This is a genomic window from Bacillus sp. ISL-77, assembly GCF_018613105.1.
This window is the reverse complement of the sequence record NZ_JAGGQY010000032.1, coordinates 1-57671: the sequence shown is the minus strand read 5'-3', so window position 1 is coordinate 57671 and position 57671 is coordinate 1. Positions and strand designations below refer to the sequence as shown.

Sequence of the window (57671 nt, the reverse complement as noted above, 5' to 3'; positions counted from 1 at the left end):
TGAAATGCTTGGGTATGCAGATAATAACCGCGTAAAGCAAAACTTTCCTTATATTGCAGGAGGAATCCAATAATGGCTATTTTAGAAGATAAATTAACAACAAAAGGTGTAGCAGAACAAATTTCTACTTTTGAATCTGGAAATGAAATGGCTGCTATGGCGGCAGCACAAATCAATTATCATATTATGGGATATTTCCCAATTACACCTTCAACCGAGGTTGCTCAATTTTTAGATCAAATGAAAACGTGCGGGGAGCATGATATTAAACTGATTCCTGCCGATGGCGAGCACGGTTCAGCAGGTATTTGCTACGGTGCTGCGGCAACTGGTGCACGTGTTATCAATGCAACCAGTGCAAATGGATTCTTATATATGCTTGAACAAATGCCTGTCCAATCAGGGACTCGTTTTCCAATGGTTATGAATCTAGTTACTCGTGCCGTCAGTGGTCCGCTCGATATTCGTGGCGATCACTCGGATCTCTATTATGCATTAAATACAGGCTGGGTAATCTTAACAGCAAAAACACCGCAAGCTGTATATGATATGAATATTATGGCGCTTAAAATTGCCGAACATTCAAAGGTTCGCTTACCAGTTATTGTTGCTTATGATGGCTTCTTTACATCCCACCAAAAGCGTCGAGTGGAATTCTTTAAGGACCGTAGTGTTGTACAGCAATTTGTAGGTGAATGTCCAACCGATTACAACTTTGTTAGAGACTTGAGGAAGCCAGTAACGATTGGTGCTCATATGAGTGGTGATGATTTCATTAACAATCACTACCAACAATCAGAAGCAATGTACAATGCTGGTGAGGTATTTAAGGAAGTGGCTGCGGAATATGCTAAGCTTTCTGGAAGAGAATATCCAGTTCTAGATTTATATAAAATGGAAGATGCTGATGTAGCATTATTCCTATTAAACTCTGCGGCAGAATCTGCTAAAGATGTAGTGGATCAACTTCGTGCAAAAGAGATTAAAGCAGGTGTAATTAGCCCGAATATTATCCGTCCATTCCCTGCAAAGGAAATTCGTGAAGCCCTAAAGAATGTAAAATCATTATTAGTTGGGGAACGTGCGGATTCTTACGGAGCAAATGGTCCTAACCTTACACATGAAGTGAAATCTGCACTACAAGATGACAAAGACAACAAGACGATCGTGTTAAGCCGCGTATTTGGTCTCGGCGGTAAGGATTTCTATGCAACTGATGCACAGGCTTTCTTTGATATGGCACTTGATGCAAAGGAAAAAGGCTATGCTGAAAAGCCATTTGATTACTATGGTCATATTCCAGGTAATCCTGAAAAAATCCTTAAGCCTGTTATTTTGCCACAGCACGGGGATGTTTTTAAAACAGGGTTAATTGATGTGAAAATGGATGAAGAAACCAATAAATTAAAGGTGAAAATCCCGCCGTTACGTGCTTTAACTGGTAAACCGAAACGGATTGCCTCCGGTCACGGGGCATGTCCAGGGTGCGGAATTTTTGCTGGACTCGAGTTATTCTTTAAAGGGATTGAGGGAGACATTGTTACTCTATTCCAAACGGGATGCGCTTATGTAACAACAACATCTTATCCTAGCACCTCCCATAAGCAAACGATGATGCACAATTTGTTCCAAAACGGTGCCGCAACGCTTTCAGGTACTGTTGAAGCATTCATGGAATTAAAACGTCGCGGCGAAATTGAAGTATCGGATGACGCCACATTTGTTATGATTACTGGTGATGGTGGTATGGATATTGGTATGGGTTCAGCGATTGGTACTGCTCTTCGCGGACATAAACTGATTATGCTTGAATATGATAATGAGGGCTACATGAATACAGGCTCACAAATGTCTTATTCAACACCACTGGGTCATATGACAAGTACATCGGGAGTTGGAAAAGCACAGCGAGGAAAAGCCTTCCACCATAAGGATACTCCGCAAATTATGGCTGCTACTAATATTCCTTATGTGTTTACCGGTTCGGAAGCCTTTCCACAGGACTTAGTTAAAAAAGGTGCAAAAGCACAATGGTACGCACAAAATGTTGGAACAGTATATGGAAAACTTCTCATCACATGCCCACTAAACTGGAAATCTGATGACCGTTTTGGTGCAAAAATTATCGAAGCTGCTGTAGATTCTTGCTTCTTCCCGCTATATGAAGTAGAACAAGGTGTTACAACCATAACTTACAATCCAGAAGAGAAGAACAAACGAATTCCACTTTCTGATTGGTTAAAATATATGGGGAAAACAAAACACCTACTTAAAGATGAAAACAAGCCAATGCTAGAAGAATTTGAAGCAGAAGTTGAGAAAAGATGGCAAAGACTCAAAGCAAAGAATGAAAATCCTATGCTGTAAAAAAAAGCAAATCAAAAAAACACATCCTTTGGGAAGTGTCAGATTGTCGAGAAAGGGTATTTTTTCTCGGCAATTTTTTATTTTGTCTGAGTCTAACCTACCTATTTTTCATTAAATATTTGTGCCTGCTAATTGACCTGTTGAAAAACCAATATATTTTAACTTGACTAGAAAAGCAATCCGAGTTGGATTGCTTTTTCTATATTAAAGTGTTTCTTTTACAGTTGCTATGAAAGCAGTAAGATTTTTGATTTCTTTTCGTTGTTTGATTAGGACTTTCCCAAGACCTAGTGTTTTCTGTTTTGCAGTGAATCTAGTTTGAGCATCCTCGATCCCATCTAAATCAGCAACATGAGCAAGACCAATTGTCCTTCTGATTAATTCGCAGCCGGCAAAGCCGATCGAGTCCTCAAAAAACTTAGTTAAATTATAGTTTAGAAAGGTAGAGGATTTAGCGTAATCGTCTTTATTCTCCGTATTCCATAATAGTGTAAATTGATCCTCAAATACACTCCATACCGTTTCAATATGATTGAGGAAAAGATCACGTTCTTCAACATTTGCTATTACCTGGAAGAGAAGATTTGCAATTACTTGGCCGATATCAAATCCAGCTGGTCCGTAGAAAGAAAATTCGGGATCGATTACTTTTGTTTCATAATTATCGGCAAAAACACTTCCGGTATGAAGATCACCATGGAGGAGAACTTCAGCCTCTGTTAAAAAGCATTTCTTCAAAATATTTACATGAAACTTTAGTTCATCATCCTGCCAAAGCTCTTCGACGACAGGACGCAGTCCTTCCTCGAAATCGTTGGTTTCTGCATCAATAAAAGGATCGGTGAAGATTAAATCTTCAGTTATTTTGCAAAGCTCGGGATTGATAAACTGTTGTACATATTCCTTTTTTACGGAAGGGGTTAATCCGTAATCAGAAGTGTAAAATAATGTTTTTGCAAGATATTCACCTAGATGCTTTGAAATTAATGGATAGGTTTCTCCTTTGATAAAGCCAGTTCTTGCGATTGAAAGATGGGAAAGGTCCTCCATTACGGTTACAGCTAGGACATCATCTGTGAAAAAAACTTGGGGCACATAATCTGGAGCAATCTGTCCGAAAATTTTTAAGGCATCCGCTTCAATCTTTGCTCTTTTCAAAGTTAATGGCCAGCTTTCGCCAACTACCTTTGCATAAGGGAGAGCTTGTTTGATAATAACACTTTTTCCATCTAATTCTTCAACAATATGAAAGACTAGATTGAGATTCCCATCGCCAATCTCCTTGCAGGAAAGTTTTGCATGCTGGTCAAAAATTTTCAATTCAAGTGCCAGTTCAACTGCACTCTCGTTTGTTAAAGGCTGGTATGTTTTTTGTTTTAGTAGACTCATTATGGTTCCTCCTCGTTTTTGGGAGGCTTAATTATGCACGCAGGCACTAAAAAAGCCTCTTTCTCATCTGAAAGAGGCTGATAGACAATATTGTCTGTCGCACCTCTTATCTCTCAGAAAGATAATCCTTCTGTTGGAATTAGCACCGTGCCTTAAAGGGGGATCCCCGGCGCAAAAAGCGCCCCATTTCAATGGGTTTCCGGTCGGTTGCTGGGCTTCAAAGGGCCAAATCCCTCAGCCAGCTCATGATAAGAGAAAATCTATTTAACTGGTAAAAATCATATCAGTAACAAAGAGAAAGTGTCAATATTTTTTGAAAATTATTATTTATAGAATTCTGGTTTTCTATCCGTGAAAATAGGAATTTGCTTACGGACCTCCTTGACTATGTCCATCTCAATTTCAGCCGATAGGATTTCTTCCTTCATTCCAGCCTCAGCAATAACCTCACCCCACGGGTCAATAATCATCGAGTGACCAGCAAAATGGTTATTCGGGTCATTTCCAGAACGGTTACAGGCAATTACATAACATTGATTTTCAATTGCTCTTGCAATTAAAAGGGCCCTCCAGTGGGACAATCTAGGTGCAGGCCATTCGGCCACAACAAACAGTGCTTCTGCACCTTCGGATGTGTGAGCGCGTATCCACTCTGGAAACCGGATATCATAACAGATAGCCCCAGCAAAATGGTGATTATCAAGTTGAAAAAGTCCCTTCTCGGCGCCAGGCTCTAAGAAAACATGCTCATTCATGAGTTTAAAAAGATGTAGTTTACTATACTGGTGTACAAGCGTGCCATCTTTATTGATGATGAGGAGAGTATTTTTTACTCCTGTTTCTTCACGGTTCGCAACTGAGCCGCCAACGAAATGAACCTGATTTTGTTGTGCTGCTTTTCTGAGAAATTCAATCGTTTGTACTGCTTTTGGGTCTGCAATTTCATTCAGGCGCGTCAAGTCATATCCCGTTGTCCATAGTTCCGGAAGGACAATGATATCGGGTTGTTCAGTCAGTGCATTTTCAATGAGTCTTTCGGCAGTTTGGTAGTTTTTATTGGGATCACCGAAGACGATATCCATTTGCAGACATGAAATTTTTAATTTCACGAATCTTCACCTCGTTTGAAATTTCGGAATTTTTTCTTTACAAGCCGTTATAAAAGTTATATCATTTGTGACTAGAATTTCACAATGATTCTTATAAAAAATTAAGCAGGTGAGAACAATGAAGCAATTTCCTCCATCAGAATTATTAACTAGTCTTCCGAAGCAATTTTTTGCTTCACTTGTTAAAAAAGTAGGGGAATATATTTCACAAGGGTTTGATGTGATTAATTTAGGGCAAGGCAACCCTGATCAGCCAACGCCTTCTCATATTGTTAAAAAACTTCAAGATGCAGCAGCGAATCCATTAAATCATAAATATTCTCCTTTTCAGGGACATCGTTATTTAAAACAGGCTGCCGCTGATTTTTATTTAAGAGAATATGGAGTGACCATTGATCCGGATAAAGAAGTGGCGATTTTGTTTGGGGGTAAAGCAGGACTTGTCGAAATTCCTCAATGCATATTAAATCCGGGGGATACCATCCTTGTACCTGACCCCGGTTACCCGGATTATTGGTCTGGGGTTGCTCTTGCAAAAGCTGAAATGGTTACGATGCCGTTACGAGAGGAAAATAACTTTCTACCGGATTATTGCGAACTGGATAAGTCTGTTTTATCAAAAGCAAAGTTAATGTTCCTCAATTATCCTAATAATCCAACAGGAGCTACAGCTACTCATGAATTATTTAATGAGACTATTAAGCTAGCTAGAGATCATGATATTTGTGTTGTTCATGATTTTGCCTATGGTGCTATTGGTTTCGATGGTGAAAAACCAATAAGTTTTATGCAGGTTGAAGGGGCTAAAGAGGTTGGGATAGAGATATATACTTTATCAAAAACCTTTAATATGGCAGGCTGGCGTGTTGGTTTTGCTGTTGGGAATGAGAGTGTGATTTCTAGCATTGAACTTTTACAGGACCATCTTTATGTTAGTTTATTTGGAGCTGTACAAGAGGCAGCGGCTGAGGCTTTAATGGGCCCTCAGGATTGTGTACGGGAACTAAACGATCTTTATGAGCGAAGACGTAATGTATTGATTGATGGGCTTCGTTCATTGGGATGGAAGGTCACCGCGCCAAAGGGTTCCTTTTTCGCGTGGCTCAAAGTTCCTGAGGGCAAAACATCTGAGGAATTTGCTAACATTTTACTCGAACAAGCACATATCATGGTTGCACCGGGAATTGGCTTTGGAGAATTTGGAGAAGGATATGTCCGTGTTGGGTTATTAACATCAGAACAACGATTAGCCGAAGCTGTTGAAAGAATTAGTCGTTTGGAAATATTCTGTTAAATCGATTGACATTTTATATTTTTCTTGAGATAATGCAAATTAAAGTTAAACAACATTAAAAACTTTATAAAATACGAATCGTTTTCTTATCAAGAGCAGGCGGAGGGAAAAGCCCGATGAAGCCCGGCAACCGACTTAAACCAGTTTTAGGCACGGTGCTAATTCTTGCAGCAACAAGCTGATAGATGAGAAGATGTTAGTTTGCGGCTAACCTCTTCTTTGTTGAAGAGGTTTTTATGTTTTTTGAAAGGACGTGTTTTTGAATGTCTAAAATAATTGCTACATATTTACTGCATGATGAAAAAAAACCAACCAAAAAGGCTGAAGAGATTGCACTTGGATTAACTGTAGGTTCATGGACGAACTTGCCTGAACTAGAGCAAAGCCAATTACGCAAGCATAAAGGCAGTGTGGTATCAGTTGAAACGATACCTGCAGAAAAAGGTGACCAATCTTTAATCCGCATAGCCTATCCAGCGATTAATTTTTCTAATGACCTGCCTGCTATTTTAACAACCGTTTTCGGTAAGCTTTCATTAGATGGAAAAATAAAATTACTAGATTTGCAGTTTGATGATGGATTAAAGAGTCAGTTCCCTGGCCCAAGGTTTGGAATTGAAGGTCTTCGGAAGAAATTAAACGTTTATAATAGACCGCTTTTAATGAGTATCTTTAAAGGAGTGCTCGGTAAAGATCTCGCATTTTTAGTTGAGCAATTAAAGCAACAAGCCCTTGGTGGTGTAGATTTTGTGAAGGATGATGAAATCCTTTTTGAAAATGAGCTGACACCATTTGAAAAAAGAATTGTCGAAGGAAAAAAGGCATTGCAAGAAGTATTTGACCAAACAGGACATCGAACTTTGTATGCAGTTAACCTAACGGGTAGAACATCGCAGCTGAAGGAAAAAGCAAGGAAGGCTGCAGAGCTTGGAGCGGACCTCTTACTGTTTAATGTGTTTTCCTATGGCATAGACGTCCTGCAGGAATTAAGAGAAGACGATGAAATTGCCTTACCGCTTATGGCACATCCTGCAGTTAGTGGTGCTTTTACATCATCTCCAGTTTATGGATTATCCCATTCATTATTGCTTGGAAAGTTGCTTCGTTATGCTGGTGCTGATTTATCGTTGTTCCCATCCCCATATGGAACCCTGGCGTTAGAGAAGACGAAAGCACTGTCGATTGCAAGTGAGTTAACCGTAGAAGATGCCTTTAAAAAGTCATTCCCAGTTCCATCAGCGGGAATTCATCCAGGCTTGGTTCCTTTATTAATTCGTGACTTCGGTAATGATTCTGTCATTAATGCAGGCGGAGGGGTCCATGGCCATCCAGAGGGTGCACGCGGAGGGGGCCTTGCGTTCCGTCAAGCGATTGATACCAATCTTAAAGGAAAGTTATTAGCCGAAGGTGCAAAACAGCATCCTGAGCTCCATACGGCACTAAAACTATGGGGTAATGCAGAGGTGACCGTATGACAAAACCAGTGATTTTTTGTGATTTTGACGGAACGGTAACTGAAAGTGATAACATCATTAGCATGATGGAAAAGTTTGCTCCTCAAGGGTGGGAACGGATCAAAGATCAAATCCTCTCACGTGAGATTTCGATCAATGAGGGAGTTGGGAAACTATTCTCCTTATTACCAAGTAGGTTAAAGGATGAACTGACTGAGTTTGCGATTGAAAATGCAAAGATTCGCCCAGGATTTGGAGAGTTTGTTGAATTTGCGCGTGCAAAAGGTATTCCATTTTATATTGTTAGTGGCGGTATTGACTTCTTTGTTTATCCAATCTTGGAGAAATATGGTCCATTTGATGGAGTTTATTGCAATGAATCGGATTTTACAGACGAGAGAATAAAAATTCTATGGCCGAATGAATGTGATTCATTATGTAACAATGATTGCGGATGTTGTAAACCAAGTATTATTCGTAAATTAAACACTCAGGAAAACCGTTTCAAAATTGTTATTGGAGATTCGGTAACCGATCTCGAGGCAGCAAAACATGCGGACTTTGTGTTAGCAAGAGATTTACTTCAGGAAAAATGTGTGGAATGGGGAATCAATCATCAAGGATTTACTTCCTTTTTCGATTGTATCGAGGAGATTAACAAAATAATTGAGGTGGATGAACTAACATGCTAAATGAAAGATGGAACGAATTAGCCGATGTAAAGGATGAGTTAGCTGAGCGTGATTGGTTTATGGGTACTAGCGGTAACCTGGCGATTAAAGTAAGTAATCATCCGCTTCAATTTTTAGTAACAGCAAGTGGAAAGGATAAACGGAAGCGAACAGATGAAGATTTTTTACTCGTTGATGAATTTGGCCGTGCAGTTGAAGAAACACATTTAAAGCCCTCAGCAGAGACACTTCTTCATGTCGAAATTTACCGTCGAACCAATGCTGGCTGCAGTCTCCATGTGCATACGATTGATAATAATGTGATCTCAGAAGTTTATGGTGATAATGGTGAGGTCACATTTAAAGGCCAAGAGTTGATCAAGGCTTTTGATAAGTGGGAAGAGGACGCAGTCTTAACAATACCAATCATTCGGAATGATGCCCATATCCCGACACTTGCCAATAAGTTTTCTGAACATGTTTCAGGAGATACTGGAGCTATCTTGATTCGCAACCATGGAATAACGGTATGGGGGAGAAATGCCTTTGAGGCTAAAAAAATCCTTGAAGCGTCAGAGTTTTTATTCCGCTACCAATTACGCTTACTAGAGCATAAACCATATCAATTGTTTAAACTAGTGTAAAAAATATTAAAAATGAGAGGATGATGAAGAATGGCATATATTACTTTTCAAACCAGAGAAGAGCAAATTCATGAACAAGAAGAGGTTGCAAGCTTTCTGGAGTCGCAGGAAGTTATTTATGAAAATTGGGATATTAGTAAGCTTCCCGCTGAACTAGTAGAAAAGTATCTTTTAAGCGATGAAGAAAAGGCAGAAATTCTAGCTGCATTTGAAGGCGAAATCGCAGATATTTCTGCTAGACGTGGCTACAAAGCGAAAGATGTCATTTCTTTATCAGAAAATACTCCAAATTTGGATGTATTACTGACAAACTTTAAAAATGAGCATCATCATACAGATGATGAAGTTCGTTTCATAGTCAGCGGCCACGGTGTCTTTGTTATCCAAGGTAAAGATGGTGAGTTCTTTGAAGTACATCTCAATCCAGGAGACTTGATTTCTGTACCTGAAAATACAAGGCACTATTTTACCCTTGAAGAAGATCGGAAAGTGGTTGCTGTAAGGATTTTTGTTACCACCGAGGGATGGGTACCTATTTACGAAAAAGAAGAAGTAAATCAATAACAGATACTAAAACTGGCTGCAGATTATTGCAAGCCAGTTTTTTTATTATGTATATAAGTATGGTGAAATAGAATAAAGCGCTTGCAAACTAGATGAATTTTGTCGTAAAAACAAGAATTTATTTGAGGAATTTGTCGAAAAACGAAAGAAATAGAATGTTTTGTCTACTTTTGCGATTGTGTTTACTTTTATAAAAATTCTTGTCATAATTCATCAAGTAGTCTAATTTTTCGTTGTTTACAGTAATAGAGTAAGAGGTAGGGGGATAATTGTGTGCGAGTATAGTAATACCCATAATGAAATGATTGAAGAGATAAAGGCTAAAAGGGAATTAATGATAAATAGCGCCAATACACAGGGATTTACCAATGAGATGACAATAAAATATAGCCAGGAGCTAGATGAATTAATAAATGAGTATCAAAAAGTAATGGACCAAATCTCCAGGCCAAATGAAGAAATTAAATTTGCCTTTAAACAAATGATCATGATTTGGCCGAAGGTTTTAGTCTAATGATAATTATGTAAGAGAGTGATATTTTTTTTTGTTCAACCGATTAGTAAAATAATTACTTATGAAAAAATATCAATAATGTACACCATGACAAGCAACCCCAAGATAAACGCATAGGTGGATACCCGCTCGTTTCCGTCGCCATGGCTTTCAGGAATTAATTCTTTATAAATAATAAATAACATGGCACCAGCAGCAAATGATAGACCATAGGGGACTAGCCCTTGAACAAATGAGGTTAAAAAATACCCTAAAAAGGAAGTAATGATTTCAATGGCTCCAGTTAAGGTTGCAATAATGAAGGCCTTCAGTTTACTAATTCGCTGATTGATTAAAAATAATGCGACAAGTAGGCCTTCCGGCGCATTTTGAAACCCAATTGCTAAAGCAATTAAATTTCCAGTTTCCCCCTGTTCGGATGCATAGCTTACGCCAACTGACAATCCCTCAGGAATATTATGAAGGGTAATTGCAGATATAATTAACAACGCCTTCTCATCAAATTGAATTCCCTTTTTGTTATGCTGTAAGTCAATATGAGGGATATTTTTTTCCAAAAGAGTCAGCACCCATACTCCTAAACAAACTCCTACAAAAAGTGAACCAAAGCCTCCTGTTCTTAATGCCTCAGGGATCAACCCAATCGTAGCAGCTGCCATCATAATTCCTGCACTAAATGCTAATAAAACATCCTTCCAACGATGTGTAATGGAATGAGGAATAAATAGTATAATTAGTGCCCCTGCCCCCGTAGATAACGCCGAAAGAACACTTCCAAAAATAACTTCAGTCATCACACATCTCCTTTCTTGTCCAATTAATCCAAATCAAATATCTACAATATTAGACAGTAGCTGTGATTTTTATCATTGTTTATATCTTAATATTTCATATAGTTATATTAGTACTACTTTATCTAATATTCACATCACGATTAACTACATATCTTACCACAAACTGTAATAACTTCAACTTTTACAAACTACTACTTAGCTACTGCATAAGATTTTTAAGAATATTAAATGATCACTAGTTTTAGGTTAAATCGAGAAAGAAAAAAAGAAAACTATCACTGTTTGGTACTATGCTTGTGTTGCGATTCATATATCGTAAATAAAAGCATTTTTAAACCATAGGAAGCAAACGCTTTCAATAATCTCAGATCATATGGAGGAGGGAAAGTCCTACATGCATATTGTCGTATGTGTCAAACAAGTACCAGATACAAAAATTATTAAAATTAATCCTAAAACCAACACACTCGACCGTCGCAGTGCACCAGCCATCTTGAACCCTTACGATGCCCATGCAGTTCAGGAGGCCGTAAAAATTAGGGAAAAAACAGGAGGTACCATTTCCGTCTTATCAATGGGACCACCGCAAGCGACTGATATTATCAAGAAAAGTGTGGAAATAGGTGCTGATAAAGGATATTTAATTTCTGACCGTGCCTTTGCAGGGGCAGATACACTGGCAACTAGTTATGCGCTTTCGAAAGCTTTAGAAAAAATCAATAAGGAACACCCAGTTGACATGATTATTTGTGGGAAGCACGCGATTGATGGTGATACAGGACAAGTTGGACCTGGTATTGCAAGAAGAATGGATATCCCGCCAATAACTAATGTAATTGAAGTGCCTGAAGTCAATCAGAAAGAAAACACCGTTCTTATTAAACGGAAATTAACCAATGGCTATGAATTGATTCAATCCAATCTTCCATGTTTATTGACGGTTGAAAAAGAAATTAATGAGATCGACTATTCGCCAATGCCGAACATGATTAAAGCGGCAAGGTACGAACCAATTATTTGGGCAGTAAGTGACTTTGAAAATGTAGAACGGTCACAACTTGGACTAAAAGGTTCACCAACCATTGTTGGAAAAATGTTTACGCCACCACGTCCAGAAGGCGGGAAAAGACTAGAGGGTACTAGTGATGAACAGGTTAACCAGCTAATGGCGTTGTTGATGGAGAAAAAGGACCTGTTAACAATCCAATCATCTAAATAATAACGATTATCTTTTGTCATGGGGGGGAATATACATGAATCTAGACGATTATCGGGGAGTCTGGGTATTCATCGAACAAAACGATGGTAAAGTAGAAGGCGTTTCTCTAGAATTACTTGGTGCTGGAAGGAAACTAGCGGATAAATTACAAGTTCCTTTAGCGGGCTTTTTACTAGGCAATGAAGTAAAACCTTTAGCAAATAAAATTATTTCTTATGGTGCAGATATCGTATACTTGGTCGACCACCCTGTATTGAAGAATTACCGTACTGAATCATATATGAAGGGCGTAATGCTCCTCGCTGAAAAATATAAGCCAGAAATTATCCTTTATGGCGCAACACCAAACGGTAAAGATTTAGCTAGTGCCGTAGCAACAGATTTAAACACAGGATTAACTGCGGATACTACAATGCTTGATGTGGATGTTGATAATAGATTACTAGAAGCAAGCAGACCTGCCTTTGGCGGTAATATCATGGCGACAATCCTATGTAAAAAACATCGCCCGCAAATGGCAACCGTCAGACCAAAGGTAATGAAGGCACTAGAACCGGTATCAGGAAGAACAGGTAAGATTATTGAAGAAAAAATATCACTGCAAGAAGAAGACATGCGTACAAAAGTGTTACAAATTGTGAATGACGTAACAAAAAAGGTCAATCTAGCTGATGCACATGTAATCGTCTGTGGAGGAAAAGGAATGGGAGATGTGCAAAACTTCCAGCTCCTTTATGAATTTGCGGAAACGATTGGAGCGACTGTTGGAGGTACTCGTGATGTGGTTGAAGCAGGCTGGATGCCACACCATCTTCAAATTGGCCAAACTGGTGAAACAGTTACACCAAAAATTTATTTTGCTATTGCACTTTCTGGTGCAATTCAGCACGTTGTCGGCATGAAAAATTCTGATTTAATTATCGCTATAAACAAAGATCCAAATGCACCAATTTTTGATGTTGCCACATATGGAATCGTAGGAGATGCTATGGAAATTCTCCCAAAACTTATCGAGGAATTTAAGCAGCTTAGAACTGAAAAAGGTGGTGAAATAAGCTATGCATGAAAAATTTGATGTGATTGTCGTTGGAGCAGGTCCAGCAGGAAGTGCATGTGCCCTCACGTGTGCCAAAAATGGACTAAACGTTTTGCTTATTGAACGTGGAGAATACCCGGGAGCAAAAAACGTAATGGGCGGAGTATTGTACCGCAAACAAATGGAAGAATTAGTTCCTGAATTTTGGAAAGAAGCACCACTTGAGAGACCTGTCATTGAACAGCGCTTTTGGATGATGGATAAGGAATCTGTCGTTCAATTCGGCTATAAAGGTCTTGAATGGGGTATGGAACCATATAATAACTTTACAGTCCTTCGGGCTCAGTTTGACCAATGGTTTGCTAAAAAGGCAGTAGACGCTGGGGCATTACTTATTAATGAAACGGTAGTAACTGAATGTATCGTTGAAAATGGCAAGGTTGTCGGGGTTCGTACCGATCGTCCGAATGGAGAGGTATATGCGGATGTCGTGGTGCTTGCCGACGGTGTTAACTCTCTTCTTTCAAAACAGTTAGGCTTTCATAAAGAATTTCGTCCAGATGAAGTAGCCTTAACAGTAATGGAAGTTGTTAATTTACCAAAAGAAAAAATAAATGACCGTTTTAATTTGGAAGATAACCAGGGTTGTACAATTGAAATCTTTGGTGATTCAACAAAGGGTAATCTTGGAACCGCTTTTGTTTACACGAATAAAGAGAGCTTGAATATCGGAGTTGGTACAACACTGTCGAGCATGATAAAAGCGAAAATCAAGCCATATGAGCTTCTAGACTACTTAAAAACTCACCCCATGGTCAAGCCAATGCTTGCGGGTGGGGAATCTGCTGAGTATCTTGCTCATCTTATTCCTGAAGGTGGTTATCGTTCGGTACCGAAAGTAGCTGGTAATGGAGTTATTGTCGTCGGTGATGCAGCACAGCTAGTAAATGCCATTCATCGTGAAGGTTCGAACATGGCGATGTCATCAGGAAAGATGGCTGCTGAAGCCGTAGTTCAGGCACATAAAAGTGGGGACTTCAGTGAATCAAGCTTAAATAGCTACCGTGACGCGCTTAATAGTAGTTTCATAATGAAGGATTTAGAGAAGTACAAGGATGCTGCACATACGTTTGAGAAATACCCACAATACTTTAATGAATATGTTCCAATGATGAATAAAGCGATGAGCAAATTCTTTACAGTTGATGGGACTCCTAAGCGTGAAAAACAAAAACAAATAATGAAGAGTGTAACTGCGGAAAGAGGAACAATTAGAGTATTGCAAGATATCTATCGTGCTTGGAAGGCGGTGAAATAATGTCAACGAAGAATATCGAGGAAAAACAGTATCTGCTCCGTTTTAAGTGTGATACAAAGTCTCATTTGACCGTGATGGATCATGACGTATGCATGACAAAATGTCCCGATAAAATTTGTACAGTATTTTGCCCAGCGGAGGTTTATAAGTGGGAAGGAACACGGATGCAGGTTGGCTACGAAGGATGCCATGAATGTGGAAGCTGCCGGATCGGCTGCCCATACCAGAACATTAAATGGGAATATCCAAAAGGCGGACACGGGATTGTATTCCGTTTAGCGTAAATTGGAAATAAAAAAGGAGCTGTTTGCGGTTTATGCAAACAGCTCCTTAATTTATGTAGATATTTTAATAATACTATATGTGGGTTATTTCACAAGTGAACGTAAAAAGAAGGTGAAGCAGAAGGTAAGTTTTTAGGGGGTTAGCTTATTTTCTCTAGTATGGTAGCTGAGGAAAGTTTATCGTTTTTGCTGGCTGTGACAAGCGAAGATGCAAATGAGTTCGCATGATCCATTAACTCCATACTCGGTGAGCAATAATATGGTTTTTTCCAATTGAAATCACCTTCACTATCGGCAGGATATATACTTACTTTCCAATGATAGTATATTTTTGACTGTGGGAGTTGTACCCCTTCTACGGCAATAAGCCAATGTGTCGAAGGTGAGTTAGGGTAGTGTGCTGCGGATTCCTGTAAGGAAACTAGGTCATTTACACCAATGGGTATTAATGCCTTTTGATAAAAGTCGTGATAATTTGGGGTTTTCATATTTTTTTCCCTCCCTTTTATGTTCTATCTCTATTATATGAAACATTTAAACTTTTTTTGTGTGATAAATGTTAAAATTTTTAAAAAAATTAACGAGTTTTCATGAAACTGTCAAAAATTCATAACCTATTTGCTGCATTAATTACAAAAGTAAAAGAATTTAAAGCAGCATTGGACCCTCATTCAGAAAGAGAAGAAGGCGTTCTTTTTCCTATGATGGGTGTATATATCGGGACGACATCTGGACCAATAGCTGTTATGGAATATGAACATGATCAGGCAAAAGCAAATATTGGAGAATTTCTTGGAAAAGCAGAAAGTGGTCTTGTATCTACGGAAGAAACGAAAAAAACAGCTGAACTAATTCAAAATGCCTACTTTATCTTAACAGAGCATTTCTCCAAAGAGGAAAATGTTTTGTTCCCAATGGCTGAAAGAATGCTTACAGAAGAGGAAAAGGAAGAATTATACCGTAAAATCCAAGACATAAAATAAAGGATGGGCCTCTGGCCCATCCTATTTTACTTTTGATTCCATTCTTTAACCTTTTGGTCAGTTGGAAGGAGAAACGCAATTAAGCCTAAAATCGGAAGTACACCGAGCCATGTAATCATCGACTGTAATCCAATCCAGTCTGCTATATAACCGAGTCCTACAGAACCAATTGCACCCATTCCAAACGCAAGTCCTACTGTTAATCCAGACATCGTCCCAATTTTCCCCGGGACTAATTCCTGTGCATATACTACCGTTACAGAAAAACTAGTCATTAAAATAAACCCAGTAAGTATTAAGAAAATAAATGCCAACGTTGGTGGTACCTGTGGAATTAAAATTGAAAAAGGAATCGTTGCTAACATTGAAAAGGAAATGATTGTTTTTTTACCAAACCGATCTGAAAGAGGACCTCCAAAAAAAGTACCGACGGCACCGGAAACTAAAAAAGCGAACAGGAATAATTGTGATTGCTTAATCGTAAGGGCATATTCTTTTATCGCATAAAAGGTATAAAAGTTGGTAATTCCAGAAGAATACCAAGTCCTTGCAAAAATTAATAATAAAATCAATGCTAAGGTATTTTTTACCTCTTTAGTTATTGCTACATTGTTAGATGAGCTAGATCTCTTTTTCTTTAGTATATTTGGGGAAGCTATCAACCTGTGATTATACCAATTTGCAATATAAATTAATAAAATCACAGCTAGTGCTGCCACAATCGTAAACCAGGATGCACCAATCTGCCCCAATGGAACCAATATTAGTGCAGTTATCAGTGGAGCCAATGCTTGACCCGTGTTTCCACCGACCTGATAAATCGACTGTGCCAGTCCGCGTCGATTTCCTGCAGCCATATACGCAACCCGGGAACCTTCCGGGTGAAATACTGCTGAACCAAGACCGATGAAAAGGACTGACAAGACAATTAGTCCAAAGTTTGAAGCGAACCCTAATCCAAGAATACCGACTAACGTGAAAGTCAGTCCGATCGGCAGTGCGAAAGGCATTGGTTTCTTGTCAGTTATGTAGCCGACCATTGGCTGCAAAACAGATGAGACCATATTTAGGGAAAAAGCAATGATTCCAAGCTGGGTAAAACTTAGCCCCATTGATTTTTCTAAAATAGGGAACATGGCTGGCACCACAGCTTGAATTGCATCATTCAATAAATGGCACAATCCAATAATAAAAAGAATTTTATACATGGTTGATTCAGAAGACTTTGGAGCCTTTGCAGGTAAAACAGCTTGTGAACTCATAATAATCCCTTCTTTATTAAAAATACTAAATTTTTTTATAACCATATCTTACTACCGAACCATAAAAATAAGAAATATTTTATTTTTTATTTATTTTATAGGCTCTGTCAAACTTGGCCGTTGATTTCCGCTCCAAGCGCTTCGCTTTCCGCGGGCGGTCCGGGGAGCCTCCTTGGCGCTAAGCCCCTGCGGGGTCTCCCCTGCCCCGTCCTCCCGCAGGAGTCTTCGCGCCTTCCGCTCCAATCAACGTATGCTTTAAATCAACAATGACCTTTAACAAAGCCATTTAATAAAAAAATTCCTATCATGCATCTATTTCACTTGGATACGAAATATTCCTGATTTTTTTAGGGTGAATTGACATTTCTTAAAAATTTTTTTATAATAATCTTGAAATCAAGATATTTTATTCATATTGATACCTCAAAGTAAGTCTAATTTATAAACCTAAAAGGATGAGTTTTTTATGGAAAATAATTCAACTGCTAATTCATTAAAGCTTTTTATAGTCCTTTCAAGAGCGTATAAAGCAATTAACGAGCATGTAAATAAAGTGATCCAGGCCAGTGGTTTAAATCCAACTGAATTTGCAGTTTTGGAGCTCCTTTACCATAAAGGTGACCAGCCAATGCAGCAAATAGGCGGGAAAATATTACTTGCAAGCGGAAGCATTACTTACGTGGTCGACAAACTTGAACAAAAAGGGATGTTAAGAAGAATTGCCTGTCCGAAGGACCGACGAGTCACTTATGCACAAATAACTGAAGATGGGAAAATGTTTATTCAGGATATTTTTCCTGAACATGCTGAGCAAATTGATAAACTCATGTCATCACTGACTGAAACTGAAAAACTGGAAGCAATTGACCTGTTGAAAAAACTAGGGTTGCCTGCTGGTAAGTTCTAATACGGCCATTGGGTCGTATTTTTTTTGTAGTTAGGAATGTTAGTGGATAGTATATAATAAAATAGATTGGAATATTAGCAAAGTATAAAAGGGGATGGTTCAATGGGGTTTGAGAACTATACATACATACGTCCGGATTTAGATGAGGTAACAGAAAAATTTCATTTGGCACTTGAGAGCCTAAAAAATGCAGAATCAGTTGAAAAGCAAAGCAGGGTCATGAATGAGATTAATAAGCTAAGAAATGATCTAGGTACGATGTTCAACCTTTGTTATATTCGTCATTCTATTGATACAAATGATGAGTTTTATAAGGATGAACAAGATTTTATGGATGAAATCCAGCCTGAAGTTGAAGGGTTAGTAACTAAGTATTATCAAGTGCTTGTAAATTCTAAGTTCCGTCCTGAATTAGAAGAGAAATGGGGAAAGCAGCTATTTGCCCTGGCTGAAGGACAACTTAAAACATTTAAACCTGAAATTGTGCCCTTACTTCAGAAGGAAAATCGCCTATCAACGGAATATACGAAGCTAATGGCTTCGGCAAAGATAGAATTCGAAGGGGAAGAGAGAACATTAGCACAATTAGAACCATTCGCGCAGTCGACTGACAGAAAAATGAGAAAACGAGCCAATGAAGCGAAATTTGGTTTTATGGTTGAACACGAAGCAGAGTTTGATCGAATTTATGATGATCTGGTGAAAGTAAGGACAGAAATTGCTGAGTCACTTGGATTTAATAACTTTGTTGAACTTGGTTATTACAGAATGATGAGAACAGATTATAATGCTGAGATGGTCGCCAATTTCCGTAGTCAAGTACAGGATTTCATTGTTCCGATTGCCACAAAATTAAAAGTACGTCAACAAGAAAGAATCGGACTGGATAAATTAAAGTACTATGATGAAAGCTTTAATTTTCAATCTGGTAATGCCACTCCAAAAGGTACTCCGGAATGGATCATAGAAAATGGACAAAAAATGTATGAAGATCTTTCAGAAGATACGGGGGCATTTTTTCGCTATATGCAAGATAATCATTTGATGGATCTTGTTGCCAAGAAGGGTAAAGCTGGCGGAGGCTACTGTACGTTTATAGAGAATTATAAAGCACCTTTTATTTTTTCTAATTTCAACGGAACGTCCGGGGATATTGATGTCCTGACACATGAGGCAGGTCATGCTTTCCAAGTGTATTCAAGCCGTCATTTTGAGATTCCCGAATACGCATGGCCAACCTATGAAGCATGTGAAATTCATTCGATGAGTATGGAATTTTTCACATGGCCATGGATGGACTTGTTCTTTAAGGAAGACACCGATAAATACAAGTTTTCACATTTAAGTGATGCCCTATTATTCTTGCCATATGGGGTTTCGGTTGATGAATTTCAACATTGGGTCTATGAAAACCCAGAAGCTACTCCAAAAGAGCGTAAGCTCCAGTGGCGTGAAATTGAGAAAAAATATTTGCCGCATAAAGATTATGACGGAAATGAATACCTAGAGAATGGCGGCTTCTGGCAGCGCCAAGGGCATATCTATAATTCGCCATTTTACTATATTGATTATACGCTCGCCCAAATTTGTGCTTTCCAATTCTGGAAGCGTTCAAGAGAGAATCAAGATGAAGCTTGGGCAGATTATGTGAAGCTTTGTAAGCTAGGCGGGAGTATGTCATTCACAAAGTTAGTCGAGGCAGCAAATCTAATCTCTCCTTTTGAAGTTGGTTGTGTAGAGTCAGTTGTGGGTGTAATTGATGATTGGTTAAAATCTGTGGATGATAAAAATCTATAGTTAAATGAAAAAAGCGAAGCCGTTCAAGAAATGGCTTCGCTTTTGACCTATTTAAGAGAAGTTACTTTAGAAACTACTTTGAGCTGATTTTCTTCAACAACGGCAGATAATTTTTTAGTATCTGGTTCCTCTAAGATAAAATCAGCAATTTTATCTTCAAGTTCTTCTTGGATTACGCGGCGGAGCGGGCGTGCCCCAAATGCGGGGTGGTACCCAAGCATAGCTAGTTTTTCTTTTGCTTCTGTTGTAATGGTTAATTCAATCTTTTGCTCAGTAAGTGTTTCTTGTAATTCACTAATCATTAAATCGACAATATAGAGGATATGCTCTTTACCGAGTGAATTGAATTCAATGATACTATCGAAACGATTCAAGAATTCTGGCTTAAAGAAGCCGCCTAACGAGTCAAGTATACTTGCTTCTTCGATCGCCTCTGTTGTACCAAATCCAACATGAACTGTCTTGTGGCCCACACCAGCATTGCTTGTCATAATGATAACAGTATCCTTAAAGCTGACAATTCTTCCTTGACTGTCTGTGAGTCGGCCATCTTCAAGAATTTGCAGGAACAGATGCTGGACATCTGGATGTGCTTTTTCAATTTCATCTAATAAAATAATGCTATATGGATTTCTCCTCACTTTTTCGGTTAGCTGTCCGGCCTCTTCATGACCTACATAGCCAGGAGGTGAGCCGATTAATTTGGAGACGCTGTGTTTTTCCATGTATTCGCTCATATCAAGACGGATCATCGAATCCTTAGAACCAAATAATTCCTCAGCAAGCGTTTTGGTTAACTCTGTTTTTCCCACGCCGGTTGGTCCAACAAATAAAAAGGAACCAATCGGGCGATGCTTTGATTTTAAGCCGGCCCGACTACGTCTAATCGCTTTAGAAACTTTATTTACAGCCTTTTCCTGGCCAATAACCTTTTGGTTAAGATTTTCTTCTAATGCCTTCATTTTTAGCTGCTCATCTTGTTGCAGTTTTCCAACAGGTATCCCTGTTTTTTGTTCGATGATTTCTTGAATAAGCCCTACATCAACGATGGGTCTTTCAGAGCTTGATATTAAATGTAAAGACTTTTCAAGGTTTGTTTCTTCATCGCGAAGGGATGCTGCCTTTTCATACTGCTCATTTTTAAGTGCTTCTTCCTTCTCAGCAGCAATCTCTTTTAGACGTATTTCAATTTGTTCATTGCTCTTATAATCCGAAACTAGGTTTAATTTCGAACCAGCTTCATCAAGCAAATCGATGGCTTTGTCAGGTAAAAAGCGGTCTTGAATATAGCGCTGAGACAATTGAACACAGGCAAGGATTGCTTCATCAGAATAGACGACTTCATGATAATCCTCATACTTCTTTTGTATCCCTTTTAATATATCAATCGCAGCTTCTGCAGTCGGTTCAAGTACATGAACTGGTTGGAAGCGCCGTTCCAGAGCAGAATCTTTTTCGATTTGGCGATATTCTTTTAATGTGGTTGCACCAACCACCTGAAGTTCTCCACGAGCAAGGGCAGGCTTTAAAATGTTGCCGGCATCCATAGAGCCTTCAGCAGAGCCAGCACCTACTAGCAGATGAATCTCATCGATGAAAAGGATAATATTTTTCCGCTCCTGTAATTCGGAAATGACTTGCTTCATTCTTTCCTCAAATTGGCCACGGATTCCTGTATTGGCAACAAGGGAAGCGACGTCAAGCAAATATACCTCTTTACCCCGTAACTTACCTGGGACATCTCCTTCAGCAATTTTCTGGGCAAGACCTTCAGCAATTGCAGACTTCCCGACCCCTGGTTCACCAATTAATACCGGATTATTCTTATTTCGTCTGTTTAGTATTTCAATGACACGCTTTACTTCTCCATCGCGGCCGATGACAGGATCTATCAACCCCGCTTTTGCCATTTGGGTTAAATTACGTCCGAATTGGTCAATAAAGCCACCTTTTCCGGTTTTTCTTCCTGTTTGTTGTGTAGGTTGAATGCTATCATCCTTATCATGAGAAGTGTTATTCATGAACAGATTTTCAAATGGGAAGCTTGGATAAGAATTCATCTTTGGACCAAAACTTGCACCTAAAGTTTGCTTTTCTTTTGTATAACATTCGTGACAGAGTTTGATTTCCTTACGTTGTCCGTTAATAATCATATTTAATTGAATGTTTGCATGGTTCTCATTACATTGTTGACAAAGCATAAGCAAATTACCTCCTTGTAAAGATTCATATTTTCACTTTGACTTTGACTATATTTGACCTTATGACGATAGTATACTCTGACCTTTTTTGACTTTCAAGAAATTTGTTTTTGGTAATGCTTGCTATTTCAGGAAAAAAGCTCGTCTTTGTTTGTCCTTATCATCATATATTGATGATAAGGAGGAGATGATGTGAAAAGGGATTGGACTCAAGCATTTCAGATTGCGGCGGTCTATGTAGGCACTGTAGTAGGCGCTGGATTCGCCACGGGAAAAGAAATCGTTGAATTTTTTTCGCGGTTTGGTTTCTTTGGCTTAATAAGTATATTGATGAGCGGATATCTCTTTATTTCATTGGGTTCAAAATTAATGAGAATGGCTGCACTTATAGATGCAAAATCTTATCAAGAGTTTAATGAGTACTTGTTTGGCAAATGGCCTGGTCGTGTCATTAACGTCTTTATGCTATTTATGCTTCTTGGTGTTAGTGCTGTGATGCTTTCAGGGGCTGGGGCTATTTTTGAGGAACAGTTAAATCTGCCCAAAGCAGTCGGTGTTTTCCTGACAATTTTTTTATCCTTTTTAGTCATGCTAGTTGGAACAAAAGGTCTTTTTGCTGTCAACACGTTTGTTGTTCCGGTAATGATCACATTCAGCATAATTTTAATGTTCTATTCCATTCAAATGCCCAACTTCCTCAATCAATTATTATTTATTCCTCATTCCGACGATGGCTGGAAAAGTGTGATTGCACCATTTTCATATGTGGCATTGAATCTGGGGCTAGCACAAGCCGTTTTAGTACCGATTGCAACAGAGGTAAGGGATGATTGGACGATCAAATGGGGAGGGATTCTTGGGGGTGCTGCTTTAACAGTGATATTGATTGCTGGTCATTTCACTTTAATCATGCTTCCTAATTTGGAACAGTATAATATTCCAATGGCAATTGTTATGAAAAACTTAGCCCCTTTTTTTTATTGGATTTTTGTTCTCGTTATTTATGGAGAGATTTTTACTTCTGTAATTGGAAATGTCTTTGGACTGGACCGACAATTGAAGCAATATTTGCCCATTCCGACAATTGTGTCGGTTACGCTTATTTTTATTGTTTCCTACCTGATTAGTCTTGTGAATTACGGTACGTTGCTATCCTATTTGTATCCATTGTTTGGTTACATCTGCATGATTTTTTTTATTTTACTATGGATGAAACCATTTACACCATGTATAAGAAAATAGAAAAGCAGGTGTCCACCAGACACGCTGCTTTTCTAATTAAAAGGCAAAATAATAAAAATCAAAAGGTCAAAAATGATATGAGAAACAATAACCAAAGGCATACTCTTTTTTAAAAAATAAAGATATCCCCACACAAAACCAGAAATAAAGGCAGCGAGAACTAATAAAAATGAGCCCGAATAAATATGGACGGAAGCGTACAGAATTGATGCAGACAAAATACTTACAACCGGATTTAAGTATTTCGAGAGTCTTTTTTGGATAAATCCACGCCAGAAAAGTTCTTCGCCAGGTGCCGCAACTAAAACAAGTGCAAGGTAATGCCAAAATAAGGATGGGGCATACCAATTATAGAGATTTTTAATGCTTGTATCAATTGGCAGCTGAAGTATCTCCATTCCCCATATACCAGCCCGAAAAACAAAATATAATAAGAAACCTGATATTGATCCTAGTAGGATAAATTGAATAAATGATACTTCATCATCCACCTCCTCTTGAAAGGTTGAGTATGCGATGAGTACCAGAACTGATCCTGAAAATATATACCAAAAGATCGCTCTATCATGAAATGAAAAAAATAAAAGAACGTGAGCAATAATAAAACCAATAAGTATGCGAGGGTCTTGGAAGAATTTTTTCATTATCGCGATCTCCTTTTCGAAACAATAAAATTTATTTTATCAAATTAGTTTTTCAAATGGAAATCATTACATCACCCCTTTCCCCATTTATATTGGTTAGAACACCAAGAAAAGAAAAAAATAATAAAGAAGGGAGTGAAAGGGATGAGCAAATCAAAGAGTGAACAAGAACGAGAATGGACAGTTAGGAAACAAGATCAAAATCCTCATGGGAAAGTCAAAAGTTTAAAGCAGTTATCAAAGGAAGCTGGAAAAGGCGAATAACGGTTTAAAAAAAAAGGCAGCCATGGTTAGACTGCCTTTTCTATAATTCTATTAATTAATAAGCGCTTTCTTTTACAACCTTATAGTTTTTGTGATTAACAACTGTTCGTTGATCCAATTCTAAATCACGATAATTGTCCATAAATGTTAGGTCGACTATGACAGAATTTTCATTTACCTTTTCAACAATCCCCTTTAGACCACCGCGGAATTCTATGATATTTCCTACTTCTGCTTTTCTCATTTTAGTCTCTCTCCTTTACCTCAAAAAACTATAATAAAATCCAGTTAAATAACAGTTTGCACTACTTTATTCATTTCGTAAAGGCTTTTATTTGACAATTATGTTAATTCTTTATAAACATTTTAATTATATGAGAAAAAAGGCCATAAAAGAATCGGAAACGCTTTCAAAAGTTATCGTAAGTTTCGAAAATTGGCTTAATAAAAGTCATATACGTTAATATAAACAGGTAAAGGTGGTGCAACAGAATGAAGGAAGAAATGATCACTGAAATCTTGGATCGACTAATGACTGGTGAACTTTCAGAGTATTTTGTAACAAATGATGATTTCATGGAATTTCGTCAGGTACTTGTAAAAAGAAAAGATTTTAAGCATTTCCGCGGAATTGGTCAGAGGGGAGGCGATGTTTTGTATCAATATCTAAAAGAACCAAGAAGCTAATCGCTATTATTACCAGGAACTCTCCTTTAGAAATGTTGAAATAATCAAAAGCTGTCGAAAGTGACAGATTTTATTGTTTTTCTTGGGGGAAATATGATAGTTTATGAATGTTTTTGACAGAATTGTGACAAATGATATAAAATTAATTTTGCAGTTGTTTGATAAAGTGGAAAGTGCTATTCTATCAATTGAATAAACAAAAAACATTATCATGAGAGTGTAAATTCATTACATATTTGTTTTCCTTTTGGAAAAAATAAGAAGAAAAGATTTGAATTTAACTCTTTAGCTAATTAATGATTTAGTTGACTAAATGATGAGAAATGTTTATTTTTAATGAAGCAAGTTTATATTTTTATATACATTAAAGGAGTTTGATGATCATGTCAGAAAAGCAATTTAAGGTAATCGCAGAAACAGGGATACATGCAAGACCAGCAACTTTATTAGTACAAACGGCTAGCCGATTTGATTCTGAGATTCATTTAGAATATAAAGGTAAAAAAGTTAATTTAAAATCAATTATGGGTGTTATGTCTCTAGGTGTTGGCCAAGGTGCAGATATTACGATTTCAGCAGAAGGAAACGATGCAAACGATGCTTTAAATAGCCTCGAAGAGACATTGAAAAAAGAAGGATTGGCTGAATAATGACTTTTTTACATGGGATCGCAGCATCAAACGGTATCGCAATTGCGAAAGCTTACCGTCTTGTAGAACCAGATTTATCTTTTGAACAAAAAACAATTGACGATGCTGCTGCAGAGGTTGACCGTTTTCGACAGGCAATGGAAAAATCTAAAGCAGAACTCGAAGCAATTCGTGACCGTGCCAAAGTTGACTTGGGTGCGGATAAAGCAGCTATTTTTGAAGCACATTTACTTGTCCTAAGTGATCCTGAATTAAATACACCTATTGAGGAAAAAATTCAGTCTGATAAAGTGAATGCTGAATCTGCTTTAAAGGAAACGGCAGATATGTTCATTATGATGTTCGAACAAATGGATAATGAATATATGAAAGAACGTGCAGCAGATATTCGTGATGTAACGAAGCGTGTATTAGCCCATTTATTAAGTGTACAACTGGTTAATCCAAGCATGATTGCTGAGGAAGTTATCATTGTTGCAGAGGACTTAACACCTTCAGATACAGCACAATTAAACAGACAATATGTCTTAGGATTTACAACAAATATTGGTGGACGTACCTCACATTCAGCAATTATGGCTCGCTCTATGGAAATTCCAGCAGTAGTTGGAACAAAAACGGCTACTGAGGAAATCAATAATGGGGATCTAGTTATTGTTGACGGTTTAAAAGGTGAAGTACATATAAATCCTACTCCAGAACTTGTTGAACAATACCGTAAAGTTCATGATGAGTATGAAGTACAAAAAGCTGAATGGGCCAAGCTTGTTAACGAACCAACGGTAACGAATGATGATCATCATGTAGAATTGGTCGCCAATATTGGTACTCCCAAGGATTTAAAGGGAGTAATTGAAAATGGCGGGGAAGGTGTTGGTCTTTACAGGACCGAGTTCCTATATATGGGAAGAGACCAGCTTCCAACTGAGGAAGAACAGTTTGAGTCCTATAAAGCCGTTTTAGAAGGATTAAAAGGAAAACCCGTTGTAGTTCGTACCTTGGATATTGGCGGGGATAAAGAACTGCCATATTTGGACTTACCAAAGGAAATGAATCCATTCTTAGGTTTCAGGGCAATTCGATTATGCTTAGAAGAGCAGGATATATTCCGCACCCAGCTTAGAGCCTTGTTACGGGCAAGTAACTATGGGAATTTAAAAATCATGTTCCCGATGATTGCAACTCTGGATGAATTCCGTGCGGCAAAAACGATTCTTGAAGATGAAAAGCAAAAGCTTCTTGCTGAAGGTCAAAAGGTTTCCGATGAAATTGAACTTGGAATAATGGTCGAAATTCCTTCAACTGCTATCTTAGCTGATCAATTTGCAAAAGAAGTAGACTTCTTTAGTATTGGAACTAATGATTTGATTCAATATACGATGGCTGCAGACCGCATGAACCAACGTGTTTCATACCTATATCAGCCCTATAGCCCATCCATTTTACGATTAGTAAAAATGGTTATTGATGCAGCACATGCAGAAGGAAAATGGACAGGTATGTGTGGGGAAATGGCAGGAGATGAAACGGCCATTCCAGTTCTTTTAGGTCTTGGGCTTGATGAATTTTCAATGAGTGCAACTTCAATTTTAAAAGCTCGCTCACAAATCAGGAATTTGAAAAAATCTGATATGGAGAAGCTTGCTCAACAAGTTTTAAATATGCAAACAACTGCTCAGGTTATTGAAGCAGTAAATGGTGCTACAAAGTAAGCACAATACTCAAAAAAGACCGGCTGATGATTAGCCGGTCTTTTTCTGTCGTTTATTTATTTTTTGATTTTTCACAGTATTGTCTTTTTTATTATGGATTTCTGAGTATAATAATAAGTGATACATAGTACCTATTTTTCGACCAGTACTTTAGGGTGATATATGGACAGGAATAGGTAAGTATTTTATTGGGCATGGTAAATTTGAAATGGTGGAGGTGAATGGAAGTATGGAACAAAAACCTGTACATTTTGATGGAAGTTCACTACTAGGTCAAGCAACCAATGAGGCAATGGTTAATGAAGCATTCCAGTTGACTGATGAAATGAGAATTAACATTGGTCACAACCCTTACTCTCTTGATACAAATGAATAAATGATGCATGAAAAGGATTTGTCTTCGGGCAAATCCTTTTTGATTATTTTCTCTTATTTTAACTAATAATATTATTGTCTTTATTCAAAAGAAAGGTGGAGCTTAAATGGTACGTGTTTTGTATATCACGGCACATCCTCACAATGAAACACAGTCCTATAGTATGGCGGTAGGTAAGGAATTTATTGATAGCTATAAACAAATCAATTCCAGCGATGAGGTAATTCATCTAGATTTGTATAAAGAACATATACCTCACATTGATGCAGATGTGTTTAGCGGCTGGGGAAAACTTCGTTCTGGTCAAAGCTTTGATGAATTAACAGCGGAAGAAAAGCAAAAGGTTGGCCGGCTTAACGAGTTAAGTGAGCAGTTTGTTAGTGCGGATAAATATGTGTTTGTCACGCCTTTATGGAATTTCTCATTTCCGCCAATTATGAAGGCATATCTTGATTCTGTATCAGTTGCGGGCAAGACATTTAAATATACGGAACAGGGCCCAATAGGTCTTTTAACGGATAAAAAAGCATTGCATATTCAAGCCCGGGGTGGATTTTACTCAGAGGGGCCTGCAGCACAGATGGAAATGGGACACCGATATATCAGTGTGATGATGAGTTTCTTTGGAGTTCCATCCCTAGAGGGGGTGTTTGTGGAAGGCCATAATGCAATGCCTGACAAGGCTGAAGAAATAAAAGAAAATGCGATTGCACGTGCAAGGGATTTTGCACATACATTCTAAAAACTTAATATAGTTACAGAGGCAGATTAAATCTGTCTCTTTTTGTATGATTTTTTGGCAAGTATTTCCTCAATTTATCCTGTATACTAAGAATATATTTATGAAGGAGGAATTGTAAACAATGGAGTTGAATTTAACTGGTAAAACAGCTTTGGTGGTTGCTTCCAGCCAGGGCTTAGGGTTTGCAATAGCTGAACGATTAGTAAGAGAGGGGGCAAATGTTATGATTTCTGGCCGAGAAGAGGAAAAGCTGAAACAAAAAGCAAGTCAGCTTGAATCTCTTGGTATGGGAAAAGTAGCCTACCAAAAAACTGATATAACTAATGTAAATGACATTAATCAGCTGGTAAAAGTAACAGCAGAATCGTTTCAAAGAATTGATATACTAGTTAATAATGCTGGAGGCCCTCCTGCAGGGGCGTTTGAGGAGTTAACAGATGAGGAATGGCAGAAGTCCTTTGAATTGAATTTATTATCATATGTTCGAATGATCCGGGCTTCTTTGCCCTATTTAAAAGAGCAGGGCGGGAAAATTTTGAACATCGCCTCTACTTCGATTAAAGAACCAATTCCAGGCTTAATACTCTCGAATACCTTTCGGACGGGAATAGTTGGACTAGCAAAAACTCTTGCTTCAGAACTGGCTCAATATAATATTCTTATTAATACCATTGCTCCTGGCCGGATTGCAACTGACCGCGTCAATCATTTAGATCAAGTAAATGCAGATAAACTTGGAGTCGATCGGGAAACTATCGCATTGCAAGTAAAGGAAGGAATTCCATTAAAGAGATACGGAACACCAGAGGAATTTGCAAATGTTGCAGCTTTCCTATTATCTGATGCTAATTCCTATATGACAGGCAGTTCATTTTTAGTAGATGGAGGGATGATCAAAGCGATATAATAACCCAATTATTTTTTCCTATATTAACCTTTCTTTACGTTTATTACCGATGTATTTTGGCTATGGTAAAAATATTAAGGGAGTGTTATAGATGCTGAAAAATATTCGATTCATTACTGTATTGATCTTAATAGTATGCAGTTCTTCTCTGCTAAGCGGCTGTAGTTTGCTTTTTTCCAATGAATTAATTGTAAACCGCTATGCCGACGCCTTGTTAACAAAAAATAATGAACTTCAATTCCGTTTTCGAATTAACAATGAAATATTAACAGGGCAACAATTATATAAAGTGAAAGTTACTATTCACGATGACAAATTAGCTGCCGCAATCGGTAAACGAGAAATAGTATACGGAGAAGATCAAGTGTTGAACGGTGAATATTTAGAAGTAAAAGGAAAAGGTGAGAAATATATTTTTATGGATCCGTTGCCCCTAAGAGAAGATTTACATATTCTTGACCTTAAAAACATGATTGAAAAGGATAATGCTGTTTCGATTGAAGTATTTAATAATCAAGAAGTATTCGGTCGTGCCTATTTAACAAATTTTTCTTCAGAGTTATAAAAAGTGATTATGTTCTCGGTTGAAAGGACAAAATATATTTGTGCATAACTTTGGAGATGGAGCACGAAGACCGGAGCGACTGGGACGTTCCGGTTTTTTTATGCATAATTTTTTATCAATCAAAATTTTAATGCTAAAATATATAAGGAAAATTCCAAAGAGAGGGAAGATTATTTTGCTTACTCCAGAAAATACGGTAATTGGATTTATTGGCACAGGTGTAATGGGAAAAAGTATGGCAGGACATTTATTAAAGGCGGGCTACTCTGCAGTTGTATATTCAAGGACAAGGGAAAAGGCACAAGACCTATTGGATAATGGCGCATACTGGGCCGCAACGCCGAAAGAGGTAGCTGAAAAAGCATCAGTAACTTTCACAATGGTCGGTTATCCAACCGATGTGGAGGAAATATATTTCGGCGAAAATGGCTTAATTCAAAATGGAACATCTGGAAGCTATCTTATCGATATGACAACCTCTTCTCCGTCACTTGCCATTAAAATTTATGAACAGGCTAAAAGGAAAGGAATTCAGGCGATTGATGCACCTGTTTCTGGTGGAGATGTAGGTGCAAAGGAAGCTAAGCTCTCCATCATGGTTGGCGGTGAAAGTGAAGCGTTTGAAGAGGTTCGTCCTATATTGGAGTTGCTTGGGACTAACGTGGTCTACCAAGGCAAACCTGGTGCTGGCCAGCATACAAAAATGTGCAATCAAATTGCAATTGCTTCTAATATGATAGGTGTTTGTGAAGCAATTATATATGCTGAAAAAGCTGGGCTGGACCCAGAAAATGTCCTGAAAAGTATTACAACGGGAGCTGCTGGAAGCTGGTCTCTAAGCAATCTTGCACCAAGAATGTTAGCCGGAAATTTTGAACCTGGTTTTTACATAAAGCATTTTATAAAGGATATGAAAATAGCGATAGATGAAGCTGATCGAATGGGAATGGAAGTACCAGGTCTCTCATTAGCTAAATCTTTATACGACCAATTAGCCGAAATGGGAGAAGAAAATAGCGGCACACATGCGCTTTATAAATATTGGAAGAACTAATAGTTGAATAAATTCCTCCTATCTTCTTGAAACTATAAGAGAAACCTTGAATTAGGAGGAATTGTTAATGGCTAAACGGACAAAAAAGAACGACGCGAAACAAAAAAACAAAAAGGGGTTTGATTCTGCAGTAGCGAACGAAGAATTTGCCAATGAATTCGGCTCAGCTGCAGCAAATCAAGCACATAAAGAAAAGGCTAAAAAAGAAAAGGCTCCTAAAAACAATGGGAAATATAAAGGCCAATAATTTTTAAAATTAATACCCTCACATTAAATGTGAGGGTAAAATTCGTTTATTTCCAATTTCGTAAATATTGTTCCAGCCGATTTAGGCCAAGTTCTAATAATTCCATAGAACAAGCAAACGATAACCGGAAATAGCCTTCTCCATATTCAGAAAAAGCACTGCCTGGAACGACGGCCACTTTTGTTTCTTGAACAAGCTTAAGGGCAAAGTCAAAGCTGCTTAATGCGATGGTATCAGGAATTTTCACAAAGAAATAAAACGCTCCGTCCGGTTTGACGGCATCAAGTCCCATAGCAGATAATCGCTTGAAAACATAATCCCTTCTTTTTAAATATTCCTTTTTCATCACAAGCGCATCATCAATACCTGTTGTAACAGCCGCAAAAGCTGCTTTTTGCGCAATCGAAGTGGCACAAGAAATGTTATATTGATGGACTTTTAAAATATGTTTGGTGATACGTTCAGGTGCAAATAAAAAGCCAATTCTCCATCCTGTCATTGAGTGGGATTTGGATAACCCATTTATTACGATGGTTTGTTCTTTTAGAAAGGAAGCAATCGATTGATGTGGCTGATCATAGGTAAGTTCGCTGTATATTTCATCTGCAAGGATAAAGATATCTTTATTCTTAAGATATTCTGCTATTTCTCTTAGCTCTGACTCTGAGAGACTGACTCCAGTCGGGTTCGAAGGGTACGGGAGTACAATACAGCGAGTTTTCTCAGTAATAATTGGTTTGATCATTTCTAAAGTAAAGCGAAACTGGTTTCGCCGAATATCGACATGCACTGGAGTTGCCCCCATCATTCGAATAATTGGTTCATAGCCAGGATAAATTGGACCTGGTAATATGACTTCAGAATCCTCTATTAAAATAGACCGAAAAGCAATATCAATTGCCTCACTTGCCCCTGCAGTAACAATCACTTCTGATTCAGGCTTATAATGCAAGCCATATTTTTTTTCTACAAAATTGCACGCTGCTTCCCTTAATTCAATCGTCCCTGCATTATGGGTATAGGAAGTAAAGTTTTGTTCAATTGCTGCAATAGCTGCATTTTTTACATGTTCTGGGGTCGGGAAATCAGGTTGTCCAATTGTAAATGAAATCAGGTCATCAACATGCGCAACCATATTAAAAAACTTTCTAATTCCCGAGATTTCTATATCTTTTACTCGTTGATTAATTAAATGCTCCAATATTGTCCATCCTTCCGACAGGGTTTCATCTGTTATGAATATAATAATTATAGACTATTTTTATCTAAAGTTACCACTATGTAGAAATAAAAAACGATCTGAGTTTTTATCAGACCGCTTTTTGGGGAAAGGAAGTTCCATTCAAATTAAAGTGTTTTAATAACCATAGTCCCAGTCAATTTCGTCCTCGTGCCAAAAAACGGGTGACACAGAACCAAAATTAACTATTTTACTTTCCAGCATACAAGTACAATGCTCGCAGCCACATTGCTCTTTAATTTCTTCATAAATAGAATGATCAACATCTTCAATAAATGTAACATTTTGTTCCTGAAAAAGAATCGCTGTTCCTTTCATTGGTCAAGCACCTCTTTTTAAAGTATATTCAACTAAAGATTATTTAACTTATAATTATATTGTAAATCCGCATTTATTTACCGTCTATATATTAGTGAGGTTGTTCACAAAATCATCACGAAGCATGAGCAAAAATAAGACAAATCAAAAAAGCCAACGATGGCTTTTTTGATTTTTAAGAGTACCTTTCGCCTAATTTTTTAAAAATAGGTTTTTGGTAAGTTTTGCTCTTTTTATGATTACTTGGGGGTTGATCGAGTTCTGAGATGCCAGTATATAGTTGAAGTAATGCTTTTGCTGAATTAAGTGAGAGTGTTGCCTTTGGATTTCGCACCCGTTCATCTAACTTTCCAAAATGAGGTAGTTCAAGAAAATCTGATTTAGTTGGAGGAATATGAAATGTGTATCTTCCACATTCAACAAGGACATCAGACTGCTGCTGACTATTTCGCGGATTTCCAGAAAAATGAAGACCAACTTTTTTTGCTTTGCCTTCTTCAATCAATTTTTTTAACGTTTCTTGTTTCAATCTGTACAATAATTTGGGATTTGTAGCCGTTTTTGCATGGCGATTCACAATAAAGATAGCTTGAGCGAGGTTTTCGATGGTTAGATTTAAATTTATTAGGGGGCCTTTCTGATCATAATTCAAAATATGTTCTCCTTTCAGTTATATAAAACATCTATATTATACCCCTTTTTTTAAGAAATAGGAATAATTCAGTGCATCTTTTTGGCTACTATGATAAGAAAATGATAAAAATTCTTCTAATCTTACGAATAAAAGAGAGTTTAGACTGTTAACCTAATCCTACACTATAAAAAGAATTAAAAGAAACTTTCGTGAAAAAATCTTTAATTTCTATAAATTACTTTGCAGAAGGTGTAGAAAATGAAAAGCAAGTTGAATTACTAGCAAATCCCAACTGTCATAAGTTTCAAGGCTTTTATTATTCAGAACCGATACCGGTCGATGAGTTAGAAAAGCTCTTTTTGTGAAAGCACCGATGGAATAGAATGCTAGGCTGTATAAAAAAACCTTATCTTAACTGATAAGGTTTTTTCGTTTTCTACTTTTCTGATTTTAGAGTAAAGACAGTTAATTCAGGTTTTGACATAAAGCGAAAGGGGAGACGTGTTGTTCCAATTCCTCTATTTACATATAGTGAGAGGGGATTATGCTCGCCGATTGAATAAAGACCCTCTGGGTATATTTGGCCAAAAGGAGGAGTCACAAGAGCCCCCAAAAATGGGATTTTAATCTGTCCTCCATGGCTATGACCACTAAGCTGCCATTGGACTGGATACAATGAAGCTGTTTCTGCAAGGTCGGGTGCATGGGATAATAATATTTTAAACGAATTTTTTGGCACATTTTTTAAAGTCAAAGGTAAATTAGGATTCCCTAGCATCGCATCATCAATCCCAAGCAGATAGATTATGCTTCCATCACTCAATTTAATTGGTGCTGAATCATTCATAAGTACGGAAAAATCAGTTGTTTCCATAATATTCCGGTAAATATCAGAGCCATAGCCGCCATGATCATGATTACCAAAAATGCAGTATTTTCCAAGCGGAGCCTGTAATTTCTTCAAAATAGGCATCAGTTTATTAATTTCTGTATATTGGTTTGGCTCGTCCATTAAATCTCCAGTAAATAAAATAATGTCTGGCTTAAGACTATTAATTTTTTTAACTAATTGATTAAATTGATGAAGATTATATTGAAAACCAAGGTGGGTATCACTAAATTGAATCATTTTTATTCCATCAAAGCTGTTAGGGATTAGTGGATGTTTGATTTGAAGTTCTTGAATATCGAGTAATGAGGGTTCAATTCGATTGGCATAAAGATAGCCTCCCGAACTTAATCCGAGAACGGTAAGAAATGAACCCAATGTTCGTTTTAGAAAGGTTCTCCTCGTCTGATTTTTAGCCATTTTTTCAACCAACCTATCTTTTATTCACCTTCTATAAAAAGAAGGGTCCCTTTGTATTTTCTTTAAAAACTTTCGATAATGCAAGTGAAAAGGTCCTTGGTATGTTCATATTCAAAAAAAATTAAAACATGCATAAAAAGCAGCCAACAATGTGGCTGCTTTTCCTACTTATAGCTTACGGCACGGCTTTTTAATGCTTTCCAAGAGGAAATAAATTGTTGTTTACCTACTCTTGCTTGTTTTTTTCCAGAAAGTGGATCGTTTAAATAGACATATTTCGTGTCATAACCAACTAAAACGACAGCATGTAGATCAAGCGGGGTTTTAATGTATTGTTTCCCGTGATACCAGCCCTCCCAACGGTCTGGAAGACGGTAATCCCCGGTTGTCCATACAACCACTGGATACCCTGCAGAAACATGCTCTAAGACCCTGTCAAATGGCATGTTTGTTAAATTAATGGATCTTCCAGGGAGCTTTTGGTTGATTAGGGCAATCATCGGTTGGTCAAATACTGCATACCCTGCTCTTCTGCCTGTCATATCGCCAACAAAACCATCTGCTGGGTTTCCCCAATGAACTATATCTCCCTTTGGAGATCTAATGAGCGGGTCTACATCCTTCCGGATCGACCGGTATAGATCCATTTTACTTGTTTTAACGCCTGCAAAATTTAGCACCATTGCTAGGCTTGTGACTTCACAGCCGTATCTAAGTTCAGGGTTTTGCTTAATTAATACCACATTTAGCATAGCAGAATTCTTTTTAGGAGTAGTACTAACCGAATCACTCTTATTGGCTTCATTTTTTCCATAAATCACTTGTTGATTAAGTTCTTTTATTGTATATCGGTTATTTTCAAAATCGACAGATGATGTGGATTTAGTATTCTCTTTCACGGATATCGTGGAAAGAGGCTGTTTACTTTCTGTGCTGGAATGTGTATCAGCATTAAAGTGGCTGCATCCCAACATGGGAAGGATCGAGGCTAATAAGCAAAGTTTTTTCAAAACTTATCCTCCTTATAGAACAGCGTAGGTATAGGATATGATTGTTTATAAGCGACTATAATGGTATCCTTTTGGAAAAGAACGAGAATCCGTCGTTTTGCGTATGGTATAATGAGAAAAAAATTTTGGAGGTACTTTGATGGATGCATTGGAAATACTATCGGATCTTGAAAATGTATTTCCCTATTTTCAACCGATTATTAGTGCCGATGAACAACGCGTAATTGCCTATGAGGTATTGGGGAGATATGAATCAGAAGGGAAAATCATCAGTTTAGGGGCCTTTTTTCAGGATGATCAAATTCCTGATGAATATAAGTTTGAAGTGGACTTGTTATTAGTCAAAATGGCACTTGAAAAAGCGTTAAAGCTTGATGAGGATGTAAGTATTTTTCTGAATAGGAATGCTGATTTATTAATGTATGGACATGGTGAACCTTTTTTACAAGAGCTCCTCGCGTTTGAAAAAAAGGGCTTGATGTTAAATCGAATTGTTCTAGAAATTTCAGATCGAAATTATACTGGGGATTTAGACCAATTTGATCACTTATTGCAATATTATCGAACATATGGGATTAAAATAGCGATAGTAAGAATTGACAGTGAAAGTAACTATTTTGAACGAATAGGACAACTTGAACCAGATATACTGAAAATTAACCTACAAGCCTTAAAATCGACGTCAACTGGTATAAATTATCACGATGTCTTGTTTACATTGTCTCTTTTGGCGCGGAAAATAGGTGCCACACTCTTGTTTGAAAATATTGAGATGAGCTACCAACTGCAGTTTGCATGGAAAAATGGCGGTCGTTATTATCAAGGTTATTATTTACACCCGCCAGCAGCAGAGTTCATTCAACGTGATTTTCTAAAGGATCGCTTAAAAGAGAAGTTTCATGACTTTATTTCATATGAAAAAAAGAAATTAGAAGCAGTTTATACAACTGCAGAATTTTTTCAAGCCAAAGTCCAAGAAATTGTGATTAAGAACAGAAATGCAACTTATCAAAACCTTTTTCAAGTACTAATAAAAGAATTGGATCAGATTGCCTTTAGAATGTATGTTTGTGATGAGGATGGCTTCCAGAAATCTGCCAATATCTTTAAAGAAAAAGAGGGTTGGATCACTCAATCCGAGTACATTCAAAAAAATTGGAGCTGGCGTCCTTACTTTTTAGAAAATATTATCAAAATGAGAAATGAACAAAAAGGAATCTTATCTGATTTATATTGTGATATTGATACTGGGGAAACGATTCGTACTTTTTCATTCCCAATGAATGGGGAAGATTATTTGTTTATCGATATATCCTATCAATATTTATTCCAACATGACCAATTACTTTAAAATGCACTGAATTTGCTATCTTTTAGCTTCTTTTTAGGGAAGTGTATTAAAAAATTCCTTATTTTTTTATTTTTACTTGGACAAATGGACAACGTTATTTTATTCTTTTAATATTGGCATATTAATTATGCGGTTGGAAAATTATGAAAGTAATCCAATCGGATAGAAAAATGCCAAATGAGAAACATAATTGTAGATGTTTGTTTGGGTTTGAAAGGAGACGGAGCATATGTCACAGCTTCAAGGTATATTAACAAGATTAAAAAATCTTCAGGAACAAGCTAATAGTGGTGAGCCAGCACAACGCTATTTCGAGGTAAACGGTGATAGAAAGTGTCAAGTAACATTTCATCCGAAAACGGAGACATTTGAATTAGAAGTATATAATGAAAAGGAAAAACCAAAAAGATATCAATTTGATAATGTTGATATGATTACAATTGAAATTTTTGATTTGATTCAATAAGGAACCTTTAGGGTTCCTTTATTTTTCGGCTAATAAGAAAGTATAAGTGCAACTACGCCTCTGTCTACGCCTAACGGCTCGCCAGTCGCGAGTTTTCTTTATGTCAACGACTGCGGAGGTTGTATTTAGGTTTCTAATTATACATTACCAAAATTAGCACAGACTCCCGAATACTATGGTAGAATGTAACTGTGGAAAAACAAATTTTTGAGGAGTTTTCGGCGATGATCAGTCTTCCCAACGGTGAATTTTTAAAATTAACAATAAAAGAATTAATGATCCCTTCCGAACGGGTAGCGCATGTCCAAATAGGTAATAATCTCGAACATGCCTTATTAGTTTTAACAAAAAGCGGGTATACGGCTATACCGGTCTTAGACCCTCATTACAAGCTTCATGGGTTAATTAGCACCCCGATTATTATGGATTCTATTCTTGGACTAGAAAGAATTGAATTTGAACAACTTGAGAAAAAACGAGTGGAAGAGGTCATGAAAGGCTCTATTCCACGAGTTAAAATTACTGCATCCTTAAAAAAATGTCTTGAATTACTTGTTAACCAACCATTTCTTTGTGTTGAGACTGAAGATGGATACTTTGAAGGAATCTTGCCAAGAAGTACGTTATTAAATCAATTAAATAAAATAATAAAAAAAAGTGAAAAATGATGTATTTAGGCCCCCCCAAGCAGGGGGCTTGATTTTTTTTAAGTTTGAGGTGTGAATATGAGTACTTCTACTGAGAAGATATCCAAAGGAAAGTCCAACAGCAGGCAAACGAAAAAGCCACTAGTTCTAGCCGCCGTAATGTTAGCGATGTTTATGGGGGCGATTGAAGCAACGATTGTTTCAACCGCAATGCCCGCAATTGTCGCTGATTTAGGCGGGTTTACACTATATAGTTGGGTATTTTCTGCGTACTTGTTAATGAATTCTGTAACCGTTCTTATTTATGGTAAATTATCTGACTTATTTGGTCGAAAACCAATTCTTACGATTGGAATATTAATTTTTTTATTAGGATCCATTCTTTGTGGATTCGCCACATCAATGAAAATGTTGATTATTTTTCGTTTGATTCAAGGGTTTGGAGCAGGTGCTGTCACACCGATTGCGACAACAATAATTGGCGATATCTATACTGCAGAAGAACGGGCTAAAATTCAGGGATACCTAGCTAGTGTATGGGGTGTTTCGGCGATTACTGGACCTGCTGTTGGAGGCTTACTTGTCCAATATGTAAGTTGGCATTATGTATTCTGGATAAACATTCCGCTTGGGATTCTGTCCTTAGTAGGCCTATGGCTGTTCTTACATGAAAATGTCCAAAGGAAAAAACATGAAATAGATTATCTTGGTGCTATTTTGTTAACGATGACAATTTCTTCGTTAATGTTTATCCTTGTAGAAGGTGGGAGCCGCTTTGCATGGGGATCTTGGCAGTCGCTAAGCTTTTTTGCTTTCAGCGCTGTAACATTACTTGGGTTTGTATTTCAGGAAGCCCGTGCTAGAGAGCCAGTAATGCCATTTTCAATTTGGAAGGAACGCTCTATTCTTATAGCCAACACTACCTCGCTTTCTACGGGAATCATGTTAATTGGAATTTCGAGCTTTTTACCTACATTTGTGCAAGGTGTTATGGAACAAACACCCATTGTTGCGGGTTTTACGTTGACAGCTATGTCAATCGGGTGGCCAATTGCATCCACACTTGCGGGACGGTTGTTGATAACGATGGGTTATCGAAAAACATCTATTATCGGTGGTGTCTCGTTAATCATTGGCAGCATTGCCTTCTTGACGATGTCAGCCTCCTCAGGGCCTTTATGGGCAGCAGTGGGTTCTTTTTTCGTTGGATTAGGGATGGGCTTAACATCCACTGCCTTTATTGTCTCGATTCAAAGTACGGTTGGTTGGGAACAGAGAGGCATCGCAACTGCATCTAATATGTTTATGAGAAATCTTGGAAATACAATTGGTGCAGCATTACTGGGGGGAATCCTTAATAACAGGTTGAGTCAATATTTAAGCGAGAATGATCATTCCTTATCAGTAGATGATGTCAATCTACTCTTAAAATCTGCTGAGCGAGAAAATCTCTCTGAATCAGTCCGGAGTTTCTTGCAGAATGGGTTAACCATTTCTCTTCACTCTGTTTATTATGTTGTCTTCGCCTTGGCAATCATAAGTTTACTGTTAATATTTTTTATACCGAAAAAGAACGATAGCTCTGTGTAACTTCACAGAGCTTTTTTAAGGAGGGGAACAATCTTGTCCTCATTATCAGAATTTCAATTATTATCCGTTTTAGCCCAGGAGATGAATATGCGGAAGGCATCGGAACGGCTGTTTGTTTCACAGCCAGCGCTTTCGCAACGATTGCAAACAATCGAAAAAGATTGGGGAACGAAATTATTTATTCGCTCGCAAAAAGGTCTAGCTCTAACCCCCTCAGGTGAGCATGTCATCCAATTTGCAAATGAAGTACTAACTAAGCAAGAAAAGGTGCGTGAAACCATTCATTCCCTTCAATCAGGTGTGTCAGGTACTTTGAAGATTGCTGTTGCTTCGATTGTAGGCCAAAACTGGCTTCCACAGGTTTTAAAGAAATTTATTGATAGATATCCTCAAGCCAAAATTTCATTAGTAACTGGATGGAGCAGCGAAATTTTAAAATGCTTATATGACGATCAAGTTCATATTGGGATTATCCGTGGTACACCCGATTGGAAAGGAATTAAGGTTCATCTATTTAACGATCCTCTTTATTTAGTAGACAGGGAAATTACCAGTCCGGAACAAGTTTTAAATACGGACCGCCCCTTCATTCAATTTAAAAGTGATTCTAATTATTTCCAAGAAATTCAAGATTGGTGGATGCACAATTTTAAGACTTCACCCAAGAGGACCGTTGTGGTTGATCAAATTGAGACATGCAAGCAGATGGCTTTCAATGGCATTGGCTACGCCATCCTGCCCGCCATAACATTAACTAAAGCAGAAAAGGAAATTTTCAAAATACCGCTTTTAAATGAGAATAATGAACCTCTTAAACGTGATACATGGCTACTGGGCTATGAATCGGCCTTTCAATTAAAGCAAGTTTCAGCCTTTGTAGAATTAATTAAGGAACATATCGCTGAATCTTCAGGAGATTAGGGTAGTTTTTCTTGTTTTCGTTTCTTTTGTTTGTTAAAGTATTTTTTAGTACGAATACATAGGGGGTAAAATAATGAAGATGATGGATGCAAATGAAATTATTTCTTTTATCCAAAATAGTAAAAAATCTACACCTGTAAAGGTTTATTTAAAAGGTGAATTAGCAGGAATTGATTTTGGAAACAATACAAAAACTTTTATTAATGGAAATACGGGTGTCATTTTTGGTGAATGGTCTGAAATTAATGAAGTGTTAGAAGCACATAAAGAAAAAATTGAAGATCAAGTGGTTGAAAATGACCGTCGTAATTCTGCAATCCCTTTGTTAGATAATAAGCATATTAATGCCCGAATTGAGCCAGGTGTTACTATTCGTGATCAAGTGGAAATCGGTGATAATGCCGTTATTATGATGGGAGCCGTTATCAATATCGGTGCCGTTATTGGTGAAAAATCGATGATTGATATGGGTGTTGTTCTAGGTGGAAGAGCTACTGTCGGGAAGAATTGTCATATTGGGGCGGGAACTGTCTTGGCTGGTGTTATTGAACCCCCATCTGCGAAGCCTGTTATTATTGAGGATGATGTTCTTATTGGAGCGAATGCCGTTGTTCTTGAAGGGGTAACAGTTGGAACAGGTTCAGTAGTCGCTGCAGGTGCAGTTGTCACTCAAGATGTTGCTCCTTATACAGTTGTAGCAGGGATGCCGGCAAGGAAAATTAAAGATATTGATGAAAAAACGAAGTCAAAAACTGAAATAATGCAAGAACTTCGTCAACTTTAAAAGCCCGCTTCCTTTGCGCGAAGTACTCTAGCCGCCGGGCGCTGGAGCTAGATAGTTCTCTAAGTATAAGTAGAAAAGCGTGGAGCATATCCACGCTTCTTTTTTAAAAGGAGAGTTAATAAATGAATCCATTGATTAAAATCCGCCGTGACCTTCATCAAATTCCAGAACTAGGATTTCAAGAGTTTGAGACACAAGCCTATTTATTGTCTTACCTTGAGTCTTTACCACAAGATCGTATCACGATAAAAATATGGAAGACAGGGTTGTTTGTAAAGGTTCATGGCTTAAATCCCCAAAAAACGATTGGTTATAGAACAGACATCGATGGACTTCCAATTAGCGAAGAAACAGGATTACCTTTCTCATCGACCCACGATAACAAGATGCACGCATGTGGGCATGATTTCCACATGAGCATCGCTCTTGGGGTACTAACTTATTTTACGAATAACCCAATTGCAGACGACCTTATGTTTGTTTTTCAGCCTGCAGAGGAAGGACCTGGCGGAGCGGAACCGATGTTAAAATCAGATGAGATGCTGGAATGGAAGCCTGACCTGATTTTTGCCTTACATATTGCACCAGAGTATCCAGTTGGAACTATCGCGGTTAAGGAAGGGTTACTATTTGCTAATACTTCTGAACTGTTTATTGATCTAAAGGGTAAGGGGGGGCATGCCGCTAGACCCCATGAAACGAATGATATGGTTGTCGCAGCATGTACATTGGTAAACCAGCTGCAAACGATTGTTTCAAGGAATGTCGACCCCTTAGATAGTGCGGTTATAACGATTGGAAAAATCACTAGCGGTACTGTTCAAAATATTATTGCTGAAAATGCAAGGCTTGAGGGAACGATCCGGACGCTTTCTGCTGAATCGATGAAAAAGGTTAAACATCGAATTGAGGCGCTTGTGAAGGGAATCGAGGCAGGTTTTGAATGTGAAGCAGTCATCGATTATGGTTCGATGTATCATCAAGTCTATAATACTGAATCTATTACAAGAGATTTTATGAAATATCTTCAAAACGAAACAAATGTTGAAGTAATCGAGTGCAAGGAAGCGATGACAGGAGAAGACTTTGGATACATGCTTAAAGAGATTCCAGGGCTAATGTTTTGGCTTGGAGTCGATTCGTCCTATGGTTTACACCATTCAAAATTAAATCCACAAGAGGGTGCGATTGAAGTAGCTGTAAAAGTAATGACAAGCTATATAACTAATCTAGGGAATCGATTAAATCTTAAATAAGAAGGCGTTTTATTTTGTTCTGATTAGCAATCATGATAAAATTATAGAGAATTAAAAGGGAAATTGTTACATATCGTCGTTTATTCTCACACAATTAGGGAAAACTTATGGAGGGGAAATAAGGTTATAATTGATAATAAGTATTTAATTAAATTAATTATAATTTAATATTGACTCAAAATAAGATGTGGCCTATAATTAGAATTGTGAAAAGGATAGCAAATGAGAATTGCTATAAATACTCATTTATTAATTATTTGGAGGGATTTGAATGCCAGAACGTATGGTAGGTAAACAAGCACCACGCTTTGAAATGGATGCTGTAATGCCAAACAAAGAATTTAAAAAAGTAAGTTTGGAAGAAAACATGAAAAACGATAAATGGACAGTGTTGTTCTTTTATCCAATGGACTTTACATTTGTTTGTCCAACTGAAATAACAGCGATGTCCGATCGTTATGAAGAGTTTGATGATTTAGATGCAGTTATCGTTGGTGCTTCTACTGACACAATCCACACTCATCTTGCTTGGATTAAAACAGATCGTAAAGAAAATGGTCTTGGCGATTTAAACTATCCTCTTGCTGCAGATACTAACCATGTGGTAGCTCGTGATTATGGAGTATTAATTGAAGAAGAAGGTATCGCACTTCGTGGTTTATTCATTATCGATCCAGAGGGTGAATTAAAGTATTCTGTTGTAAATCACAACAACATCGGGCGAGACGTGGATGAAACTTTACGTGTTCTTCAAGCATTACAAACTGGCGGTCTTTGCCCAGCAAACTGGAAGCCTGGACAAGCTACATTGAACGTATAATTTGAACAAAACAGATAGACCTAACCTTTTAAAGTGTTAGGTCTTTTTAATAGGGGGATTATCGATGAAATTACGTGAACCAATGCCAGAGCTAACTGGGGCAACTGAATGGTTAAACGGTGAAGTGACAAGAGCAGACCTAATCGGAGAAAAACCAACATTGCTTCATTTTTGGTCGATTAGCTGCCATCTTTGTAAGGAAGCGATGCCGCAGGTAAATCAATTCCGTGATGATTTTAAGGACAAGTTAAATGTGGTTGCTGTTCATATGCCGCGTTCTGAAAACGACCTTAACCTAGATGAAATTAAACGAGTGGCATCTGAGCATGGAATCAATCAACCGATTTTTGTCGACAGTGATCACAAGTTGACAGAAGCCCTTGAAAATCAATATGTACCAGCTTATTATGTATTTGACAAAGAAGGTAAGCTCCGCCATTTCCAAGCAGGCGGAAGCGGCATGAAAATGCTCGAGAAGCGTGTAAACCGAGTGTTGGATGAGTTGGAAAAAACAGAATAAAAAACGATCTAAGTGCTGTCCGTTATATTCAACGGGCAGCATTTTTATTTTTTTTTCTTTACCTGTAACCTAGCATCCTTTTAATCGTCGGTATTTATATATACAGGACTTAACCATTAGAGGAAAAAGGGGTGTCAGAAGTTGATAAAGCTAAAACGTTGGTTTCCTATCTTTTTCATTATCTTATTATTTTGGATAACAGGGTGCAGTTCCAATAGCGAAGATAAAAGTGCAAAAATGAGTGAAAGTAATGAGGTTGCTATGGATTCAGCCGAATCTGGCGGTGGGGAGGAAGCAGACTTTTACTCGGGTGAAACAGAAAAGGCTGAAAAAAGTTCCACAGCTGTAAATATAAAAATTCCAAACCAAATGGTCATTTATCAAGCGGATCTACAACTGCGAGTAAAGAAATTTGATCAGACAGTCCGTATCCTTGAAGAAAAAGTAATAAAATATGGAGGTTATATAGCAGAGTCTAATGTATCAAAAGAGGGCAACGAGCTGGTAAGCGGCAGCATTAAAATCAGAATACCACAAAAGCACTTTCAGACCTTTTTACATGACGCTGAGAGCCAAGCAGCAGAGGTTTTGCAAAGAAGCATAACAGGGCAGGATGTAACCGAGGAATATGTTGATCTTGAGTCCAGATTAAAATCAAAAAAGGTGGTGGAAGAACGATTACTCACTTTCATGAAAAGTGCAGTAAAAACAGAAGATTTATTGAAAATTTCTGCTGATTTAGCATCTGTACAAGAGGAAATTGAGATCATTGAAGGAAAGATGAAGTTTTTAGAAAACCAAACCTCCCTTTCGACGGTTAACATAACCCTTTACGAAAAAAGCGTAGTTGTACCTACAATTAATAAAGATAAATTAAATACTTGGGAGAAAACAAAAAAACAATTCATGAAAAGCATCAATATGTTATTAGTTGGTTTATCAGGCTTGGTTGTTTTTATCGTTGGTAACCTGCCAGTTCTAGCCATTTTATTTATTATAGTATTTTTTCTCCTTTACTATCTTAAAAAGAGGAAGTCCAGACAGGGGCAGGAATAAGAAGGGATAGCCCTCTCTATATAAATCTGACGAAGGATGCTAAAATGAAACATAATAAGATAATGATTTAACCGGGGGAGTTATATATGAAGAAAAGTTTCGCAGTCATTGGGCTTGGTCGATTCGGTGGAAGTATTTGCCGAACTCTTACCGATGAGGGGATGGAAGTTCTTGCTATCGATAAAAATGAAGAACGAGTAAATGAATATGCAATGATTGCTTCTCATGCGGTTGTAGGGGATACAACAGACGAAGCTGTTTTGAAAAGCCTTGGGATTCGTAACTTCGATCATGTGATTGTAGCTATTGGCGATGATATTCAATCAAGTATACTTACAACTCTTATTCTTAAGGAATTAGGTGTAGTGCGTATTACAGCTAAGGCTCAAAACGATTACCATGAAAAAGTTTTGAGGAAAATTGGTGCAGACAGTGTTGTTCACCCAGAAAGAGACATGGGAAAACGGATTGCTAACAATATGGCTTCGAGTAATGTGGTCGACTATCTTGAACTATCAGATGAACACAGTATCGTTGAAATTGTTGCAAATGGAAAACTTAGTGGTCATACGATTATGGATTTGGATATTCGCAAGAAATATGGTTTGAATATTGTCGCCATAAAAAGAGGAGAAGAAATTATTGTTTCTCCACAGGCCAAAGAAACGTTTCACGTAAACGATGTTTTAATCGTGATTGGAACCGACCAAGACATCAATCGATTTGAAAAAAAAGTACTAGAATAAATAAAGCGGAAGCGCTCGAGGCGCTTCCGCTTTTCTTATTCTTACACTTCCATAATGATTGGTAAAATCATTGGTCTGCGCTTTGTTTTTTCGTATAGGAAAGGCGCTAATGTATCTGTAATTTCATTTTTAATTTCAGACCATTGGCTTGTCTTTCTTTCCATCACTCTATTTAAGTGCTTGGTGATTAGATTTTGAGCATCGTTAATTAAATCACCGGATTCTCTCATATAAACAAATCCTCGAGAAATGAGGTCAGGTCCTGAAGCAATTTTAAATTCCTTCATATTAATACTTACGACCACAACAACTAATCCTTCCTCAGAAAGAATTCTACGGTCACGTAAGACAATATTTCCAATATCGCCTACACCACTGCCGTCGATATAAACAGAACCAGATGGAATCTTTCCAGCAACCTGAGCAGTATCCTCAGAAAGAGCTAACACTTCACCATTGTCCATAATAAAACAATTTTCTTCTTGTACTCCGCAATCAACCGCGATCTTAGCGTGCATTCGTTGCATTCGATATTCACCGTGGATTGGCATAAAGAACTTTGGTCGAATTAAACGCAGCATTAGTTTTTGTTCTTCCTGTCCACCATGACCAGAAGTATGAATATTACTTAGTTTACCGTGAATAACTTCCGCGCCAGCTCTATAGAGCATATTAATCGTTCGACTCACACTAATTGTGTTCCCTGGAATAGGTGAGGATGAAAATACCACAGTGTCACCAGGAATGATTTGAATTTGTCTGTGTGTGCCATTAGCAATTCTTGAAAGAGCAGCCATTGCTTCGCCCTGACTTCCGGTACAAAGGATCGTAACTTTATCAGCGGGAAGACGGTTTATTTGATTCGCTTCAATAAAAGTCTCTTTAGGTGCATTAATATACCCTAATTCAAGTCCGATATTGATAGCTGCTTCCATGCTTCGGCCAAAAACCGCTACTTTTCTTCCGTATACTACTGCTGCTTCTACCACTTGCTGCAATCTATGGATATTAGATGCAAAGGTAGCAAAAATGATACGACCGTCCACTTTACGGAAAATATCATTGATGCTGTCGCCTACCCGACGTTCTGACATGGTGAATTCAGGTATTTCACTATTTGTACTATCTGATAGTAAACATAAAACGCCTTCTTTACCTATTTCAGCCATTTTGGTTAGATTGGCAGGTTCACCTACAGGGGTAAAATCAAATTTAAAATCTCCAGTATGGACAATTTGACCAGGCGGAGTTTTAACAACAATCCCATAAGAATCAGGAATACTGTGGGTGGTGCGGAAAAAAGTAACCGATGTTTTGCGGAATTTGATGATATCGTCTTCTTTAATGTCTATCAACTTAGCATTTCTTAATAAGCCGTGTTCCTCTAGTTTATTTTTAATTAATCCAAGAGCGAGTTTCCCACCATAAATTGGAACATTAATCTCGCGTAATAAATAGGGAATACCGCCAATGTGATCTTCATGTCCGTGTGTAACAAATAATCCTTTTATTTTATCTTGATTTTTAACCAAATAGGTATAATCAGGAATTACGTAATCAATACCTAATAGCTCATCCTCAGGAAATTTGATTCCGGCATCAATTAATATTATTTCATCCTGAAACTGAACCGCATACGTGTTTTTGCCAATTTCGCCTAAACCACCCAGGGCAAAAACCGCAGTTTGATCATTCTTAACAAATTTCATAAATTATCATTTCTCCAATACTTTATAGTCTTCATTTTGAAGTTCATATTTTAAATGAGCTCCCTTAACTTCTTGAACAAATTCAACATTAAACCCACGGTCGGCTATTTTCGAGCGGACATCTCTTACCGATTCTCCTTCAATAAATAGGGTTTTTGTATTCTCTCTGACTGGTACTTCTTTGATGTTTTCCTGATAATATACTTTAAATATCATTACAATTTCGCTCCTAACTGAATCATAACTTTTTCTATTATATAAAACATTTTCATCTTTTTCATTTATTTTCTTTGGAAACCATTAGACTTATATGAAAAGTATGTAAAAAAGAATCGTTGTTTTTACAATTTACAATAACGAAGGAGCCCTTCGCAAGTTTGAAGGGCCCTAGAAAAAATTTAGGCAATGGATTTCTTTCGCAGTAATTCTTTCCACTGTTTTAAAAGCTTCTTCCTTAGCTTCTTTAACATAGTGGATCATCTCCTTACCTCTTATTTTATACAATCCTTGTCCAATGTAAAGTAAGCGATGGCAGATTATTGAAGTTTTTTTAAAATAAGAGTATTTTTACTATATTATATGATGAAATTGCTGATTCAATCATGGTTAAACATGGAATTACATTGACAAATTATAAATTGACTTTTTTTAATATAAAGTTTAGTGTTTTAAAGAATAAAGAACTGTGGGGGGATATTTTTACAGTTTAGAGGATTCGACAAAAAGGAGTACATATTAAATGAAGAAAATTGTATTTTTTGACATAGACGGCACATTACTCGATCATGAAAAAAACCTACCCGAAAGCACGATAAATGCCATCAATTTACTTAAGAAGAATGATGTATTTGTCGCAATTGCCACTGGCAGAGCTCCGTTTATGTTTGAAGGCCTGCGGAATGTACTTGGAATTGACTCCTATGTGAGCTTTAACGGTCAATTTGTAGTTTTTGAGAATGAAGTTATATATGAGAACCCTTTGAATGAAAATGAGCTAAATAAATTATTTAACCATACAAAGTCAAACAATCATCCATTAGTGTTTATGAACGAAAAAACAATGAAGGCAAGTGTTAAGCATCATCCATTTGTTGAAAAAAGCATGGGGAGCCTAAATTTCCCTCATCCAGAGGAAGATGACTCTTTTTATGTCAATCGAAAAATGTATCAAAGCCTCCTTTTTTGTGAAAATAAAGATGAATGTTTATATTTCTCTGACTATCCCCAATTTGATTTTATCAGATGGCATCCATATTCTGTCGATGTTTTACCAAAGGGTGGTTCAAAAGCAGAAGGAATAAAACGAATGATCAAACGTTTGGGGTTTGAGTTGAAGGATGTTTATGCCTTCGGAGATGGTTTAAATGATTTAGAAATGTTGAAGGCGGTTGGAACAGGCGTTGCCATGGGGAATGGTGTCCCTGAAGCCAAAGAACTTGCAGATCTTATTACAAGCGATGTTTCCGAAGATGGTATCTGGAATGGGTTAAAAGAACTACAGTTAATATAAATTGAGAACCGACCCGAGGAAGGGCCGGTTCTTTATATATCTGTAGCCCAAAATCAATGCAGCTCCTGTTTGATTATCTTTCGATGGCTATGGCTCCTTGGATTGGTTTTAATGGGTCTTCATGATTGATATAATCATAAAACATAACACCATTTAAATGATCGATTTCGTGTTGAAAGCAAATAGATGCAAGCCCCTTTAACCGTAGTTTCACTTCTTCACCGTTAAGATTTGTTCCCTTTACAGTAATTCTTGCATGTCTTGGGACGTACCCGGGAATGGACTTATCAACGGAAAGACACCCTTCACCTGCTTGTAAATAGGACTTCTCAACAGAATGGCTGATAATTTTGGGATTAAATAATGCATAACTATAAAGAGTACCTGTGTCATCAGTAAGATGCACGGCTATCATCCGTTTTAGAACATTTATTTGCGGGGCAGCCAAACCTATTCCAGGGCGTAAACCAAATTGTACCGACTTTTCAGGATTTTGGCTATTAATTACATATTCTAATAAGCTAAATAATATTTGTTTATCCTCTTCTGATGGCGGCATGGATACTTCTGCAGCCACTTTTCTAAGGGAAGGATGACCATCTCGAATGATATCTTCCATCGTAATCATGATTCCACTCACTCCTGTGCTTTAACATAAAATTATTAATAATAAATAGTCTATCAGACAATTGATAAAAAGTTAATATTTGATTCAAGTAACTGTTTTACAACCTTTTTTATGGGATATTGTATTGTCAAACAAACCAGGTGTCGATATAGTAGGAATTGGAATAGGCAGGAGGTTTATAATGTGTCATTAAAAGAAAAGTATTGTTTGATTTTATGTTTATCCGTTTTGATTGTTATTTTTGCTGGGTGTTCGAAAGAAAAGTCTCCAGTCGAAAAAATGTATGATGTGTTAGAAAAAGTCGTTTCAGCCGAAAAAGAATTTGAGGAACAACAGAATCCCCTTGTTACACTTGAAAAAAAAGAAAAAGAAATTTATGACCAGATTATCAAACTTGGCATGAAAGAATATGCTCAAATCGTAAAACTTTCAGATGAAGCAATATTATTAGCTGATGATAGAAAAGCGCTGATGGAGAAAGAAACGAACAGCATTAAAGAATCCCAGAAAGAATTCATAAAGGCCAGGGATATTAAGGATAAATTAGAAGATCGCGATTTAACGAAATTAGCTAATGAACTATATGAGATAATGATGGAAAGATATAAAGCTCATGAAGCGTTATACCTAGAGTATAATGAAGCACTGAAAAATGATAAAGAATTGTATGAAATGTTTAAAAATAAAAATCTTCCACTTGAAGACCTTGAAGCACAGGTAAATAAGTTAAATGAAACGTATAAAAGAGTTTATAATGCCAATGAAAAATTTAATATGTTAACAGAACAGTACAATGAAAAAAAAATGTCATTTTATAAGCAGGCAGGGCTTAAATCAAGTAATTAAATATTATTTCATCAAAATAATCGGCTGAATAGGCCGATTTTTTGTATATTATAACAATTAATTAAATGAGGAATTGTATATAACAGATGTAGAAATAAAGTAATACAGAAGAAAAAATGTTTATATTATTTAGCAACATGAACGTGGTGAAAAATATTGAAAATTAGTATTTGACGTGCAAAAACTAATGATGTAAACTTAAAAAGTGTTAATTAATTGTATCAATGATGTTACATAAAATAGTGGTACAGAATAAGATGATGGTAAGGGGAAAGGTATTTTGTTTTAACTTTTCGATTACGTGAAAAACTATTTGAAAGTATGTTTCATGTACTATGCTTACCAAAATCGAGTGTAATATCAAGAGTTTATCCAAATGATAAAGAAAAATGGATGACATTGTCCATCTGTCTTTTATTCTTAAGTTTTTGGGTATTCTAACTTAGTGGATAATATTTAAAAAAATTAAGTTTTGAATAGAAAGGAAGAGGTGACCTAAATGGTTTCTAAAACACAGAACGCCAAGCTTGATGCGAAGAAAACACTAGAAGTTGTAGAAGAACAATTTCAAACACTTCAAATCCTTAATGAAGTTGGTGAAGTCGTAAACGAGGCTGCGATGCCAGACCTAACAGATGAACAGCTTCAGGAATTAATGCGCCGGATGGTTTATACACGAATTCTTGACCAGCGCTCTATCTCTTTAAATCGCCAAGGAAGATTAGGATTCTACGCTCCAACTGCAGGACAAGAGGCATCTCAATTAGCTTCACAGTTTGCATTAGAAAAAGAAGATTTTATCTTACCTGGATATCGTGATGTTCCACAAATTATCTGGCATGGCTTACCTTTATACCAAGCCTTCTTATGGTCCAGAGGTCATTTTGAAGGTGGACAAATTCCTGATGGCGTTAATATTGCTATCCCGCAAATCATTATCGGTGCACAGTATGTTCAGACTGCTGGTGTAGCACTCGGTATGAAGAAGCGTGGGGTAAAAGCAGTTGCAATTACGTATACAGGTGACGGTGGTACATCTCAAGGGGATTTCTATGAAGGAATGAATTTTGCAGGCGCGTATAAAGCTCCAGCCATCTTTATTGCTCAAAATAACCGTTTTGCAATCTCAACTCCTGTTGACAAGCAAACGGCTGCCAAAACTCTGGCTCAAAAAGCTGTTGCTGCAGGTATTCCTGGTATTCAAGTTGACGGTATGGATCCTTTAGCAGTATATGCTGCTACTCGTGATGCACGTGAGCGTGCAATTAACGGTGAAGGTCCAACATTCATTGAAACATTAACTTACAGATATGGCCCTCATACCATGGCTGGTGATGATCCAACACGTTATCGTACAGCAGACCTTGACAATGAATGGGAAAAGAAAGATCCATTAGTACGTTTCCGTAAATTCCTTGAAAACAAAGGTCTATGGACAGAAGAAAAAGAAAATGAAGTAATTGAACAAGCGAAAGAAGACATTAAAGAAGCAATTAAAAAAGCTGATGCAGCGCCTAAACAAAAGGTTACTGATTTAATGTCAATTATGTATGAAGAAATGCCGCAAAACTTAAAAGAGCAATATGAAATATATAAAGAAAAGGAGTCGAAGTAAGCCATGGCTCAAATGACGATGATTCAAGCAATTACAGATGCATTGCGTGTGGAATTAAGCAATGATCCGAATGTATTGGTTTTCGGTGAAGACGTTGGTGTAAACGGTGGTGTTTTCCGTGCAACTGAAGGGTTGCAAAATGAATTTGGCGAAGATCGTGTTTTTGACACACCACTTGCTGAATCCGGAATCGGTGGATTAGCGATTGGTCTTAGTTTACAAGGCTTTCGTCCTGTTCCAGAAATTCAATTCTTTGGTTTCGTTTATGAGGTAATGGATTCAATTTCTGGTCAGGCAGCTCGTCTTCGTTATCGTACCGGAGGCAAATTTAATGCTCCAGTAACATTTCGTTCGCCATTTGGAGGCGGCGTACATACACCTGATATGCACGCAGACAGTTTAGAAGGACTTATGGCACAACAGCCTGGCTTAAAGGTCGTTATCCCATCAACTCCATATGATGCTAAAGGACTTCTCATTTCATCAATCCGTGATAATGACCCAGTTATTTTCCTTGAGCATATGAAGTTATACCGTTCGTTCCGTCAGGAAGTTCCAGAAGGGGAATATACAATTCCACTAGGAAAAGCCGAAGTAAAACGTGAAGGAACAGATATAACAATCGTTACTTATGGAGCAATGGTTCACGAGTCATTAAAAGCCGCAGAGGAACTAGAAAAAGAAGGTCATTCTGCTGAAGTTATTGACTTAAGAACAGTAAGTCCTATTGATATTGAAACGATTATTGCTTCTGTTGAAAAAACAGGTCGTGCGATCGTTGTTCAAGAAGCTCAAAAACAAGCAGGAATTGCTGCAAACGTTGTTGCTGAAATTAACGACCGGGCAATTTTAAGCTTAGAAGCCCCTGTATTGCGCGTGGCTGCACCTGATACCATTTTTGCATTCCCGCAAGCGGAAGCTGCATGGCTGCCTAATTATAAAGATGTAATGGAAACAGCTAAAAAAGTTTTAAATTTTTAATTAATTACGTAATTGACCGCTCTAATTACTATAATTTCGATGCTCAAAAATACATGTAATTTAGGAGGATGAATCCTAGTGTCATTTCAATTTAAAATGCCTGACATCGGTGAAGGTATTCATGAAGGCGAAATTGTTAAATGGTTTGTAAAGCCAGGCGACAAAATTCAAGAAGATGATGTACTTTGCGAGATTCAAAATGATAAAGCAGTGGTAGAAATTCCGTCCCCAGTTGAAGGGACAGTTCTTGAAGTATTAGTAGGAGAAGGAACTGTCGCAACTGTTGGACAGGTTTTAGTCACCTTTGATGCCCCAGGGTACGAGAACCTTCAATTTAAAGGCGATGAACATGCTGATGAACCGAAACAAGAAGAAAAAGCAGCAGTAACAACTCCAGCACCTGAGGTTAAACAAGATGCAGCACCTCAACCAGCAGCAGTTGCTACGGCACCGCAAGTAGAAGTAGATCCAAATCGCCGGATTGTTGCTATGCCATCTGTTCGTAAATATGCGCGTGAAAAAGGGATTAATATTAAGTTAATACCTGGTACCGGAAATAATGGCCGGGTCTTGAAAGGTGATATCGACGCCTTTGTAAGCGGTGGAGCAGCACCTGCACCACAAGCTGCGACAAATGTAGCTGTAGAAGTTGAAACAGCTAAAGTGGAGGCACCGCAAGCAACAGCCGTGGCTATTCCACAAGGTGAATATCCAGAAACTCGCGAAAAAATGAGTGGGATCAGGAAGGCAATTGCTAAAGCAATGGTTAATTCCAAACACACTGCTCCTCACGTTACATTAATGGATGAAATCGATGTAACTAAACTTGTTACACACCGGAAGAAATTTAAAGAAGTGGCAGCCGCTAAAGGAATTAAGCTTACCTTCTTACCATACATCGTTAAAGCATTAACAAGTGCATTACGCGAATTCCCAGCTTTAAATACTTCACTTGATGATGCTACTAGTGAAATCATTCATAAACATTATTATAATATTGGAATTGCAGCAGACACAGAAAAAGGATTGCTAGTTCCAGTAGTAAAAGATGCAGACCGTAAGTCAGTATTCTCAATTTCAAATGAAATTAATGAATTAGCTGTAAAAGCCCGTGACGGCAAACTTGCACCTAACGAAATGAAGGGCGCATCTTGTACAATTTCAAACATCGGTTCAGCTGGCGGGCAATGGTTTACACCAGTTATTAACCATCCTGAAGTAGCAATTTTGGGCGTTGGCCGGATTGCAGAAAAACCAATCGTTAGAAACGGTGAAATTGTTGCTGCACCGGTTTTAGCACTTTCATTAAGTTTTGACCACCGCATGATTGACGGTGCAACAGCACAAAATGCATTAAATCATATTAAACGTTTATTGAACGATCCAGAACTATTGTTAATGGAGGCGTAATAAAATGGTCGTTGGAGATTTCCCAATTGAAACAGATACTATAGTCATCGGAGCAGGCCCAGGGGGATATGTTGCAGCTATTCGTGCAGCGCAGTTGGGACAAAAAGTGACAATTGTTGAAAAAGAATATGTTGGCGGCGTTTGTTTAAATGTAGGATGTATCCCTTCTAAAGCATTAATTTCAGCTGGTCACCGCTATGAAACAGCGATGCATTCTGAAACCTTCGGGATTACTGCTGAAAATGTAAAAGTGGATTTCACAAAAGTTCAAGAGTTTAAATCAGGAATTGTAAATAAATTAACTGGCGGCGTTGAGGGATTATTAAAAGGAAACAAAGTAAACATTGTCCGTGGTGAAGCATATTTTGTCGATGCCAATACGCTGCGTGTAATGGATGAAAATTCAGCGCAAACTTATACCTTTAAAAATGCTATTATTGCTACTGGATCCCGTCCGATTGAGTTGCCTGCCTTTAAATATTCAAAACGTGTTTTGAATTCTACTGGGGCACTTAACTTAAATGAAATCCCTGAAAAAATCGTCGTTATTGGCGGCGGAGTAATCGGGATTGAGCTTGGCGGTGCATACGCAAACTTTGGCAGTCAGGTTACCATTTTAGAAGGTGCAGAAGAAATATTAGGTCTTGGTGTTTTTGATAAGCAAATGGCTGCTCTCGTAAAACGAAGCATGAAGAAAAAAGGTGCAGAGTTCTTTACAAAGGCGTTTGCCAAGGGCGTTGAAGAAACTGAAAATGGTGTGGTAGTAACGTTCGAAACAAAAGGCGAGGAAAAGAAAATCGAAGCTGATTACGTTTTTGTAATGGTCGGACGACGTCCTAACACAGATGAAATGGGCTTAGAACAAGTTGGTGTTAAATTAACTGAGCGTGGACTAATTGAAATCGATAAACAATGTCGCACAAATCTTAGCAATATTTATGCTATTGGTGATGTTGTTGCTGGCCCTCAATTGGCACATAAAGCTTCATATGAAGCTAAAATTGCCGCTGAGGCAATTGCTGGTCACACGTCTGAAATTGATTACTTAGGTATTCCTGCTGTTGTCTTCTCTGATCCTGAATTAGCTTCAGTTGGATATACAGAAGACCAAGCAAAAGAAGAAGGAATTGTTGTAAATGCGGCCAAATTCCCATTTGCAGCTAATGGTCGTGCATTATCACTCGACAGTGGTGATGGATTCATGAAATTAATTACTCGTAAAGAGGATGGACTTGTCATCGGGGCGCAGATTGCCGGAACAAATGCATCAGATATGATTGCAGAATTGGGACTTGCGATTGAAGCTGGAATGTCTGCTGAAGATCTTGCCATGACTATTCATGCTCATCCAACACTTGGAGAAATCACAATGGAAGCGGCGGAAGTTGCCTTAGGAAGCCCAATCCACATTATGAAATAATTCATAAATAGATAGTCCTTTTCGTTAACTAACGGAAAGGACTTTTACTATTTTTACCGAATTGTATTTATACAAAGATAAAAGAAAAAAATCCCTGTCAACTTAAAAACAAAATATATCTCTCGCTTTTAGAACATATACTTAAGAACGAGCATTCTAAGAAGAAGTGAATGTATTAAGAGTGGTGATAAATATGAGGGTCTATATTGTTGTGATACTGCAATTTATCATTTGGAGCGGATATACATTTATTGAATGGTTATCAAAGCATGACCAGCTAATTTATAAAGTCATTATGTTTTTTGTGTTCTTTTATTTAGCATTTTTAATAGGAAACCAGGTCACAAAATCAGTGCGTAAAACGCTTTTTATCACTACTTTAAGCCTTGTTATATATACTTCGATTCACTATACCATGGAATTATTTATTCACTAAAAAAAGCCCCAAAAGGAGCTTTTTTTATTTACGAGGATAATAATACATGATTCTCTCATTAAAAAGGTGGAGTTCCCCTTGCAGCTTTTTCGCAAGGTATTTACAAAATTCATTCGCTTTTCCCTTATCTCCATACGTAGATTGTTCGGGTAATGTCACTTGTATGTATGTTTGTTCTAGTTCTTGTCCTTCTTCATTTCGAATAGTTTCCTGGTCTACACCTAATAAAATGGCATAGTAGCGGTCATCGTTAGAGTGTAAATAGAACCATTTTCCGTCCGCTTCTGATGTTTCTTTAATTACATAGGGAAAAGCTGACTCTCCATATTGCCAACCTATTTGATTACCAGTTTTTGTAGTGTTATTTTTATACTCATGAAATAATTCTTTAACTTCTTCAATTGTTACTGTTTGTTTAGTAGATGAAGGCACTAGCTTAATATATGCATTAACAGCCATCATCATTCCCCCCTATTAGTCCATTATATATGCCTCTCTATTCTAGCATTTAATAAAATCTTATGACAACTATAGCTTTAAATAAAAGGAGAAGTTTTCTTGTTTCTTTAGGAAAAATGAATTATAATAGTATTCTAAACATTCTTAGAAAAAAGGAGGAGCCTCATGGAATTATTTGATAAGCTCTATGATGAACATGAAAATGTGAAGGTAAGGTTTATTGGATTTACAACGGAACATACCCGTTATGATTTCGGCATAATTTACACCAACATGTTTTTCGGCAAACCTCTAGTTGTCTGCATGCAGACTGGCCGTTCCACTCTCCTCGACCCAAAAGACATCGAAGATATTGATTACCTTCAAACCGTATTCCGTATCCCTGATCAACAGCAAGCAGCAGATTTAGCTGAGTTTTTCAGCGAAACACTACCAACTATCCCGTTTGAGACTCAGTACGAATAATTTATCAAGAGAAGGCCCTATAGGGTCTTTTTTTTATTATTTTTTGGCTGTGATAAAGGTCATTCTTAATTTTGTAGCTATGTTGATTGGAGCGGAAAGCGAAGCGCCTGGAGCGGAATCAACAGCTAAGTATAAATGAGCTAAATTTTTAAATGTGACATACAATTTAGGCTTGATATTTCTAATGTGATATATTATTATTACATTAATGATATATAAATACTTCGTTTTGTGATTATTCAATAATGAAAAGGGGGTTGAACAAATGGGTACTTTAGTATGTCAAACTTGTAACTCTACTATTGATCATTTTGAAGATGAAAAAGTAACGGTGCTTTATTCTAAAGGCAATTGTTGCGAGGATCATCATACAGAGGAAGATTTATAATAACTAAACATAAATTAAAACAGGATTCCGATATCGGAATCCTGTCAGATTGTAGACAAAAGGCATTCGAATTAGCCCATTCGATGCCTTTTTATTGGATTTTTGCTCGTAAGAGCAAAATTTAGACCTATCCTTTGACTATTATTACGCCAATTCTGGACCTTTCCACGTCCAGCTGGCCATCTTTTTCAAGTTCATGGCAGCAAAAGTAAGCATCGCTTGCATGGACAATTTTTTTA

61 protein-coding genes, 1 pseudogene and 2 riboswitches (1 of these 64 running past the window's edge) are annotated in these 57671 nt (G+C 37.5%); of the genes and pseudogenes, 45 read left to right on the top strand and 17 right to left on the bottom strand.

Annotated elements, in window-relative coordinates; all coding sequences use genetic code 11:
* On the top strand, positions 1-73 hold the final stretch of the coding sequence (locus J7E77_RS12430) for a 2-oxoacid:acceptor oxidoreductase family protein (RefSeq protein ID WP_214714714.1). 941 nt of this gene lie to the left of the window's left edge; the window shows 73 of its 1014 coding nt (coding positions 942-1014); its start codon lies beyond the left edge, outside the window; it ends in the stop codon at positions 71-73.
* Positions 73-2367 carry a thiamine pyrophosphate-dependent enzyme gene (locus J7E77_RS12425; RefSeq protein WP_214714712.1) on the top strand — a complete coding sequence of 765 codons (2295 nt, stop codon included), beginning with the start codon at positions 73-75 and terminating at the stop codon, positions 2365-2367. Before J7E77_RS12430 ends, J7E77_RS12425 begins: the two co-directional genes overlap by 1 nt.
* A gap of 204 nt (positions 2368-2571) precedes the next feature.
* On the opposite strand, the gene mtnK is transcribed toward J7E77_RS12425, so the two are convergent.
* On the bottom strand, positions 2572-3756 hold the full coding sequence (gene mtnK, locus J7E77_RS12420; protein ID WP_214714710.1) for an S-methyl-5-thioribose kinase: 1185 nt from the start codon (positions 3754-3756) through the stop codon (positions 2572-2574).
* 103 nt (positions 3757-3859) lie between these two features.
* Positions 3860-4011, bottom strand: a riboswitch (SAM riboswitch).
* Positions 4012-4079: 68 nt separating this feature from the next.
* Positions 4080-4865 carry a carbon-nitrogen family hydrolase gene (locus J7E77_RS12415; protein ID WP_214714707.1) on the bottom strand — a complete coding sequence of 262 codons (786 nt, stop codon included), beginning with the start codon at positions 4863-4865 and terminating at the stop codon, positions 4080-4082.
* A gap of 118 nt (positions 4866-4983) precedes the next feature.
* Between J7E77_RS12415 and J7E77_RS12410 the strand changes: the two genes are divergently transcribed.
* The 6 genes from J7E77_RS12410 (at position 4984) to J7E77_RS12385 (ending at position 10006) form a co-directional block, all read left to right on the top strand.
* Entirely contained in the window at positions 4984-6159 is a 1176-nt protein-coding gene (locus J7E77_RS12410) for a pyridoxal phosphate-dependent aminotransferase (RefSeq protein ID WP_214714706.1), read from the top strand.
* 83 nt (positions 6160-6242) lie between these two features.
* Positions 6243-6351, top strand: a riboswitch (SAM riboswitch).
* A 71-nt stretch (positions 6352-6422) separates the two neighbouring features.
* On the top strand, positions 6423-7634 hold the full coding sequence (gene mtnW / locus J7E77_RS12405) for a 2,3-diketo-5-methylthiopentyl-1-phosphate enolase (RefSeq protein ID WP_214714705.1): 1212 nt from the start codon (positions 6423-6425) through the stop codon (positions 7632-7634).
* A complete protein-coding gene (locus tag J7E77_RS12400; RefSeq protein WP_214714704.1) occupies positions 7631-8305 on the top strand; it encodes a 2-hydroxy-3-keto-5-methylthiopentenyl-1-phosphate phosphatase in 675 nt (224 codons plus the stop codon). The genes mtnW and J7E77_RS12400 overlap by 4 nt, the downstream gene beginning before the upstream one ends.
* Positions 8299-8928 carry a methylthioribulose 1-phosphate dehydratase gene (locus J7E77_RS12395; RefSeq protein ID WP_214714703.1) on the top strand — a complete coding sequence of 210 codons (630 nt, stop codon included), beginning with the start codon at positions 8299-8301 and terminating at the stop codon, positions 8926-8928. Before J7E77_RS12400 ends, J7E77_RS12395 begins: the two co-directional genes overlap by 7 nt.
* Positions 8929-8958: 30 nt before the next feature.
* Positions 8959-9492 carry a 1,2-dihydroxy-3-keto-5-methylthiopentene dioxygenase gene (locus J7E77_RS12390; protein ID WP_214714702.1) on the top strand — a complete coding sequence of 178 codons (534 nt, stop codon included), beginning with the start codon at positions 8959-8961 and terminating at the stop codon, positions 9490-9492.
* A 271-nt stretch (positions 9493-9763) separates the two neighbouring features.
* Positions 9764-10006: an aspartyl-phosphate phosphatase Spo0E family protein gene (locus tag J7E77_RS12385; RefSeq protein ID WP_214714701.1), complete on the top strand. Its 243-nt coding sequence runs from the start codon at positions 9764-9766 to the stop codon at positions 10004-10006.
* Between the two features lie 59 nt (positions 10007-10065).
* On the opposite strand, the gene J7E77_RS12380 is transcribed toward J7E77_RS12385, so the two are convergent.
* Positions 10066-10800: a ZIP family metal transporter gene (locus J7E77_RS12380; RefSeq protein ID WP_214714700.1), complete on the bottom strand. Its 735-nt coding sequence runs from the start codon at positions 10798-10800 to the stop codon at positions 10066-10068.
* A gap of 394 nt (positions 10801-11194) precedes the next feature.
* Here J7E77_RS12380 and J7E77_RS12375 point away from each other — a divergent pair, with 394 nt between their 5' ends.
* Genes J7E77_RS12375 through J7E77_RS12360 form a run of 4 tightly spaced genes read left to right on the top strand, consistent with a single transcriptional unit; the run spans position 11195 to position 14657 of the window.
* Positions 11195-12019 carry an electron transfer flavoprotein subunit beta/FixA family protein gene (locus J7E77_RS12375; protein WP_214714699.1) on the top strand — a complete coding sequence of 275 codons (825 nt, stop codon included), beginning with the start codon at positions 11195-11197 and terminating at the stop codon, positions 12017-12019.
* A 34-nt stretch (positions 12020-12053) separates the two neighbouring features.
* On the top strand, positions 12054-13085 hold the full coding sequence (locus J7E77_RS12370) for an electron transfer flavoprotein subunit alpha/FixB family protein (RefSeq protein ID WP_214714697.1): 1032 nt from the start codon (positions 12054-12056) through the stop codon (positions 13083-13085).
* The gene (locus J7E77_RS12365; protein WP_168242622.1) at positions 13078-14373 is read left to right on the top strand and encodes an FAD-dependent oxidoreductase; all 1296 of its coding nucleotides are present in this window, start codon (positions 13078-13080) and stop codon (positions 14371-14373) included. The genes J7E77_RS12370 and J7E77_RS12365 overlap by 8 nt, the downstream gene beginning before the upstream one ends.
* Positions 14373-14657 carry a ferredoxin family protein gene (locus tag J7E77_RS12360; protein WP_168242623.1) on the top strand — a complete coding sequence of 95 codons (285 nt, stop codon included), beginning with the start codon at positions 14373-14375 and terminating at the stop codon, positions 14655-14657. Before J7E77_RS12365 ends, J7E77_RS12360 begins: the two co-directional genes overlap by 1 nt.
* Positions 14658-14797: 140 nt before the next feature.
* Here the strand turns inward: J7E77_RS12360 and J7E77_RS12355 are convergent, their stop codons facing one another.
* The gene (locus tag J7E77_RS12355) at positions 14798-15145 is read right to left on the bottom strand and encodes a hypothetical protein (protein WP_214714696.1); all 348 of its coding nucleotides are present in this window, start codon (positions 15143-15145) and stop codon (positions 14798-14800) included.
* Between the two features lie 165 nt (positions 15146-15310).
* On the opposite strand from J7E77_RS12355, the pseudogene J7E77_RS12350 reads away from it, so the two are divergent.
* Positions 15311-15640: pseudogene (locus J7E77_RS12350) on the top strand (hemerythrin domain-containing protein); the annotation flags it as partial.
* A gap of 26 nt (positions 15641-15666) precedes the next feature.
* On the opposite strand, the gene J7E77_RS12345 reads toward J7E77_RS12350, so the two are convergent.
* The gene (locus J7E77_RS12345; RefSeq protein ID WP_214714694.1) at positions 15667-16902 is read right to left on the bottom strand and encodes an MFS transporter; all 1236 of its coding nucleotides are present in this window, start codon (positions 16900-16902) and stop codon (positions 15667-15669) included.
* A 466-nt stretch (positions 16903-17368) separates the two neighbouring features.
* Here J7E77_RS12345 and J7E77_RS12340 point away from each other — a divergent pair, with 466 nt between their 5' ends.
* A complete protein-coding gene (locus tag J7E77_RS12340) occupies positions 17369-17809 on the top strand; it encodes a MarR family winged helix-turn-helix transcriptional regulator (RefSeq protein WP_214714693.1) in 441 nt (146 codons plus the stop codon).
* A 102-nt stretch (positions 17810-17911) separates the two neighbouring features.
* Positions 17912-19606: a M3 family oligoendopeptidase gene (locus J7E77_RS12335; RefSeq protein WP_214714692.1), complete on the top strand. Its 1695-nt coding sequence runs from the start codon at positions 17912-17914 to the stop codon at positions 19604-19606.
* Positions 19607-19653: 47 nt separating this feature from the next.
* On the opposite strand, the gene J7E77_RS12330 is transcribed toward J7E77_RS12335, so the two are convergent.
* A complete protein-coding gene (locus J7E77_RS12330) occupies positions 19654-21807 on the bottom strand; it encodes an ATP-dependent Clp protease ATP-binding subunit (RefSeq protein ID WP_214714691.1) in 2154 nt (717 codons plus the stop codon).
* A 192-nt stretch (positions 21808-21999) separates the two neighbouring features.
* Here J7E77_RS12330 and J7E77_RS12325 point away from each other — a divergent pair, with 192 nt between their 5' ends.
* Positions 22000-23049 carry a YkvI family membrane protein gene (locus tag J7E77_RS12325; RefSeq protein ID WP_214714690.1) on the top strand — a complete coding sequence of 350 codons (1050 nt, stop codon included), beginning with the start codon at positions 22000-22002 and terminating at the stop codon, positions 23047-23049.
* Positions 23050-23081: 32 nt separating this feature from the next.
* Here the strand turns inward: J7E77_RS12325 and J7E77_RS12320 are convergent, their stop codons facing one another.
* Positions 23082-23693 carry a CPBP family intramembrane glutamic endopeptidase gene (locus J7E77_RS12320; RefSeq protein ID WP_214714689.1) on the bottom strand — a complete coding sequence of 204 codons (612 nt, stop codon included), beginning with the start codon at positions 23691-23693 and terminating at the stop codon, positions 23082-23084.
* Positions 23694-23837: 144 nt separating this feature from the next.
* Here J7E77_RS12320 and J7E77_RS30565 point away from each other — a divergent pair, with 144 nt between their 5' ends.
* Positions 23838-23957, top strand: a complete 120-nt coding sequence (locus J7E77_RS30565; protein WP_246869713.1) for a DUF6254 family protein — start codon at positions 23838-23840, stop codon at positions 23955-23957.
* Positions 23958-24012: 55 nt separating this feature from the next.
* Here J7E77_RS30565 and J7E77_RS12315 read toward each other — a convergent pair whose 3' ends face one another.
* Entirely contained in the window at positions 24013-24201 is a 189-nt protein-coding gene (locus J7E77_RS12315; RefSeq protein WP_066252404.1) for a YkvS family protein, read from the bottom strand.
* A gap of 248 nt (positions 24202-24449) precedes the next feature.
* Here J7E77_RS12315 and J7E77_RS12310 point away from each other — a divergent pair, with 248 nt between their 5' ends.
* The 9 genes from J7E77_RS12310 (at position 24450) to J7E77_RS12270 (ending at position 30897) form a co-directional block, all read left to right on the top strand.
* Positions 24450-24644: a hypothetical protein gene (locus J7E77_RS12310; RefSeq protein WP_214714687.1), complete on the top strand. Its 195-nt coding sequence runs from the start codon at positions 24450-24452 to the stop codon at positions 24642-24644.
* A gap of 383 nt (positions 24645-25027) precedes the next feature.
* The gene (locus J7E77_RS12305; protein ID WP_088086214.1) at positions 25028-25294 is read left to right on the top strand and encodes a phosphocarrier protein HPr; all 267 of its coding nucleotides are present in this window, start codon (positions 25028-25030) and stop codon (positions 25292-25294) included.
* Positions 25294-27006 carry a phosphoenolpyruvate--protein phosphotransferase gene (gene ptsP / locus J7E77_RS12300; protein ID WP_214714685.1) on the top strand — a complete coding sequence of 571 codons (1713 nt, stop codon included), beginning with the start codon at positions 25294-25296 and terminating at the stop codon, positions 27004-27006. The genes J7E77_RS12305 and ptsP overlap by 1 nt, the downstream gene beginning before the upstream one ends.
* A gap of 229 nt (positions 27007-27235) precedes the next feature.
* A complete protein-coding gene (locus J7E77_RS12295) occupies positions 27236-27382 on the top strand; it encodes a hypothetical protein (RefSeq protein WP_214714683.1) in 147 nt (48 codons plus the stop codon).
* Between the two features lie 106 nt (positions 27383-27488).
* Positions 27489-28124, top strand: a complete 636-nt coding sequence (locus J7E77_RS12290; protein WP_214714681.1) for an FMN-dependent NADH-azoreductase — start codon at positions 27489-27491, stop codon at positions 28122-28124.
* A 121-nt stretch (positions 28125-28245) separates the two neighbouring features.
* Complete coding sequence (locus J7E77_RS12285; RefSeq protein WP_168242636.1) at positions 28246-29031, top strand: SDR family oxidoreductase; 786 nt, start codon at positions 28246-28248, stop codon at positions 29029-29031.
* A gap of 91 nt (positions 29032-29122) precedes the next feature.
* A complete protein-coding gene (locus J7E77_RS12280) occupies positions 29123-29596 on the top strand; it encodes a hypothetical protein (RefSeq protein ID WP_214714679.1) in 474 nt (157 codons plus the stop codon).
* 175 nt (positions 29597-29771) lie between these two features.
* Positions 29772-30650, top strand: a complete 879-nt coding sequence (locus tag J7E77_RS12275) for an NAD(P)-dependent oxidoreductase (RefSeq protein WP_214714677.1) — start codon at positions 29772-29774, stop codon at positions 30648-30650.
* A gap of 67 nt (positions 30651-30717) precedes the next feature.
* Positions 30718-30897 (top strand): hypothetical protein, encoded by a 180-nt coding sequence (locus tag J7E77_RS12270; protein WP_168242639.1) that lies wholly within the window; start codon positions 30718-30720, stop codon positions 30895-30897.
* A 46-nt stretch (positions 30898-30943) separates the two neighbouring features.
* Here J7E77_RS12270 and J7E77_RS12265 read toward each other — a convergent pair whose 3' ends face one another.
* The 5 genes from J7E77_RS12265 to J7E77_RS12240 all read right to left on the bottom strand — a co-directional run bounded on the left by J7E77_RS12265 (position 30944) and on the right by J7E77_RS12240 (position 35408).
* Entirely contained in the window at positions 30944-32098 is a 1155-nt protein-coding gene (locus J7E77_RS12265) for an aminotransferase A (RefSeq protein WP_214714675.1), read from the bottom strand.
* A gap of 156 nt (positions 32099-32254) precedes the next feature.
* The gene (locus J7E77_RS12260; protein ID WP_214714674.1) at positions 32255-32455 is read right to left on the bottom strand and encodes a hypothetical protein; all 201 of its coding nucleotides are present in this window, start codon (positions 32453-32455) and stop codon (positions 32255-32257) included.
* Between the two features lie 175 nt (positions 32456-32630).
* The gene (locus tag J7E77_RS12255; RefSeq protein ID WP_214714673.1) at positions 32631-33107 is read right to left on the bottom strand and encodes a YkyB family protein; all 477 of its coding nucleotides are present in this window, start codon (positions 33105-33107) and stop codon (positions 32631-32633) included.
* A 418-nt stretch (positions 33108-33525) separates the two neighbouring features.
* Positions 33526-34398: a metallophosphoesterase gene (locus J7E77_RS12245; RefSeq protein ID WP_214714671.1), complete on the bottom strand. Its 873-nt coding sequence runs from the start codon at positions 34396-34398 to the stop codon at positions 33526-33528.
* Positions 34399-34562: 164 nt separating this feature from the next.
* Positions 34563-35408 (bottom strand): C39 family peptidase, encoded by an 846-nt coding sequence (locus J7E77_RS12240; protein WP_251028054.1) that lies wholly within the window; start codon positions 35406-35408, stop codon positions 34563-34565.
* Positions 35409-35547: 139 nt separating this feature from the next.
* Between J7E77_RS12240 and J7E77_RS12235 the strand changes: the two genes are divergently transcribed.
* From J7E77_RS12235 to J7E77_RS12185, 11 genes are all read left to right on the top strand, one after another.
* Entirely contained in the window at positions 35548-36759 is a 1212-nt protein-coding gene (locus J7E77_RS12235; RefSeq protein WP_214714670.1) for an EAL domain-containing protein, read from the top strand.
* A 229-nt stretch (positions 36760-36988) separates the two neighbouring features.
* Positions 36989-37225 carry a YkuJ family protein gene (locus tag J7E77_RS12230; RefSeq protein WP_066252435.1) on the top strand — a complete coding sequence of 79 codons (237 nt, stop codon included), beginning with the start codon at positions 36989-36991 and terminating at the stop codon, positions 37223-37225.
* 224 nt (positions 37226-37449) lie between these two features.
* Positions 37450-37893 (top strand): cyclic-di-AMP-binding protein CbpB, encoded by a 444-nt coding sequence (gene cbpB, locus J7E77_RS12225; protein ID WP_214714783.1) that lies wholly within the window; start codon positions 37450-37452, stop codon positions 37891-37893.
* Positions 37894-37950: 57 nt separating this feature from the next.
* Complete coding sequence (locus J7E77_RS12220) at positions 37951-39462, top strand: MDR family MFS transporter (protein WP_214714669.1); 1512 nt, start codon at positions 37951-37953, stop codon at positions 39460-39462.
* A 33-nt stretch (positions 39463-39495) separates the two neighbouring features.
* A complete protein-coding gene (locus tag J7E77_RS12215; RefSeq protein WP_214714667.1) occupies positions 39496-40383 on the top strand; it encodes a transcriptional regulator CcpC in 888 nt (295 codons plus the stop codon).
* 73 nt (positions 40384-40456) lie between these two features.
* Positions 40457-41167 (top strand): 2,3,4,5-tetrahydropyridine-2,6-dicarboxylate N-acetyltransferase, encoded by a 711-nt coding sequence (gene dapD, locus J7E77_RS12210; RefSeq protein ID WP_168242647.1) that lies wholly within the window; start codon positions 40457-40459, stop codon positions 41165-41167.
* Positions 41168-41289: 122 nt separating this feature from the next.
* Entirely contained in the window at positions 41290-42423 is a 1134-nt protein-coding gene (locus tag J7E77_RS12205; protein ID WP_214714665.1) for an N-acetyldiaminopimelate deacetylase, read from the top strand.
* Positions 42424-42694: 271 nt separating this feature from the next.
* Positions 42695-43243 carry a peroxiredoxin gene (locus J7E77_RS12200; protein ID WP_088086231.1) on the top strand — a complete coding sequence of 183 codons (549 nt, stop codon included), beginning with the start codon at positions 42695-42697 and terminating at the stop codon, positions 43241-43243.
* 64 nt (positions 43244-43307) lie between these two features.
* On the top strand, positions 43308-43763 hold the full coding sequence (locus tag J7E77_RS12195; RefSeq protein WP_214714663.1) for a TlpA disulfide reductase family protein: 456 nt from the start codon (positions 43308-43310) through the stop codon (positions 43761-43763).
* A gap of 141 nt (positions 43764-43904) precedes the next feature.
* Positions 43905-44819: a DUF4349 domain-containing protein gene (locus tag J7E77_RS12190; RefSeq protein WP_214714661.1), complete on the top strand. Its 915-nt coding sequence runs from the start codon at positions 43905-43907 to the stop codon at positions 44817-44819.
* A gap of 86 nt (positions 44820-44905) precedes the next feature.
* Positions 44906-45565 carry a potassium channel family protein gene (locus tag J7E77_RS12185; RefSeq protein ID WP_168242652.1) on the top strand — a complete coding sequence of 220 codons (660 nt, stop codon included), beginning with the start codon at positions 44906-44908 and terminating at the stop codon, positions 45563-45565.
* Positions 45566-45606: 41 nt separating this feature from the next.
* Here the strand turns inward: J7E77_RS12185 and rnjA are convergent, their stop codons facing one another.
* Together rnjA and J7E77_RS12175 are read right to left on the bottom strand one after the other, a co-directional pair.
* Entirely contained in the window at positions 45607-47274 is a 1668-nt protein-coding gene (gene rnjA, locus J7E77_RS12180) for a ribonuclease J1 (protein WP_098261043.1), read from the bottom strand.
* A gap of 6 nt (positions 47275-47280) precedes the next feature.
* The gene (locus J7E77_RS12175) at positions 47281-47490 is read right to left on the bottom strand and encodes a DNA-dependent RNA polymerase subunit epsilon (protein WP_088086236.1); all 210 of its coding nucleotides are present in this window, start codon (positions 47488-47490) and stop codon (positions 47281-47283) included.
* A gap of 523 nt (positions 47491-48013) precedes the next feature.
* On the opposite strand from J7E77_RS12175, the gene J7E77_RS12170 reads away from it, so the two are divergent.
* A complete protein-coding gene (locus J7E77_RS12170; protein WP_214714658.1) occupies positions 48014-48784 on the top strand; it encodes a Cof-type HAD-IIB family hydrolase in 771 nt (256 codons plus the stop codon).
* Between the two features lie 73 nt (positions 48785-48857).
* Here J7E77_RS12170 and def read toward each other — a convergent pair whose 3' ends face one another.
* Positions 48858-49412, bottom strand: a complete 555-nt coding sequence (gene def / locus J7E77_RS12165; protein WP_214714656.1) for a peptide deformylase — start codon at positions 49410-49412, stop codon at positions 48858-48860.
* 183 nt (positions 49413-49595) lie between these two features.
* Between def and J7E77_RS12160 the strand changes: the two genes are divergently transcribed.
* From J7E77_RS12160 to lpdA, 5 genes are all read left to right on the top strand, one after another.
* The gene (locus J7E77_RS12160) at positions 49596-50258 is read left to right on the top strand and encodes a YkyA family protein (protein ID WP_308160561.1); all 663 of its coding nucleotides are present in this window, start codon (positions 49596-49598) and stop codon (positions 50256-50258) included.
* Positions 50259-50757: 499 nt separating this feature from the next.
* On the top strand, positions 50758-51873 hold the full coding sequence (gene pdhA / locus J7E77_RS12155) for a pyruvate dehydrogenase (acetyl-transferring) E1 component subunit alpha (RefSeq protein WP_214714652.1): 1116 nt from the start codon (positions 50758-50760) through the stop codon (positions 51871-51873).
* A gap of 3 nt (positions 51874-51876) precedes the next feature.
* Complete coding sequence (locus J7E77_RS12150) at positions 51877-52854, top strand: alpha-ketoacid dehydrogenase subunit beta (protein WP_214714650.1); 978 nt, start codon at positions 51877-51879, stop codon at positions 52852-52854.
* Between the two features lie 78 nt (positions 52855-52932).
* Positions 52933-54264 (top strand): dihydrolipoamide acetyltransferase family protein, encoded by a 1332-nt coding sequence (locus J7E77_RS12145; RefSeq protein ID WP_214714648.1) that lies wholly within the window; start codon positions 52933-52935, stop codon positions 54262-54264.
* Between the two features lie 4 nt (positions 54265-54268).
* Positions 54269-55684, top strand: a complete 1416-nt coding sequence (gene lpdA, locus J7E77_RS12140; RefSeq protein WP_214714646.1) for a dihydrolipoyl dehydrogenase — start codon at positions 54269-54271, stop codon at positions 55682-55684.
* 460 nt (positions 55685-56144) lie between these two features.
* Here lpdA and J7E77_RS12135 read toward each other — a convergent pair whose 3' ends face one another.
* Positions 56145-56579, bottom strand: coding sequence for a DUF1885 family protein (locus J7E77_RS12135; protein ID WP_214714643.1), 435 nt, complete (start codon positions 56577-56579; stop codon positions 56145-56147).
* 165 nt (positions 56580-56744) lie between these two features.
* Here J7E77_RS12135 and J7E77_RS12130 point away from each other — a divergent pair, with 165 nt between their 5' ends.
* Both J7E77_RS12130 and J7E77_RS12125 read left to right on the top strand, forming a co-directional pair.
* Positions 56745-57044, top strand: a complete 300-nt coding sequence (locus J7E77_RS12130; RefSeq protein WP_214714642.1) for a DUF3055 domain-containing protein — start codon at positions 56745-56747, stop codon at positions 57042-57044.
* A gap of 265 nt (positions 57045-57309) precedes the next feature.
* Complete coding sequence (locus tag J7E77_RS12125; protein ID WP_026566313.1) at positions 57310-57432, top strand: GapA-binding peptide SR1P; 123 nt, start codon at positions 57310-57312, stop codon at positions 57430-57432.
* Positions 57433-57671 lie beyond the last annotated feature (239 nt).

What these genes read in the sequence shown, in the direction of transcription:
- J7E77_RS12425 (WP_214714712.1), top strand. Translation starts at nt 73, where the DNA reads ATGGCTATTTTAGAAGATAAATTAACAACAAAAGGTGTAGCAGAACAA.
- mtnK (WP_214714710.1), bottom strand. Translation starts at nt 3,756, where the DNA reads ATGAGTCTACTAAAACAAAAAACATACCAGCCTTTAACAAACGAGAGT.
- J7E77_RS12410 (WP_214714706.1), top strand. Translation starts at nt 4,984, where the DNA reads ATGAAGCAATTTCCTCCATCAGAATTATTAACTAGTCTTCCGAAGCAA.
- mtnW (WP_214714705.1), top strand. Translation starts at nt 6,423, where the DNA reads ATGTCTAAAATAATTGCTACATATTTACTGCATGATGAAAAAAAACCA.
- J7E77_RS12400 (WP_214714704.1), top strand. Translation starts at nt 7,631, where the DNA reads ATGACAAAACCAGTGATTTTTTGTGATTTTGACGGAACGGTAACTGAA.
- J7E77_RS12395 (WP_214714703.1), top strand. Translation starts at nt 8,299, where the DNA reads ATGCTAAATGAAAGATGGAACGAATTAGCCGATGTAAAGGATGAGTTA.
- J7E77_RS12390 (WP_214714702.1), top strand. Translation starts at nt 8,959, where the DNA reads ATGGCATATATTACTTTTCAAACCAGAGAAGAGCAAATTCATGAACAA.
- J7E77_RS12380 (WP_214714700.1), bottom strand. Translation starts at nt 10,800, where the DNA reads ATGACTGAAGTTATTTTTGGAAGTGTTCTTTCGGCGTTATCTACGGGG.
- J7E77_RS12375 (WP_214714699.1), top strand. Translation starts at nt 11,195, where the DNA reads ATGCATATTGTCGTATGTGTCAAACAAGTACCAGATACAAAAATTATT.
- J7E77_RS12370 (WP_214714697.1), top strand. Translation starts at nt 12,054, where the DNA reads ATGAATCTAGACGATTATCGGGGAGTCTGGGTATTCATCGAACAAAAC.
- J7E77_RS12365 (WP_168242622.1), top strand. Translation starts at nt 13,078, where the DNA reads ATGCATGAAAAATTTGATGTGATTGTCGTTGGAGCAGGTCCAGCAGGA.
- J7E77_RS12360 (WP_168242623.1), top strand. Translation starts at nt 14,373, where the DNA reads ATGTCAACGAAGAATATCGAGGAAAAACAGTATCTGCTCCGTTTTAAG.
- J7E77_RS12355 (WP_214714696.1), bottom strand. Translation starts at nt 15,145, where the DNA reads ATGAAAACCCCAAATTATCACGACTTTTATCAAAAGGCATTAATACCC.
- J7E77_RS12345 (WP_214714694.1), bottom strand. Translation starts at nt 16,902, where the DNA reads ATGAGTTCACAAGCTGTTTTACCTGCAAAGGCTCCAAAGTCTTCTGAA.
- J7E77_RS12340 (WP_214714693.1), top strand. Translation starts at nt 17,369, where the DNA reads ATGGAAAATAATTCAACTGCTAATTCATTAAAGCTTTTTATAGTCCTT.
- J7E77_RS12335 (WP_214714692.1), top strand. Translation starts at nt 17,912, where the DNA reads ATGGGGTTTGAGAACTATACATACATACGTCCGGATTTAGATGAGGTA.
- J7E77_RS12330 (WP_214714691.1), bottom strand. Translation starts at nt 21,807, where the DNA reads ATGCTTTGTCAACAATGTAATGAGAACCATGCAAACATTCAATTAAAT.
- J7E77_RS12320 (WP_214714689.1), bottom strand. Translation starts at nt 23,693, where the DNA reads ATGAAAAAATTCTTCCAAGACCCTCGCATACTTATTGGTTTTATTATT.
- J7E77_RS30565 (WP_246869713.1), top strand. Translation starts at nt 23,838, where the DNA reads ATGAGCAAATCAAAGAGTGAACAAGAACGAGAATGGACAGTTAGGAAA.
- J7E77_RS12315 (WP_066252404.1), bottom strand. Translation starts at nt 24,201, where the DNA reads ATGAGAAAAGCAGAAGTAGGAAATATCATAGAATTCCGCGGTGGTCTA.
- J7E77_RS12310 (WP_214714687.1), top strand. Translation starts at nt 24,450, where the DNA reads ATGAAGGAAGAAATGATCACTGAAATCTTGGATCGACTAATGACTGGT.
- J7E77_RS12305 (WP_088086214.1), top strand. Translation starts at nt 25,028, where the DNA reads ATGTCAGAAAAGCAATTTAAGGTAATCGCAGAAACAGGGATACATGCA.
- ptsP (WP_214714685.1), top strand. Translation starts at nt 25,294, where the DNA reads ATGACTTTTTTACATGGGATCGCAGCATCAAACGGTATCGCAATTGCG.
- J7E77_RS12295 (WP_214714683.1), top strand. Translation starts at nt 27,236, where the DNA reads ATGGAACAAAAACCTGTACATTTTGATGGAAGTTCACTACTAGGTCAA.
- J7E77_RS12290 (WP_214714681.1), top strand. Translation starts at nt 27,489, where the DNA reads ATGGTACGTGTTTTGTATATCACGGCACATCCTCACAATGAAACACAG.
- J7E77_RS12285 (WP_168242636.1), top strand. Translation starts at nt 28,246, where the DNA reads ATGGAGTTGAATTTAACTGGTAAAACAGCTTTGGTGGTTGCTTCCAGC.
- J7E77_RS12280 (WP_214714679.1), top strand. Translation starts at nt 29,123, where the DNA reads ATGCTGAAAAATATTCGATTCATTACTGTATTGATCTTAATAGTATGC.
- J7E77_RS12270 (WP_168242639.1), top strand. Translation starts at nt 30,718, where the DNA reads ATGGCTAAACGGACAAAAAAGAACGACGCGAAACAAAAAAACAAAAAG.
- J7E77_RS12260 (WP_214714674.1), bottom strand. Translation starts at nt 32,455, where the DNA reads ATGAAAGGAACAGCGATTCTTTTTCAGGAACAAAATGTTACATTTATT.
- J7E77_RS12245 (WP_214714671.1), bottom strand. Translation starts at nt 34,398, where the DNA reads ATGGCTAAAAATCAGACGAGGAGAACCTTTCTAAAACGAACATTGGGT.
- J7E77_RS12235 (WP_214714670.1), top strand. Translation starts at nt 35,548, where the DNA reads ATGGATGCATTGGAAATACTATCGGATCTTGAAAATGTATTTCCCTAT.
- J7E77_RS12230 (WP_066252435.1), top strand. Translation starts at nt 36,989, where the DNA reads ATGTCACAGCTTCAAGGTATATTAACAAGATTAAAAAATCTTCAGGAA.
- cbpB (WP_214714783.1), top strand. Translation starts at nt 37,450, where the DNA reads ATGATCAGTCTTCCCAACGGTGAATTTTTAAAATTAACAATAAAAGAA.
- J7E77_RS12220 (WP_214714669.1), top strand. Translation starts at nt 37,951, where the DNA reads ATGAGTACTTCTACTGAGAAGATATCCAAAGGAAAGTCCAACAGCAGG.
- dapD (WP_168242647.1), top strand. Translation starts at nt 40,457, where the DNA reads ATGAAGATGATGGATGCAAATGAAATTATTTCTTTTATCCAAAATAGT.
- J7E77_RS12205 (WP_214714665.1), top strand. Translation starts at nt 41,290, where the DNA reads ATGAATCCATTGATTAAAATCCGCCGTGACCTTCATCAAATTCCAGAA.
- J7E77_RS12200 (WP_088086231.1), top strand. Translation starts at nt 42,695, where the DNA reads ATGCCAGAACGTATGGTAGGTAAACAAGCACCACGCTTTGAAATGGAT.
- J7E77_RS12195 (WP_214714663.1), top strand. Translation starts at nt 43,308, where the DNA reads ATGAAATTACGTGAACCAATGCCAGAGCTAACTGGGGCAACTGAATGG.
- J7E77_RS12185 (WP_168242652.1), top strand. Translation starts at nt 44,906, where the DNA reads ATGAAGAAAAGTTTCGCAGTCATTGGGCTTGGTCGATTCGGTGGAAGT.
- rnjA (WP_098261043.1), bottom strand. Translation starts at nt 47,274, where the DNA reads ATGAAATTTGTTAAGAATGATCAAACTGCGGTTTTTGCCCTGGGTGGT.
- J7E77_RS12175 (WP_088086236.1), bottom strand. Translation starts at nt 47,490, where the DNA reads ATGATATTTAAAGTATATTATCAGGAAAACATCAAAGAAGTACCAGTC.
- J7E77_RS12170 (WP_214714658.1), top strand. Translation starts at nt 48,014, where the DNA reads ATGAAGAAAATTGTATTTTTTGACATAGACGGCACATTACTCGATCAT.
- def (WP_214714656.1), bottom strand. Translation starts at nt 49,412, where the DNA reads ATGATTACGATGGAAGATATCATTCGAGATGGTCATCCTTCCCTTAGA.
- pdhA (WP_214714652.1), top strand. Translation starts at nt 50,758, where the DNA reads ATGGTTTCTAAAACACAGAACGCCAAGCTTGATGCGAAGAAAACACTA.
- J7E77_RS12150 (WP_214714650.1), top strand. Translation starts at nt 51,877, where the DNA reads ATGGCTCAAATGACGATGATTCAAGCAATTACAGATGCATTGCGTGTG.
- lpdA (WP_214714646.1), top strand. Translation starts at nt 54,269, where the DNA reads ATGGTCGTTGGAGATTTCCCAATTGAAACAGATACTATAGTCATCGGA.
- J7E77_RS12135 (WP_214714643.1), bottom strand. Translation starts at nt 56,579, where the DNA reads ATGGCTGTTAATGCATATATTAAGCTAGTGCCTTCATCTACTAAACAA.
- J7E77_RS12130 (WP_214714642.1), top strand. Translation starts at nt 56,745, where the DNA reads ATGGAATTATTTGATAAGCTCTATGATGAACATGAAAATGTGAAGGTA.
- J7E77_RS12125 (WP_026566313.1), top strand. Translation starts at nt 57,310, where the DNA reads ATGGGTACTTTAGTATGTCAAACTTGTAACTCTACTATTGATCATTTT.